Source organism: Pseudomonas sp. R43(2017) (assembly GCF_002112345.1).
Taxonomy (GTDB): Bacteria; Pseudomonadota; Gammaproteobacteria; order Pseudomonadales; family Pseudomonadaceae; genus Aquipseudomonas; species Aquipseudomonas kribbensis.
Map to the genome: position 1 here is coordinate 285,513 of NZ_NEHJ01000010.1, position 57,100 is coordinate 342,612.

At 60.9% G+C, this 57,100-nt stretch carries 51 protein-coding genes and 2 pseudogenes (2 of these 53 only partly in view); 23 read left to right on the top strand and 30 right to left on the bottom strand.

What is annotated here, in order from left to right; genetic code table 11:
• The 10 genes and pseudogenes from CAG02_RS26330 to CAG02_RS30105 form a co-directional block, all read left to right on the top strand.
• Positions 1 to 156, top strand: the 3' end of a protein-coding gene (locus CAG02_RS26330; RefSeq protein WP_085712074.1) for a hypothetical protein. The gene continues 363 nt to the left of window position 1, outside the view; the window shows 156 of its 519 coding nt (coding positions 364-519); its start codon lies beyond the left edge, outside the window; its stop codon occupies positions 154 to 156.
• Positions 153 to 2,000 (top strand): secretin N-terminal domain-containing protein, encoded by a 1,848-nt coding sequence (locus tag CAG02_RS26335; RefSeq protein WP_085712075.1) that lies wholly within the window; start codon positions 153 to 155, stop codon positions 1,998 to 2,000. The genes CAG02_RS26330 and CAG02_RS26335 overlap by 4 nt, the downstream gene beginning before the upstream one ends.
• 2 nt (positions 2,001 to 2,002) lie before the next feature.
• Positions 2,003 to 2,476: a type II secretion system protein gene (locus CAG02_RS26340; RefSeq protein WP_085712076.1), complete on the top strand. Its 474-nt coding sequence runs from the start codon at positions 2,003 to 2,005 to the stop codon at positions 2,474 to 2,476.
• A gap of 5 nt (positions 2,477 to 2,481) precedes the next feature.
• Positions 2,482 to 2,856 (top strand): type II secretion system protein, encoded by a 375-nt coding sequence (locus tag CAG02_RS26345; protein ID WP_085712077.1) that lies wholly within the window; start codon positions 2,482 to 2,484, stop codon positions 2,854 to 2,856.
• The gene (locus tag CAG02_RS26350) at positions 2,831 to 3,382 is read left to right on the top strand and encodes a type II secretion system protein (RefSeq protein ID WP_085712078.1); all 552 of its coding nucleotides are present in this window, start codon (positions 2,831 to 2,833) and stop codon (positions 3,380 to 3,382) included. Before CAG02_RS26345 ends, CAG02_RS26350 begins: the two co-directional genes overlap by 26 nt.
• Positions 3,379 to 3,771, top strand: coding sequence for a curli production assembly/transport protein CsgE (gene csgE / locus CAG02_RS26355; protein ID WP_085712079.1), 393 nt, complete (start codon positions 3,379 to 3,381; stop codon positions 3,769 to 3,771). The genes CAG02_RS26350 and csgE overlap by 4 nt, the downstream gene beginning before the upstream one ends.
• Positions 3,768 to 4,199 carry a curli assembly protein CsgF gene (locus CAG02_RS26360; RefSeq protein WP_085712080.1) on the top strand — a complete coding sequence of 144 codons (432 nt, stop codon included), beginning with the start codon at positions 3,768 to 3,770 and terminating at the stop codon, positions 4,197 to 4,199. The genes csgE and CAG02_RS26360 overlap by 4 nt, the downstream gene beginning before the upstream one ends.
• Positions 4,200 to 4,228: 29 nt before the next feature.
• Entirely contained in the window at positions 4,229 to 5,089 is an 861-nt protein-coding gene (locus tag CAG02_RS26365) for a CsgG/HfaB family protein (protein ID WP_085712081.1), read from the top strand.
• A gap of 963 nt (positions 5,090 to 6,052) precedes the next feature.
• Positions 6,053 to 6,433: a DUF6124 family protein gene (locus tag CAG02_RS26370; RefSeq protein ID WP_085712082.1), complete on the top strand. Its 381-nt coding sequence runs from the start codon at positions 6,053 to 6,055 to the stop codon at positions 6,431 to 6,433.
• A 73-nt stretch (positions 6,434 to 6,506) separates the two neighbouring features.
• Positions 6,507 to 6,635: pseudogene (locus CAG02_RS30105) on the top strand (antitoxin); the annotation flags it as partial.
• A 143-nt stretch (positions 6,636 to 6,778) separates the two neighbouring features.
• Here the strand turns inward: CAG02_RS30105 and CAG02_RS26375 are convergent.
• Together CAG02_RS26375 and CAG02_RS26380 are read right to left on the bottom strand one after the other, a co-directional pair.
• Complete coding sequence (locus CAG02_RS26375) at positions 6,779 to 7,096, bottom strand: type II toxin-antitoxin system RelE/ParE family toxin (RefSeq protein ID WP_371856517.1); 318 nt, start codon at positions 7,094 to 7,096, stop codon at positions 6,779 to 6,781.
• Positions 7,053 to 7,259, bottom strand: a complete 207-nt coding sequence (locus CAG02_RS26380; RefSeq protein ID WP_085712084.1) for an antitoxin — start codon at positions 7,257 to 7,259, stop codon at positions 7,053 to 7,055. Before CAG02_RS26380 ends, CAG02_RS26375 begins: the two co-directional genes overlap by 44 nt.
• A 283-nt stretch (positions 7,260 to 7,542) precedes the next feature.
• Between CAG02_RS26380 and CAG02_RS26385 the strand changes: the two genes are divergently transcribed.
• On the top strand, positions 7,543 to 8,265 hold the full coding sequence (locus tag CAG02_RS26385) for a hypothetical protein (RefSeq protein ID WP_085712085.1): 723 nt from the start codon (positions 7,543 to 7,545) through the stop codon (positions 8,263 to 8,265).
• 68 nt (positions 8,266 to 8,333) lie between these two features.
• On the opposite strand, the gene CAG02_RS26390 is transcribed toward CAG02_RS26385, so the two are convergent.
• From CAG02_RS26390 to CAG02_RS29695, 5 genes are all read right to left on the bottom strand, one after another.
• Entirely contained in the window at positions 8,334 to 9,785 is a 1,452-nt protein-coding gene (locus CAG02_RS26390; protein ID WP_085712086.1) for a curlin, read from the bottom strand.
• Between the two features lie 26 nt (positions 9,786 to 9,811).
• Entirely contained in the window at positions 9,812 to 10,273 is a 462-nt protein-coding gene (locus CAG02_RS26395; protein ID WP_085712087.1) for a curlin, read from the bottom strand.
• A gap of 70 nt (positions 10,274 to 10,343) precedes the next feature.
• Positions 10,344 to 12,578 (bottom strand): Ig-like domain-containing protein, encoded by a 2,235-nt coding sequence (locus CAG02_RS26400; RefSeq protein WP_085712088.1) that lies wholly within the window; start codon positions 12,576 to 12,578, stop codon positions 10,344 to 10,346.
• Positions 12,579 to 12,613: 35 nt separating this feature from the next.
• Complete coding sequence (locus CAG02_RS26405; protein ID WP_085712089.1) at positions 12,614 to 13,960, bottom strand: hypothetical protein; 1,347 nt, start codon at positions 13,958 to 13,960, stop codon at positions 12,614 to 12,616.
• 190 nt (positions 13,961 to 14,150) lie between these two features.
• Complete coding sequence (locus CAG02_RS29695) at positions 14,151 to 14,369, bottom strand: hypothetical protein (protein WP_139831918.1); 219 nt, start codon at positions 14,367 to 14,369, stop codon at positions 14,151 to 14,153.
• 274 nt (positions 14,370 to 14,643) lie between these two features.
• On the opposite strand from CAG02_RS29695, the gene CAG02_RS26410 reads away from it, so the two are divergent.
• The 5 genes from CAG02_RS26410 to CAG02_RS26430 all read left to right on the top strand — a co-directional run bounded on the left by CAG02_RS26410 (position 14,644) and on the right by CAG02_RS26430 (position 23,144).
• On the top strand, positions 14,644 to 16,092 hold the full coding sequence (locus tag CAG02_RS26410) for an ATP-binding protein (protein WP_085712090.1): 1,449 nt from the start codon (positions 14,644 to 14,646) through the stop codon (positions 16,090 to 16,092).
• Positions 16,093 to 16,250: 158 nt separating this feature from the next.
• A complete protein-coding gene (locus CAG02_RS26415) occupies positions 16,251 to 19,058 on the top strand; it encodes a multicopper oxidase domain-containing protein (RefSeq protein ID WP_085712091.1) in 2,808 nt (935 codons plus the stop codon).
• A gap of 17 nt (positions 19,059 to 19,075) precedes the next feature.
• Positions 19,076 to 20,146, top strand: a complete 1,071-nt coding sequence (locus tag CAG02_RS26420) for an SCO family protein (protein WP_256576973.1) — start codon at positions 19,076 to 19,078, stop codon at positions 20,144 to 20,146.
• Positions 20,147 to 20,251: 105 nt separating this feature from the next.
• A complete protein-coding gene (locus CAG02_RS26425; protein ID WP_085712093.1) occupies positions 20,252 to 21,745 on the top strand; it encodes an ATP-binding protein in 1,494 nt (497 codons plus the stop codon).
• Positions 21,714 to 23,144: a sigma-54 dependent transcriptional regulator gene (locus CAG02_RS26430; RefSeq protein WP_085712094.1), complete on the top strand. Its 1,431-nt coding sequence runs from the start codon at positions 21,714 to 21,716 to the stop codon at positions 23,142 to 23,144. Before CAG02_RS26425 ends, CAG02_RS26430 begins: the two co-directional genes overlap by 32 nt.
• On the opposite strand, the gene CAG02_RS26435 is transcribed toward CAG02_RS26430, so the two are convergent.
• Positions 23,135 to 23,503 carry a hypothetical protein gene (locus CAG02_RS26435; RefSeq protein WP_085712095.1) on the bottom strand — a complete coding sequence of 123 codons (369 nt, stop codon included), beginning with the start codon at positions 23,501 to 23,503 and terminating at the stop codon, positions 23,135 to 23,137. The two genes, CAG02_RS26430 and CAG02_RS26435, sit on opposite strands and share 10 nt — an antisense overlap.
• Positions 23,504 to 23,640: 137 nt before the next feature.
• On the opposite strand from CAG02_RS26435, the gene CAG02_RS26440 reads away from it, so the two are divergent.
• Positions 23,641 to 24,447, top strand: coding sequence for a class I SAM-dependent methyltransferase (locus CAG02_RS26440; protein WP_085712096.1), 807 nt, complete (start codon positions 23,641 to 23,643; stop codon positions 24,445 to 24,447).
• 55 nt (positions 24,448 to 24,502) lie between these two features.
• Here the strand turns inward: CAG02_RS26440 and CAG02_RS30330 are convergent.
• The 18 genes and pseudogenes from CAG02_RS30330 to CAG02_RS26530 all read right to left on the bottom strand — a co-directional run.
• Positions 24,503 to 24,643, bottom strand: a pseudogene (locus CAG02_RS30330) (DNA-binding protein); the annotation flags it as partial.
• Positions 24,644 to 24,789: 146 nt separating this feature from the next.
• Positions 24,790 to 25,482, bottom strand: a complete 693-nt coding sequence (locus tag CAG02_RS26450) for a GNAT family N-acetyltransferase (RefSeq protein ID WP_085712097.1) — start codon at positions 25,480 to 25,482, stop codon at positions 24,790 to 24,792.
• 115 nt (positions 25,483 to 25,597) lie between these two features.
• The gene (locus CAG02_RS26455; protein WP_085712098.1) at positions 25,598 to 26,389 is read right to left on the bottom strand and encodes a ChbG/HpnK family deacetylase; all 792 of its coding nucleotides are present in this window, start codon (positions 26,387 to 26,389) and stop codon (positions 25,598 to 25,600) included.
• Positions 26,361 to 27,548, bottom strand: coding sequence for a GNAT family N-acetyltransferase (locus tag CAG02_RS26460; protein ID WP_085712099.1), 1,188 nt, complete (start codon positions 27,546 to 27,548; stop codon positions 26,361 to 26,363). Before CAG02_RS26460 ends, CAG02_RS26455 begins: the two co-directional genes overlap by 29 nt.
• Positions 27,549 to 27,552: 4 nt before the next feature.
• On the bottom strand, positions 27,553 to 28,242 hold the full coding sequence (locus CAG02_RS26465) for an N-acetyltransferase (protein WP_085712100.1): 690 nt from the start codon (positions 28,240 to 28,242) through the stop codon (positions 27,553 to 27,555).
• Positions 28,243 to 28,313: 71 nt separating this feature from the next.
• Entirely contained in the window at positions 28,314 to 30,233 is a 1,920-nt protein-coding gene (locus CAG02_RS26470; RefSeq protein ID WP_085712101.1) for a hypothetical protein, read from the bottom strand.
• Positions 30,230 to 31,537, bottom strand: coding sequence for a lipopolysaccharide biosynthesis protein (locus CAG02_RS26475; RefSeq protein WP_085712102.1), 1,308 nt, complete (start codon positions 31,535 to 31,537; stop codon positions 30,230 to 30,232). Before CAG02_RS26475 ends, CAG02_RS26470 begins: the two co-directional genes overlap by 4 nt.
• On the bottom strand, positions 31,534 to 32,535 hold the full coding sequence (locus CAG02_RS26480) for a polysaccharide deacetylase family protein (RefSeq protein WP_085712103.1): 1,002 nt from the start codon (positions 32,533 to 32,535) through the stop codon (positions 31,534 to 31,536). The genes CAG02_RS26475 and CAG02_RS26480 overlap by 4 nt, the downstream gene beginning before the upstream one ends.
• Before the next feature lie 13 nt (positions 32,536 to 32,548).
• A complete protein-coding gene (locus tag CAG02_RS26485) occupies positions 32,549 to 33,685 on the bottom strand; it encodes a glycosyltransferase (RefSeq protein WP_085712104.1) in 1,137 nt (378 codons plus the stop codon).
• A complete protein-coding gene (locus CAG02_RS26490) occupies positions 33,678 to 34,646 on the bottom strand; it encodes a glycosyltransferase (protein WP_085712105.1) in 969 nt (322 codons plus the stop codon). Before CAG02_RS26490 ends, CAG02_RS26485 begins: the two co-directional genes overlap by 8 nt.
• Positions 34,643 to 36,013, bottom strand: a complete 1,371-nt coding sequence (locus CAG02_RS26495) for an O-antigen ligase (protein ID WP_085712106.1) — start codon at positions 36,011 to 36,013, stop codon at positions 34,643 to 34,645. The genes CAG02_RS26490 and CAG02_RS26495 overlap by 4 nt, the downstream gene beginning before the upstream one ends.
• Complete coding sequence (locus CAG02_RS26500; protein ID WP_371856518.1) at positions 36,010 to 37,116, bottom strand: glycosyltransferase family 4 protein; 1,107 nt, start codon at positions 37,114 to 37,116, stop codon at positions 36,010 to 36,012. Before CAG02_RS26500 ends, CAG02_RS26495 begins: the two co-directional genes overlap by 4 nt.
• Positions 37,101 to 38,693: a Wzz/FepE/Etk N-terminal domain-containing protein gene (locus CAG02_RS26505; RefSeq protein WP_085712108.1), complete on the bottom strand. Its 1,593-nt coding sequence runs from the start codon at positions 38,691 to 38,693 to the stop codon at positions 37,101 to 37,103. Before CAG02_RS26505 ends, CAG02_RS26500 begins: the two co-directional genes overlap by 16 nt.
• Before the next feature lie 17 nt (positions 38,694 to 38,710).
• Positions 38,711 to 39,742: a polysaccharide biosynthesis/export family protein gene (locus CAG02_RS26510; protein ID WP_085712109.1), complete on the bottom strand. Its 1,032-nt coding sequence runs from the start codon at positions 39,740 to 39,742 to the stop codon at positions 38,711 to 38,713.
• 20 nt (positions 39,743 to 39,762) lie between these two features.
• Positions 39,763 to 40,410, bottom strand: a complete 648-nt coding sequence (locus CAG02_RS26515) for a CpsD/CapB family tyrosine-protein kinase (protein WP_085712110.1) — start codon at positions 40,408 to 40,410, stop codon at positions 39,763 to 39,765.
• On the bottom strand, positions 40,410 to 41,156 hold the full coding sequence (locus CAG02_RS26520; protein ID WP_085712111.1) for a sugar transferase: 747 nt from the start codon (positions 41,154 to 41,156) through the stop codon (positions 40,410 to 40,412). Before CAG02_RS26520 ends, CAG02_RS26515 begins: the two co-directional genes overlap by 1 nt.
• A gap of 18 nt (positions 41,157 to 41,174) precedes the next feature.
• Positions 41,175 to 42,212 carry an NAD-dependent epimerase/dehydratase family protein gene (locus CAG02_RS26525; protein ID WP_085712112.1) on the bottom strand — a complete coding sequence of 346 codons (1,038 nt, stop codon included), beginning with the start codon at positions 42,210 to 42,212 and terminating at the stop codon, positions 41,175 to 41,177.
• Positions 42,209 to 43,561, bottom strand: coding sequence for a UDP-glucose/GDP-mannose dehydrogenase family protein (locus tag CAG02_RS26530; RefSeq protein ID WP_085712113.1), 1,353 nt, complete (start codon positions 43,559 to 43,561; stop codon positions 42,209 to 42,211). Before CAG02_RS26530 ends, CAG02_RS26525 begins: the two co-directional genes overlap by 4 nt.
• A 391-nt stretch (positions 43,562 to 43,952) precedes the next feature.
• Here CAG02_RS26530 and CAG02_RS26535 point away from each other — a divergent pair, with 391 nt between their 5' ends.
• From CAG02_RS26535 to CAG02_RS26555, 5 genes are all read left to right on the top strand, one after another.
• Positions 43,953 to 45,650 carry a sulfatase-like hydrolase/transferase gene (locus CAG02_RS26535; RefSeq protein ID WP_085712114.1) on the top strand — a complete coding sequence of 566 codons (1,698 nt, stop codon included), beginning with the start codon at positions 43,953 to 43,955 and terminating at the stop codon, positions 45,648 to 45,650.
• 50 nt (positions 45,651 to 45,700) lie between these two features.
• A complete protein-coding gene (locus CAG02_RS26540; RefSeq protein WP_085712115.1) occupies positions 45,701 to 46,354 on the top strand; it encodes an ABC transporter ATP-binding protein in 654 nt (217 codons plus the stop codon).
• Positions 46,351 to 48,822, top strand: a complete 2,472-nt coding sequence (locus CAG02_RS26545) for an FtsX-like permease family protein (RefSeq protein WP_085712116.1) — start codon at positions 46,351 to 46,353, stop codon at positions 48,820 to 48,822. Before CAG02_RS26540 ends, CAG02_RS26545 begins: the two co-directional genes overlap by 4 nt.
• Positions 48,812 to 49,879: a lipocalin-like domain-containing protein gene (locus tag CAG02_RS26550; protein ID WP_085712117.1), complete on the top strand. Its 1,068-nt coding sequence runs from the start codon at positions 48,812 to 48,814 to the stop codon at positions 49,877 to 49,879. Before CAG02_RS26545 ends, CAG02_RS26550 begins: the two co-directional genes overlap by 11 nt.
• Positions 49,880 to 49,984: 105 nt before the next feature.
• A complete protein-coding gene (locus tag CAG02_RS26555; protein ID WP_085712118.1) occupies positions 49,985 to 50,563 on the top strand; it encodes a hypothetical protein in 579 nt (192 codons plus the stop codon).
• A 327-nt stretch (positions 50,564 to 50,890) separates the two neighbouring features.
• On the opposite strand, the gene CAG02_RS26560 is transcribed toward CAG02_RS26555, so the two are convergent.
• Positions 50,891 to 51,712, bottom strand: a complete 822-nt coding sequence (locus CAG02_RS26560; protein WP_085712119.1) for a glycosyltransferase — start codon at positions 51,710 to 51,712, stop codon at positions 50,891 to 50,893.
• Between the two features lie 243 nt (positions 51,713 to 51,955).
• Between CAG02_RS26560 and CAG02_RS26565 the strand changes: the two genes are divergently transcribed.
• Positions 51,956 to 52,780: a VanW family protein gene (locus tag CAG02_RS26565; RefSeq protein ID WP_085712120.1), complete on the top strand. Its 825-nt coding sequence runs from the start codon at positions 51,956 to 51,958 to the stop codon at positions 52,778 to 52,780.
• Between the two features lie 397 nt (positions 52,781 to 53,177).
• Here CAG02_RS26565 and CAG02_RS26575 read toward each other — a convergent pair whose 3' ends face one another.
• From CAG02_RS26575 to CAG02_RS30335, 3 genes are all read right to left on the bottom strand, one after another.
• The gene (locus CAG02_RS26575; RefSeq protein WP_085712122.1) at positions 53,178 to 54,203 is read right to left on the bottom strand and encodes a hypothetical protein; all 1,026 of its coding nucleotides are present in this window, start codon (positions 54,201 to 54,203) and stop codon (positions 53,178 to 53,180) included.
• A 175-nt stretch (positions 54,204 to 54,378) separates the two neighbouring features.
• Positions 54,379 to 54,684, bottom strand: coding sequence for a hypothetical protein (locus CAG02_RS26580; RefSeq protein ID WP_085712123.1), 306 nt, complete (start codon positions 54,682 to 54,684; stop codon positions 54,379 to 54,381).
• A 3-nt stretch (positions 54,685 to 54,687) separates the two neighbouring features.
• Positions 54,688 to 57,100 carry the 3' portion of an RHS repeat-associated core domain-containing protein gene (locus tag CAG02_RS30335; protein ID WP_085712124.1) on the bottom strand. Its footprint extends 2,375 nt past the window's final position, so 2,413 of the gene's 4,788 nt are visible here — the last part of the coding sequence; the start codon falls outside the window, past its right edge; the stop codon is at positions 54,688 to 54,690.

The following is a 57,100-nucleotide window of genomic DNA, read 5'->3' on the forward strand; positions in this document are numbered from 1 at the left end:
GTGTTTTTGCAGGACGGCGAAAAAATCTACGTCGTGCGCAACGGGGATGTGATCGACGACACCTGGAAGATCGCGGCGATTTCCGACGCGGAACTGAGCCTGGTCTACCTGCCTCTGCATTTGTCGCAGACCTTGTCTGTGGGGAGTACGCAATGAACCGTTCCCGTTTGCTGATGAGCCTTGGCCTGTGCGCCGGGCTGGCCGCGTGCAGTTCCGCGCAGGTTGCCAACAAAGAGGCCGCCGACCTGATCGAGCAGGGTCAGTACGAGGCGGGCCTGGCCCGAATCGAAGAAGGCCTGCGGGAAAATCCACGGGATACCGAGCTGCATCTGGCGCTCAATCAGGGCCGTGCCAAGGCCATCACGGCCTTGCTGACGGCGGCGGACACCGATCGTTCGCGGCGGGACTTCGCCTCGGCGCGCATTGCCTACGCCCGGGTGCTGACCATCGAGCCGAACAATCGCCGCGCCCAGGATGCACTGCGTCAGATCGACTACCTGCGCAGCATGGACGAGAAGCTGGAACTGGCCCGAGGCGACCTGCGCCGGGGCGACATCTACGGCGCCGACCGTCAGGTCAAACAGATCCTCGAACTCGACCCGACCAACGAAGGCGCCGCCGAGCTGCAAGGCAACATTCGCCTGGTGCAGAGCCGCAACGTGGTCCAGTACCCGCAACTGCGCACCCGGCTCGATCGCCCGGTGACCCTGGAATTTCGCGACGCCAATCTCAAGACCATTTTCGAAGTGCTGTCCCAGGTCGCCGGGTTGAATTTCATCTTCGACAAAGACCTGCGCCCGGACATGAAAGCCACGATCTTCGTGCGTGACGTGCGCATCGAAGACGCAGTGGCCCTGCTGCTGCAACAGAACCAGTTGCACCAGAAAGTGGTGAACGAAAACACCTTGCTGATCTACCCGGACTCGCCTCAGAAGCTCAAGGACTATCAAGAGCTGGTGATGCGCACTTTTTACCTGACCAGCATCGACGCCAACACCGCGCTGAACATGATCAAGACCATGCTCAAGACCCGCGACGTGTTCGTCGACGAACGCCTGAACACCCTGACCATGCGCGACACCGAAGACGCGATCCGCATGGCGGAAAAACTCCTGCAATCCCAGGACCAGTCCAACCCCGAAGTGGTGCTGGAAGTGGAAGTGATGGAGGTCGCCCGCCAGCGCATTCTCGACCTCGGGCTGCAGTGGCCTAACACCTTCGGCGTGCTCAACAGCAATGGTCAGCCGGCGTCGGTGCTCGATCAACTGAAGGGCATCAACTCCAGCCGTATCTCCATTTCGCCGGCGCCCCAGGCCAAGATCAACGCCGCCGACAAGGATATCAACACCCTGGCCAGTCCGGTGATCCGTGTCAGCAACCGTGAACAGGCGCGCATCCACATCGGTCAGCGCGTGCCGATCATCAGTGCCACTTCGGTGCCGTCGACCCAGGGCCCGGTGATCACTGAAAGCGTGACCTATCTCGATGTCGGTCTGAAGCTGGAAGTGCAGCCGACCGTGCACCTGAACAACGAAGTGGCGATCAAGGTCGCGCTGGAGGTCAGCAACGCCACATCGCTGGAGCCGACCCGCCAGGGCACCATTCCGGTCCAGGTCGACACCCGCAACGCCCAGACCACGTTGCGCCTGCACGATGGCGAAACCCAGATCCTCGCCGGGCTGGTGCGCAACGACCATGGCAGCACCGGTAACAAGATTCCTGGCCTGGGTGACATTCCCGGTCTGGGCCGCTTGTTCGGCAGCAACCGCGACGACGTCAGCAAATCGGAGCTGGTGCTGTCGATCACGCCACGGATCGTGCGCAATCTGCCGTACCAGAGCCCGTCGGACATGGAGTTCCCCACCGGCACCGAAACCAGCATGCATATCCAGGCGCCGGATCGTTCGCAGAACTACGCGATGCCAACGCCTGCCGCGCAGCCTCGCGCCATCGGTGATGCCGCCGTGGCAACCACCCGTGTAACCGTCGAGAAGCCTTGATCATGAACGCCTCCCAGCGTGGTTTTACCTTGATCGAAGTCGTGGTGACCCTGGCCCTGATCGGCCTGCTGGCCGGCATGGCCGCGCCGCTGACCGAGACCCTGGTGCGGCGTGGCAAAGAGCAGGAACTGCGCACCGCGCTGTATCAGATTCGCGATGGCATCGACGCCTACAAGCGTGCCTTCGATGCCGGCTACATCGAGAAATCGCTGAACAGCAGCGGCTACCCGCCGAACCTGAAAGTGCTGGTCGAAGGCGTGCGCGACGTTCGCAGCGCCAAGGGTGCCAAGTTCTACTTTCTGCGCCGGATACCCCGTGATCCGCTGGTGCCGGCCAAACGTGACGACAACGGCGGTTGGGGCCTGCGGGCCTACGACAGTTCGGCCCAGAACCCGCGCGATGGCGAGGACGTGTTTGACGTCTACTCCCACGCCAGGGGCCGTGGCCTCAACGGCATCGCTTACCGCGAGTGGTGAATCTCATGGGCCGGCAAAAGGGTTTTACCTTGCTCGAGCTGATGGTGGTGATGGCGATCATCGCAACCCTGATGACCATCGCACTGCCGCGCTACTTCAACAGCCTGGAAGCGTCGAAGGAAACCACCCTGCGCCAGAGCCTGTCGGCCATGCGTGAGGCACTGGATCACTACTACGGCGACACCGGGCGCTATCCCGATTCCATCGAACAATTGGTTGAGCTGCGCTACCTGCGCAACGCGCCGCTGGACCCGATCACCGAGCGCAAAGACCAGTGGGTGCTGATCGCGCCGCCGGACGGCGTGGCGGGTGGCGTGGCCGACATCAAGAGCGGAGCTACCGGGAGGGCGCGTGATGGCAGCCAGTATTCCGAGTGGTAAGCGCGCGGAGCAGGGCGGGTTCACCTACCTGGGCGTGCTGTTCCTGATCGTGATCATGGGCATGGGGCTGGCCAGTGCGGGCGAGTTGTGGTCGACGGTTTCGCGCCGTGATCGCGAGAAGCAACTGCTGTGGGTCGGCACTCAATACGCCCAGGCGCTGCGCAGCTACTACCGCAGTTCGCCGGGGCTGGCGCAGTACCCGAAAGACCTGGCTGACCTGCTGCAGGACGAACGTTTTCCTGAGCCACGGCATCACCTGCGCCAGCTCTACCCGGACCCGATTGGCGGCGGCGAATGGGCGCTGCAACGGGGCTTCGACGGGCGCATCACCGGGATCAACAGCCCGTCCACCGAGGTGCCGTTGAAGCAGGCGGACTTCCCGTCGCAATGGTCGGATTTCGAAGGCATGCAGCGTTATTCGGACTGGCAGTTCGTCGCCGAAAAAGCCTTTCTCGATGGCACCGGCCCTGGCAACGGAACCCCGGTCAAAGGCCAGTCGGCCCTGCCGCAGGCGTTACAGCCATGAGCCGTCAGTGGTGGTGCGCGTTGATCCTCACTGTTGTGGCGTGCTGCGCGTGCGCCGCCGAGGAAGACGAAATGATGGGCTTCATCGTCGACGACACGATCTCGCACATCGGCCACGACTTTTACTACTCGTTCAGCGAACGCCTGCGCGACACCAGCCCGATGGATTTCAACCTGGTGGTGCGCGAGCGCCCCGACGCGCGCTGGGGCAGCCTGGTGACCGTGGAATATCAGCAACGCCTGGTGTATCGGCGCTTCCTGCCGCCGAACACCGTGGAACTGAAGGACGAGGCCTACGAGGCCGCCGACTCGGTTCGACTGGAGGTGGTCCGGCGCAAGCTGGAAGCCTTGTTGCAGGACACCACCGACCTTGAGAAGGACGAATTATGAAAACGACAACGTTCTCACGGCACCGCGGATTGTGGATCCCGGGGTTGTTGATCGGGCTCGCCGGCGCTGCCACCGTCCAGGCCACCGAACTGGTCTACACGCCGGTCAACCCGTCGTTCGGCGGCAACCCGCTCAACGGCACCTGGCTGCTCAACAACGCCCAGGCGCAAAACGATTTCGACGATCCCGATTTGAAGAAACGTTCGACTGTGGCCGGCACTTCGGCGCTCGAACGTTTCACCAGCCAATTGCAGTCGCGGCTGCTGGGGCAACTGCTGGACAACATCTCCACTGGCAATACGGGGAGCCTGTCCACTGACTCTTTCATCGTCAACGTCATCGACGACTCCGGGGCACTGAGCATTCAAGTGACCGACCGAGCGAGCGGTGAGGTTTCGGAAATTCAGGTGAACGGCCTCAACCCATGACGGGATGACGGTTCCGGGGAGTGCAGGACATGAAAAAAATAATAGCGCTAGGGCTGATGTTGGCGGCATTGCAAGGGTGTGGTCTGCGCGAGCCGATGCCGGCCGAGCAGGACACCGACACTCCGACCCTGACCCCCAGGGCCTCGACCTACTACGACTTGCTGAAAATGCCGCGACCCAAGGGCCGCTTGATGGCGGTGGTGTACGGCTTCCGTGACCAGACCGGGCAGTACAAACCGACCCCGGCCAGTTCGTTTTCCACCAGCGTCACCCAGGGCGCGGCGTCGATGTTGATGGACGCCTTGCAGGCCAGCGGCTGGTTTGTGGTGCTGGAGCGGGAAGGGCTGCAGAACCTGCTGACCGAACGCAAGATCATTCGCGCGTCGCAGAAGAAGCCGAATACGCCGGTGAACATCCAGGCGGAGCTGCCGCCGTTGCAGGCGGCGAACATGATGCTCGAGGGCGGGATCATCGCTTACGACACCAACGTACGTAGCGGCGGGGAAGGGGCGCGGTATCTGGGGATTGATCTGTCCCGTGAGTACCGGGTGGATCAGGTGACCGTCAACTTGCGGGCGGTGGATGTTCGTAGTGGGCAGGTGCTGGCGAATGTGATGACCAGCAAGACGATCTACTCGGTGGCGCGCAGTGCCGGGGTGTTCAAGTTTATCGAGTTCAAGAAGTTGCTTGAGGCTGAGGCGGGGTATACGACCAATGAGCCGGCTCAGTTGTGTGTGTTGTCGGCGATCGAGGCGGCGGTGGGGCATTTGCTGGCGCAGGGGATTGAGCGGCGGTTGTGGCAGGTTGCCGGGGATAATTCTTCGCCTGCTGCGGATGAGACTTTGAATCGGTATTTGACTCAGAACAGGGTGGATCCTGAGTCGGAGTGAACGTGGCGGCCTTAGGGCCGACCAGGTTCTTTTGGGGTTGTGTGTATATCCGTTTTTTTTGGTGTTGCCACTGGCGGTTTCGCTCTTACAGCGACTCCCTTTGGCAAACGCCCCAAAGGAAGCAAAGGTCTGGGCCCCGGCGTTCGGCCCCTCGCTGGGGCTCGGGGTTCCTTCGCTCCGGGATTCATCCGGGGGCATCGCCTCCGGTTTGCTTCGCTGCACCTCCTCTCGATGTGTTCGACTTCGTCGAACGGCGCTGCGCGCCAACCCCCGGATAAATCCCTCCACTCAGCCTGCCGAAGGGGCCGACACGTCAAAAGCGGTACTTGAGCTAACGCTCATCGTGTTGAGTGGGGCGGCTTCGCCGCGGGTTGTCGTGGTAGTTGTTGATGTTGTTCCTGTCGCTCTTGTTGTTGTTGTTGTTGTTGTTGGTGGTGGTGGTGGTGGTGGTGGTGGTGGTGGTGGTTTGAGCAGACGTATGTGTTTTTAAAACCCGAGTGCAACTCGGTATTTCACGTCGGCGTCCCTCTCCCAAACAACTCCGTCAGTCCCCTCTCCCTCCGGGAGAGGGCTAGAGTGAGGGCGCTCTTGATCTTCCGCTTGGATTGATCGTTCCCACGCTCTGCGTTCCAGTCTCGAATGTTTAAAAGTTGTGTCTGTTTTAACGATCCTTCCCACAAGGTTTTCAGGTTGTCCGTCGGAAGCGCGGGCTCTAGCCTGTTTTGGTCGCTGCCAATTCAGCGATCGGGCATGGAAACCCGCGTAACAACAGAGCGCACAAGCGCCATTCATAACGTATCCTGCGCACCTTCATGGTGTGCACTTTGTTATGGCGGCTGTGCGTAGGAGACCTCGTGTCTGCCGGGTTGCTCTGTCCCGGGTTTCCAGCCTGCGTACAGCTGCCACCTATTCGCTTGGAAACCGAATAGGGCCAGCTATAACCGTCATACAGGGTAAAAAATCATGAAGAAACCAACACCCAACCCACCCGAAACCCAAGCCAGTCCCGAAATCGACCCAACCTCCCCATACACCTCAATCAACTCGAAAAAATTCCACGAAGCCGCCGAACGCGCACTGGACCATTACCTCTGCCCCGGCGCCCACATCATGGGCAGCGTCAACGAACCCGCCCCGATGTACCTCGCCAACCCGGCTTATAACACCGAATCCCTGCTCGCCAACGCCTGCGAGTCCCTGGGCTCCGCCAGCGAAATGCTCAACAACTTCGCCGCCAGTCTCGACCCCGCCCACCGCAAGACTGCGCTGGGTATCGCGCAGATCCTCATGTTGAGTGAGCTGGCCGTAAATCAGGCCTTGGATCACGTCGAGCTGAAGGACTGATCAAGCACCGTCCCCAATAAAAAACGCGACCCGGCAATGGGGTCGCGTTTTTCACATTCAAATTGGAGTCACCATGGATTCCCTGATCTCCACAGTCATTTCAGACTTCGAAAGCGAAGAGCAGGCCGCCAGCTACGACCGCTGGTTGATTGCCAACGTACAGGCTTCAATCGATGACCCACGACCCAGCATTCCGAATGAGTAGGTGATGGCTGAAATGTCGGCCCTGATGGAGGAAAAACGAAGAAAGCATGAGACGGAATGAGGCTTCTCGCAGCGGCAGCAAGAAAAACCGCGCTCCCTGACAGGCGCGCGGTTTTTGTTTGGGGCGGAGTTAACAACGGATTAGAAAAAACGAGTTCGCGGATACTCCTGACGAGTGTGCAGTACGTTCACGATTTCTATTCGATCGGTTACCCGACAGATGATCAGATAACTCGAATGTACAACAGCTTCTCGAGTGCCGGAGATCCTACCGGCTCGGTAGAGGCTAGGATGTTCCAGAAGGTTGGATGCAGCTTTTGCAATCGCCCTGACGAGCTCTCTGGCTGCTCTGGGATGTCTTTCTGTTACGAAGTCGATAATTAGCATTAGCTTGGCCCGTGCTTCGGGCCTCCACTCAATCGACCTCGAAACCATTGTCTTTTGCCTTGAGCAAGGCATGTATCTCAGCCATCACCTGGTCATGCGAAATATTCGGACGCGGATCATCGAGAGAGGCCTGTACTTCGGCCCGAAACCAACGGTCATAACTCGCAGCCTGTTCCTCAGGACCAAGATCCGAAACAACCGGGCACAGTGGGTCGATCAAAGACGGGTCGATCATGGAACCTCCGGGTTTGGTGCCTGGAAGTCTATTCGGTAACGGTATCGCTGTCGTCGCTGTCTGGATGAATTGCATGTGGACCAAGCTCCGTGGGGATCAAGTTGTCCCGACAAATCCTAGAGCCTGCACTTCCGACGGCCAACCGCCAGAACTCGTCAGAAAAATCCCCGAATTTCTGAAAGCGCTCCATCTTCCGTAGGACGCAATCGTGTGTTTCTCCAAACCTGTGAGGTTAGAATGCCATCAGTTTCAAGTCGTAAATCTAAACAAAAGGAATGAGCTAGTGGTTGCACTGATAGGGTTGGTGTCGTTGTTTGGATTGCTGTCTTTGGTGGTGGCGGTGGTTGGCTTGATTGCGCCGACGGTCTTCAAGAGCAAGAAGACCGGCAAGGTCCCGACTCGATGGACTTTATTCATGGGCGGGTTGGGTTTTATGTTTCTTGCTTCTGCCCTGGTTGATTACCTCAACCCAAAATCTGAAGATCTTGAGCCGGTGGCTGCTGTCGAAGCTACGACCAGTGCCATTAGCGCCGAGAACAACACCGCACGTTCAATGAACTCCATGGGTTTGACAGTCAACGAGTTCCATAACGCGTTCAACGACGCAATCGGTCAATACAAGGAGGAGTTCAAGACTGCGGATTTCGACGTCCAGGGTGGTGGGGCCACTGATACGTTCTCCCATATTTTCAGTCAAAACCTGACGATGATGGGGACCATTGATAAGAATGACGGCAACGTGGATATGGTGATCATCAACGTTTCCATGGGGCAGGAGAATCTGCTACAGCCGTTGGCTGTTCTGCTCGCGGCCACTGAGGCTCTCAATCCCGACGTTTCGTTGGAGGAGAACAAAAAAATCGTGATGGAGATTTTCAATGAGTCCGTCGCGAAAATCGACTCTGAAAAAAGTGTCGAGCGTAAGGTAGGCGACCTTCATTACTCAGCGACGACTACTCGTTACACAGGAATGATGTTCGGCATCACAAAGAGCAGCGAAGGCTGAATCGTCCTGCTGGCATAAAAAAGCCGCGATTCCCTCACTAGGGGATCGCGGCTTTTTTTTTCCAACACTTACTGCTGCAAAACCGTCGCCTGGTTAGCCGACCCGAACTGCTGAATATTCGCGGTCTGCGTCATCCCGCTCTGATCCACATTGGCAATGTTCCCGGTGCCCCCCTGGGTCACGTACGCGACGTTCATGGTGTCAGCCTGTTTGACGGTGATCATGTTGTCGCTGCCATACAGCTGCGCGGTGTAGGCCTGGTTGCCGGTGCCCGATTGGTCGAATTCGGTGCTGTTGCCCGAGCCATTCGAGGTGCCTTGGGCCAGGTTGGTGGTGCCGCGTTGATCGGAGATCAGGATGTTGTCGCTGCCGTTCTGATCGAAGTACAGCTCGTTGTAGGAATCAGCCTGGCTGACTGTGGTTTTGTTGCCGGTCCCGGTCTGGTGGGTGGTCATGACGTGGCCGACGCCGTCCTGGGTGAAGCTGGCGATGTTGCCGTTACCCGCCTGATTGATCGTCGCACGCTGGTTGCTGCCGAACTGGCCGCCGTGTTGCGGGCCTTTCCAGTTGCTGGCGTAGACTTTGTTGTCGTTGCCCACGGAGGTGGCGTTGAGTGTGTGGCCGTCGCCGCTCTGGTAGGTGTAGTGCACGTTGCCGTTGCCGACTTGATACAGCGCCAGGGTCGAGTTGACCGACTCGAATTGGTCGGCGTAGATGGCGTTGGTGTTGCCGACCTGGGTGACGGCGGCGGTGTTGTTTTCGCCGTAGCTCTGGTCGACCACGGTTTCGTTGCTGTCGCCGTACTGGTTGACGGTGGCCTGGCTGGCCAGTTGCGAGTCCTGCCAGATCTCGCTGCCGTTGAGGTTGCCGAACTGGTTGATGGTGATGTTGCCGCCGGTGCCGTTGCGCTGGTCGCCGTAGGCGTAGTTGTTTTCGCCGGCCTGGTTGATGCCGATCTGCCCGCCGTTGTGGGTGACCTGTTCGGCGGTGCCGTAGTTGGCGGTGCCGTATTGGGTGATCACCGAGCTGTTGCCGCTGCCTTCGTACAGTTGCTCGATGTTGGCTTCGTTGCTGTCGCCGAACTGGAAGGTCTTGCCTTCGCTGCCGTTCTGCGAGTCCTGGTAGACGAACGAGAAGTTGCCGGTGCCTTGCTGCTGTTGCAGGGCGGTGTTGGGGGCGCCGAAGCCCAGCGACTGGCTGGCGTGGGTGGTGTTGAAGGCGCCGGTCTGTTGCTGGGTGATGGTGCCGTTGTCTTCGTAAAGTTGTTCGGCATAGGCGGCGTTGTAGTCGCCGACCGCGTCCTGGGTGATGACGCTGCTGGCGGTGTCTTGCACGGCGGCGGCGTCGTTGCCCTGGCCCAGTTGGGTCTGGGTGGCGCTGCTGAACGGGGCCTGGGTCTGCTTCACATCGGCGATGTTGGCAGTACCGACCTGGCTCTGGGTGGACAGGCTGTCGTCGGCCATGGCCTGGGCACTGATCATGACCAGGATGGCGGCGGTGAGGGGCGTCAGTTTGAACATGATGAACTCTCCGATGATTGCAGTGCTTAGCGGTATTGCTTGACCGAAACGCTCATGCCGTTGCCCGACTGGGTCACGGCGCTTTGCAGCCCCGTGCCGGCCTGCTCGATGCTGGCGTCGTTGTTGTTGCCGTTTTGCGAAATCTGCGCGCGGTTGTGGCTGCCGTTCTGGGTGATGGATGCGGCGTTGCCGGAACCGTTTTGCGTGATCAAGGCCATCAGGTCGCTGCCTTGTTGCAGGATGTACGCTTCCTGATTGCTGCCCGATTGCACGATCTTTCCAAGCAGCGACTGACCGTTCTGTGAGAGCAGGGCAAGGTTGGCCTGGCCGTTCTGGTCGATCAGGGCTCGCTGGCCCACTGGGGGCGGCAGTTCGCCAAGGTCGGCGGAGGGCGCCAGGTCGTCGTTGTCCATCAGGTCGTCGGCGCGCACGCCCGCACTGGCGCACAGGGCGAGCAGGCAAAGCAGGGCGGCGGTCGGCGTGTTCATGGCGAAAATCCTGTCGGGCATTAACCGTTGAACGTTGCCCCACCTGCCCGAAAACAGGTGGGGCGTGGGCTCAGAGGGTGGTCACCGAGATGGTGCGCACGGTGCCCTGGGACGAGCGGATGGTGGCGGTCGGGTTAGCCGATGGCACCACCGTCGTGTTGTTCAACGTCAACCGCCAGCGTCCGGTGACCGGCACCGTCGTCGTGCCGAGAGTGACCAACCCGGTCGGGGTGGTGACCTGCACGGTGATGGTGTTGCCGGTGGTCACCGAGGAGGTGCCGGCGAAGTCCCAGTTGAAGCGGTTGCCGGAGCGGGCCTGCACGGTCGAGGTGGTGATCGTGAAGGTTTCCGCTGCTGGTCGTGGCGACACTTGCACGGTGACCGTGGCCGGCGTCGACAGGGCGCCGAAGCTGTCCCGGGCGATGTAGGTGAAGGTCGTGGTGAACGCGGTGGTCACGGTGGCTGGTGGGGTGTAGGTGATCACCGTGCCGTCGGTGCTGACCGTGCCACGTCCTGCCGGCGGCTGGGTCAGGCTGGCGACGCCCAGCGGCACGTTGCCTTCCGGATCGGTGTCGTTGGCCAGGACGTTGATCGGGATCGCCACGCCCAGCGTTGCGACGCTGTCGGCGACGGCGGTCGGTGGCCGGTTCGGCGCGACGCTGATGGTCACTGTGGCCGGGTTCACCGAGGCCAGGCCTTTGCTGTCCTGGGCCTTGTAGGTGAAGGTCGTGGTCAGCGGTGCGTTGACTACGGCTGGCGGGGTATAGACCACCGACGTGGTGCCGTTCAGGGCAACGGTGCCCTGGCCGGCCGGCGGTTGAGTCAGCGCGGTGATGGTCAGCGGTACGTTGCCGTCCGGGTCGTTGTCGTTGGTCAGGACGTTGAGAGTGATTGGCACACCGAAGCTGGTGCTGCCGGTGTCGGCGACGGACAGCGGCGCCTGGTTTTCTCCAGTGTCCGGTGCGTTGCCGACGACCACGACCGGCTCGGTGTCGCTGCCGCCAGCGGCGGATTTGACCGTGACGGTAGCCGGTGGCTGGGTCAGGTCGGCGACGGTGATTTTTTGCAGGGTGCCGGTCTTCGACAGGCGTCCGTAGCCTTGGGCGACCATGTCCGGCACGGCGACTTCATCGGTCGATGTGGCTTCGATCAGCAGGCTGTGATTGGCCCAGCTGTAGCGGGCGGTCTGGATTTTCACCACGTCGGTGAGCTTGCTCGACACGGCGGTCGGACGCGTCGTACCGGCGGGGTTGGTGGCAGTCACGACCACCACTGATGGCAGCGTTCCGTTGCCCAGGCGCTGGCCGAAAAACAAGCCGTTGTTGTCGCTCAGCAGGCTGGTCTGGCAAGGCGTCGGCGGTGGACCGGGCAGCAGCGCCAGGCTTTCGCGGAAGCACAGCGTCGAGCTGTTGTCGGCCTTGGCGAACACTTCGGCACGCACACCGGCCGACGTGCGGCGGTAGGTGGCACGGTCGATTTCCACGTGGGTCTGCTGACGGTTGTCGAGGACCTTGCCGGCGACGGTGAACAGGTTGGTCTGAATCGTACCGGCAGCCGAGGGGCCGACGATCCGCACGAAGTTGGTGTTGAACGGGCTGCCGGTCACCGCTTCGGTGAGGTTCGGGTCACCGACGAAGGTTTCGATGTTGCCGGTGTCCGGGTTCACCTCGGTGTAGGGCCCGTTGACGCTGCGCAGGAACGGCCCGATGGCGCCGTTGAGCGCACCGCTGAAATTGCCCGGTGCGCCGATGCCGACGTCCTTGGTGATGTTGATCGCCCGCCGGCCCGGTGTGGTGACGTTGACGGTCTCCACACCGAACGGGTGGGTGATGGTGTAGGTGCCGGCGACAGGCACGTTCACCCGGATGCGGATCCGCGCAAAGCTTTGCTGCTGGCCATCCACCGGATTGCCCGAGGCAAATGCCGCTTCGATCCCGGCGACGTAAGCGTCCATGCCATAACCGGCACCGTTGTTGGCAATGTTGGTCTCGGCGAGAAACCAGAAGGCTTCCGGCGGCCAGTTGTCGGGGAAGACCATCGGCAGTGTGTCGTCGAAAACTCCCGGTTCCGGCAGCAGGGTGCACATGTACGCCGGCGGTGTGGCTGCCGCGACGCGGGAGCTGGTGGCCCGCGACTGGCACAGCTCCATCGACAGCAGGTTGTTGTCCTGATACCAGATCGGGAATTTCCCGGTGGCGTAGGTATAAGGGCCGGGATCGACGGCGGCCAGTTGCGCGAACGCACTGCCGGTCAGCGAGATTGTCAGCCCGAGCGCGTTGAGCGCGAAGCGTGGCCACTTGTTCATGATGCCTCCTGATGCGGATCTGGGCATGTGAGCGTTCATTGCACGATGACCACTTCTTCGGTATCGCTGCCGCCGTTGGACGACGTCACCCGGACCCTGGCCGGCGGAATCGGCGAGATCCCGGTGGCCAGGGTTTTCACTGCGCCGTCACCGCCGAGGGCTCCAATGGCGGCGCCGGTGCCGGAGGTGGCGGTGAGCACCGGTGGCGAGGTTTCGTCACTGGTCGAGGCCACCACGGTCAGTTGCCCGGAACTCAGGCTGTACTCGGCGCGCTGGATCACCACCAGGTCGGTCAGGGGCATAGCCAGGGTGGTCGGGGTGCTGCTGGCAATGGCCAGGTGGTTGTCGGCGGTCACTTGCAGGGTGGTCGGCAAGGTCGGGTTGATTGGTGATTGCGCGTACCAGCTGCCGGTGCTGTCGGCCTCCGTGAGGTTGAGCACCGGCGTGCTGCTGGTGACCGCCACGGTGGCCGGGGCGGGCGGCGCCAGCACGAACACGTCTTGCTGGGCCACAGGCGCGCTGGTGCCAGGCTTGCGCGAATAGGTGCTGCGCTGCGGAATCAGCGGCGTCGGCCGGACCACCGTCGACAACTTGCCGGAGACCGCAAACACCGTGGTGCGCAGATCGATCCCGCCGGGGCCTTCGATGCGCAGGAAGTTGGTGTTGAACGGGCTGCCGGTCACAGCCTCTTCGAGGTTGGGGTCGCCGACGAACTGTTCGGCGCCGCCGCTCACCGGATTGGTTTCGGTGTAGGGCCCGTTGACGCTGCGCAGGAACGGCCCGACGTCACCCTTGAGCGCGCCGTCGTAGGTTTTCGGGCTGCCGATGCCGATGTCGCGGGTCATGTTGATCGCGCGACGACCGGGGGTGTCCACGTTGAACACTTCGACGCCGTAGGGGTGAGTGATCACGTAGGTGCCGGCGGTGGGCACATCGACCCGGATGCGGATGCGCGCGAAGCTGATCTGGTCGCCTTCCACCGGATCGCCGCCACTGAACGCCGCTTCCACGGCCGAGCCGTAAGACAGGTTGATGCCCCGGGCCGCATCGACCACGGTGCCGTCGGCGGTGAACCAGAACGCTTCGTCGGGAAAGTTGCCCGGGAAGACGATCGGTTGGGTGTCATCGAAAATTCCCGGCGCAGGGATCAGCGAGCACATGTACGAAGGCGCGCCGGGTGTGCTCGGTACGCGGGAACTGAGCGCTTTGGACAGGCACAGGTCCAGGGTGCGTCCGTGGGTGTCCTGATACCAGCTGGCAAATCCGCCGGTCGCCGGGGCATAGGGTCCGGGATCGACGGCGAACAGAGCGGCCTGGGCAATGCCCTGGGCCAGGGCGCTCACGACCAGGACGGTCGCGGTTTTGGACAGTAAAGGGTGCATGAGTTAATCCCTCTATCGAAGTGCCTGCCCCTTGGGGGTGGGTCAGTTGCAGAGGGGCTTTACAACTTCCATACCAACGGCCGGGCAACGGGCGGGAAAGTGCCGTGACACAAGGGCTGGCCGAGGGAGAGGGCGTTGTCCGGCGGAAAGGGGACAGGGTCACAGTCCCCAGGGTTGGGGACTGTGGGGGCTAGATTTTCTTCAGGGTTGCATAAAGTCTGTCTGAGTCCTGATAACTCACCCGATCATTGATGGCAAGCAAGGCCCACCGGCCCACTCCAAAGACGATATCCGCACCTCCATCATCAGGAGTGACGATGACAAGTCGCGGTGGGAGGCCGGGAAATTCATTGTCAGTGATTTTTTTTACTACGCCTTCGAATGGGTTTGGAGCAATTGGCGTTGACATATTGATCGTCCTTGACTTGGCGGTTTGACCGCCAAACCTGAGTGTGCACCGGTTTTGAATGAGCTAGTGGAAGCAAACTCCCATCGTGCCCCGTTGACAACTGTCAGATCTGACAGGTGAAGTGCGTGAGCTCCCCGAAAAGTTCCTCTATGGTCCCGCCGCGATCCGTTTGTACAGACCTCATCGGACCGTGGCGCGGGTAGTTTCCCCGCATCCGGGCAATCACCCAACCGTGGGCTATAACCCTATAGGGACGTATCGGGAAGTCGCCGTCATGAACATGCAGTCAAAATCGCTACCGGTCGAGGAGAGCAGCCTGCGGCTGGGCTCGCGCAAGCAGCCGTTCAATCTGCTGCGCTGGTTTTCGTTGATCAGCATGGCGGTGATCGGCACGGTAGCCGTGGCGCTTGGCACGGTGTCGACGCGTTTCGTGATCGAAGAAAGTGTGCAGCGTGATGCCTTGCTGACGGCGCAGTTCATTCAGGCCATCGCTTCGGCTGAGGTGCGCCACGTTTCGATTCCCAATATCCGCACCATGGGCGACTTGCTGGACCCGCGCCAGGACCGGGACTTTCCCGACGTCGACCCGGCGGCCCGGGCAAGCGCCCGGGGCGAATTTCTCGATCACATCGAGCATCTGCCGGACGTGATCCTCGCCAACGTTTACGCGCCGGATCGCCTGGTGATCTGGTCGACCAACCCCGCGCTGGTCAACACCCGCATCCACGCCGATGAAGACCTTGATCGTGCATTCAGCGAGAAGATTCCGGTGTCGGCCAGTTATCACAACGTCGACAAGGGCCGTGAAGAGCAGAAGTTCGTGGTGCCGCCGGATTACATCTTCATCGAGAACTACATTCCGCTGTTCGACGCCGACGGCAAGAACGTCACCGCGATGGTCGAGATCTACAAGGAACCCAAGGACCTGATCGCCCGCATGGAACGGGGGTTGACCCTGATATGGCTGGCCACCGCGCTGGGCGGCGGGCTGATTTATCTGGGCCTGTACTGGATTGTGCGACGGGCGGCGATCCTGCTGGCCGTGCAACAAAAACAACTGATCGCCAACGAAACCTTTGTCGCACTGGGCGAGATGTCCTCGGCGGTGGCGCACAGCCTGCGCAACCCGTTGGCGACCATCCGTTCCAGCGCCGAGCTGGCCCTGGAATTCGACGCGGGGCCGGCGCAGAAGAACATCAAGGACATCATCGGCCAGGTCGATCGCATGTCGAAGTGGGTGCGCGAACTGCTGCAGTCGCTGCGACCGCTCAACGACGAACCGGAGCCAGTGAACCTGGTGGCGGCGTTGCATGAAAGTCTGGTCGCCTTCGAACAACAGATCGCCAAAAACGCGGTGCACGTGGTGTTTCATCCGCAGCAGACGCCGATGGTGCTGAGTCAGCCGGTACAACTGACGCAAATCCTCAACAGCCTGCTGGCCAACGCACTGGAGGCCATGGACAAGGGCGGCATGTTGACCATTACCCTCGAACCCACAAACAACGGCGGCGTCAGCGTCATGCTCAGTGACACCGGCAAAGGCATGAACGAAGAACAGCGCAGCATGGCGTTCCGGCCGTTCTTCACCACCAAGCAGGGCGGCCTCGGCGTAGGGCTGGTGCTGGTCAAACGGATCATGGAGCGTTTCGGCGGCGGCGTGACCCTGGACAGCCGCGAAGGCGAGGGCACCACCGTTCGTCTGGCATTTCAGCTCATCGAGTAAATGGGGTGAACTTTCCCCCAGGAGCGGGTGTCAGGCCCCGGTCACCGGGGAGTGGGGAATCCAGCAGCGTCTGTAACCGATTGTTTTAACTTGGATTAATACTTTGGCGAGCTAATTGCAAAACACCATCACCCCTTCCTTAGATGAGGCGGCTGGTGATGGACAGAACAACGCGTGACCCCAAAAAGCTGTTTCTGCTGACGCCGTTGGGCGTCTTTCTGATGTTGGCCCTGGGCAACATGGCCGGGGTCCGAGCGAGCCCGATCGACGACGAAAACCAGCCGGAAGCCTCCGACCCGTCCGCGTATTACGACGAGCCGGCGGATGAACCGGCGGCCCTCAACGCCATCCTGACCATGCCCGAGGCCAACGAAGACTCCTTCGATCTGCCCGACGGGGTGAAAGGCACGCGCAACACCACCCGTTCGGAAAACATCCTGCCACCCACCGTGCAGACCAGTTTCAACTATCCCACCAACGGCAAGCCGAGCCCGCTGTTTGGCGCCCAGCCGTTCACCCAGCAAATCGTCCTGTTCGAAGAGTTCGGCCCGGAAAAACTCGACCCGACCACTCCGGCCGCGCCGTTGGGTTTTCCGCCTGCGGCCATCGGCCCGGCTCCGGCCCAGGACCCGAACAGCGTCGCCCGCAGCGCTCCCCCCGGCACCGCGCTGGACGCGTTCCTGCGCCAACCGGGCCTGACACCGTTCCCGAGCCAGTTCTCCAACGTCGTCGACCGCAACCCGTGGCAGTCGCAGATCGAGCTGTTCCTCAACCGCCATATCGGCTCGTCCGCTGAAGGGCGGCCACCGGGAAAAGGCTGGGCGCACCAACGCTGGAACGAGTTCTACCCGCAAGTCGCCTACAAGACCGTGCAGACCGGTGCGCGTGTGAACGGCGGCCTGCGTGACAGTCGGCAGATGCACGGTTATGCCGTCGGCGAGTTCGGCCCCGGCGGGCTGTACCACAACGTTGCCGGCGTGCCGGCGACGGATGGCACCGCCAAGGGTGTCGATGCACGTTTCCATCCGGCGATGCCCGTGCAGAACCACAATTCGGTGTGGACCTTCGACGGCACGCTGCCGCCGAAACTGTTGATGGTGCGCTACGGCCAACCGGTGATGATGCGTCACTACAACGGCCTGCCGATCGATCCGTCGGCCAACCGTGGCTTTGGCCTGCACACCATCACCACCCACGAACACAACGGCCACGCACCGGCGGAAAGCGACGGCTATGCCAACGCGTTTTTCTTCCCCGGCCAGTACTACGACTATCGCTGGCCGATCCAGCTCGCCGGTTACGACAGCATCAACACCAAGGCCGAAGATCCGCGCGCGGCATTCCCGTGCGCGCCGGGGGAAACCCTGTGGGTCAACGACCTGCAACCTGCGAAGAAGACCTGCGATCACGGCACCATCAAGATCCGTGGCGACTGGCGCGAAACCATGAGCACTCACTGGTTCCACGACCACATGCTCGATTTCACCGCGCAGAACGTCTACAAGGGCAACGCGGCGATGATGAACTACTACAGCGCGCTGGATCGCGGCAACGAATCGGTCAACGACGGGGTCAACCTGCGTTTCCCCAGCGGCAGCGCCTTGCCGTGGGGTAACCGCGACTATGACGTCAACCTGGTGTTCGCCGACAAGGCCTGGGATCAGGAAGGCCAGTTGTGGTTCAACCCGTTCAACACCGATGGTTTCATCGGCGATCAGGTGCTGGTCAACTGGCAATGGAAACCGACCCTCGACGTGCGCGCCCGCAGTTATCGGTTCCGCATCCTCAACGGTTCGGTCTCGCGCTACTTCAAGCTCGCGCTGGTAAGGGAAATCAAAGGCACCAGCGGTGAATTCCAGGGGCCGAAAAACTCCGGCGTTTCCTACAGCCGTGTGCCGTTCCACATGATCGCCAACGACGGCAACATCATGGAGCACAGCGTGCCGTTCGACGGCTCGATGGATCTGGATGCCGACGGTGACAAACAGAACCACAACGCGATCCTGCCGACCCAGGGCATCGCCGAGCGGTTCGACATCATCGTCAACTTTTCGAAAAACGGCATCAAACCCGGTGACAAGCTGTTCTTCGTCAACCTCCAGGCCCAGGACGACGGCAAAGGCCCGAAAGAGACGATCTCGCTGTCCGACGTGCTCTCCGAGAAGTACCTGGCGGTGATCAAGCAGACCAGCAAAGGCCCGCAATGGGACAAGGGCGATCCGGCGGTGGGCAAGGTCTTGCAGCTCAACGTCAAGCCTTTTACCGGCCAGGACCTGGCCATGGACCCGGCGGCCTACGAACCGGCCAAACCGGGCAAGGCTGAAGGCATGGTGATGATCCCGCTGAAGATCCACCGCGACAACGCCGCCGACAAGGCACTGCTGGCCAACGCCCGTCACCGCACCTTTACCTTCGGCCGCAGCGACGGCACCGATGAAGCACCGTGGACGGTCAAGACCGATGGCGGCTTCGGCTTCCACATGGACCCACGCCGGTTGAACGCCTCGACCAAACTGGCCAGCGGCCCGACCGATGCCGGCACCGCCGGGTTCGGCACCCTGGAAGTGTGGAACATCAAGCTCGGCGGCAAGGGCTGGAGCCATCCGGTGCACGTGCACTTCGAGGAAGGGATCATCCTCAGCCGTGGCGGTAAGGCCCCGCCTGAATGGGAAAAATGGGCACGCAAGGACGTCTATCGCATCGGCTCGGAAGCCGACGGGCTGGACAGCGTGGAAATGGCGATCAACTTCCGCGAGTTCGCCGGGACCTACATGGAGCACTGTCACAACACCCAGCATGAGGACAACTCGATGCTGCTGCGTTGGGACCTCGAGAAGCCCGGGCAACTACAGCTGATGCCGACACCGCTGCCGAGCTGGGATGGCGTGCGCTACGTCAACTCCGCCGCGCTGCCGACCTTCCGCACTGGCGATGGCTTCGGCCCGCAAGTGACCGTGAAGAAATGAGCAGGGAGGGAGCCGACATGACCCGGCCAACGCCGCGCTCCCGCGCCCTGGGCATGCACTTGATCCTGGTGCTGGTCACCTGCCTGCTCGGCAGTCAGGTGCTCATCGCCCATCAAGCGCTGCCCGAGGGCGCCAGCGAATCCGCCACCCCGTGGGGTGGCGACTATTTCCCCAACACCCAGCTGACCGATCAGGACGGCCGGCAGGTGCGTTTTTTCGATGACCTGATCAAAGACAAAGTGGTGGTGATCAACTTCATCTTCACTTCCTGCAGCGACTCCTGCCCACTGGAAACCGCGCGCCTGCGCCAAGTGCAGAAACTGCTGGGGGACCGGGTCGGCCAGGACATCTTTTTCTACTCGATCAGCATCGATCCCTTAAGCGACACCCCCGAAGTGCTCAAGGCCTATGCGCAACGCTTCAAGGTCGGTCCCGGCTGGAAATTCCTCACCGGCGAATTCGAAGATGTCACCGACCTGCGCAAGAAACTCGGACTGTTCATCGAAGGCGTCGACAACGGCCGCACCAAGGACCACAACCTGAGCCTGATCGTCGGCAACCAGAGCACCGGGCGCTGGATGAAAGCCTCGCCGTTCGAGAACCCGTGGATCCTTGCCGATCAACTGGCCAATACCTTGCAGAACTGGAAGCAGCCGAGCATCGAGCAAAGTTACGCCAATGCGCCGGAGATTCGCCCGCCGAGCAATGGCGAAGAACTGTTCCGCACCCGTTGCGCCTCCTGCCACAGCCTCGGCCCGCAGGACGGTGAAGGCATCGGCATGCGCAACATCGGCCCGGACTTGATCGGTGTGACCCGTCAGCGTGACCCGGTCTGGCTCAACCGCTGGATTCGTGAGCCGGATCGGGTACTGGCAGAAAAAGACCCGATCGCACTGCAACTGTTCGAACAATACGAGCGGATTGCGATGCCCAACCTGCGCCTCGACGAACAGTCAGCGCAGGCGATCATCGACTTTCTGCGCGATGAAACCGAGCGCCAGCACCCGACCACGCAGCCCTTGGCTGACGGGGCGTTGACGCCAACCCGTGCGGCCGCGAGCAGCGAAACGGTGAGCCGTATGCGCTAGCGACCAAATAGCGACTTTGAGTCCTGTATTGCGGTGATAGCCACCTACACTCACTCGTGAGGTGGCTGTAACCGGTTCGATACAAAAAACGCCAGGGCACCCCCCATGCAACGACTGGAAGAACAACAAACACCGGCGCCAAACGTCGCGGCGGCCGCCCTCAAGGGGTGGGGCGCGCAGTTCAATCTGCTGCGCTGGTTCTCGCTGGCGAGTTTTTTCATCATTGCCGCCGTGGCGCTGGGGCTGGGTTATATCTCCACGCGCTTCGTGGTCACTGAAAGTGTCGAGCGCGATGCGCTGCTCACCGCGCAATTCGTCCAGGCCATCGGTGATGCGGAAATGCGCCATGCCGGCATCACGCCGCTGCGCACCATGGGTGAAATGCTTGACCCGCGTCAGGACGAAAACTTTCCCGACGTCGATCCGCTGGCCCATGGCGCGGCCCGGGCCGAGTTTCTCGATCACGTCGAACACCTGCCGGATGTGCTGCTGGCGACGGTCTATGCCCTGGATCGCTCGGTGATCTGGTCGACCAACCCGGAACTCATCGGCGTCAAGTTCGAGGACGATGACGAGCTGGACGAGTCGTTCGAAATGAAAGTGCCGGTGTCCTCCAGCTATCACAAGATCGACGACGAGAAACCCGAGCAGAAACTCTCCCGCGAACCCAAATACCTGTTCATCGAGAACTACATCCCGATGTTCAACGCCGACAAAAGCAAAGTCATCGCCATGGTCGAGATCTACAAGGAACCGGCGGATCTGGTGGATCGCATCGACCGCGGATTTGCCTCGATCTGGGCGGCGACGATCCTCGGCGGCGCGGCGATTTACCTGGGCCTGTTCTGGATCGTGCGGCGTGCCTCGACTTTGCTGCACAGTCAGCAACAGCAACTGATCAGCAACGAAACCTTTGTCGCGCTGGGGGAGATGTCTTCGGCGGTGGCCCACAGCCTGCGCAATCCGCTGGCAACCATTCGCTCCAGTGCCGAACTGGCTCAGGAAGTGGCCAGCCAGAGCGCCCAGCGCAACATCGGCGACATCATCAGTCAGGTGGACCGCATGTCGCGCTGGGTCCGGGAATTGCTGGTTTCGCTGCGGCCGATGAGTGACGACGGCGAGGCGCTGGAACTGCGCGCCGCCGTGGAAGATTCCCTCGGCGCGTTCGAGGCGCTGATCCGGCGCAATGGTGTCGAAGTGCGACTCAACCTGCAGGATTGCCCGCCGGTGGTCAGTCACAAAGTACTGCTGACGCAGATTCTCAATAGCCTGTTTGCCAACGCCCTGGAGGCCATGCCCAAGGGCGGCGTGCTGAGCGTCGAGATTGATGCACCCCACGCCGGCCAGGTCTGCATGACGGTGGGTGACACCGGCAAAGGCATGAACGCGCAGCAGCAACAACTGGTGTTCAAACCGTTTTTCACCACCAAGCAGGGCGGCCTCGGGGTTGGCCTGGCACTGGTCAAAAGAATCATGGAGCGCTTTCAGGGCTCGGTCGTGCTGACCAGCCGCGAGCAGGAAGGAACCCGCGTCAGTCTCAACTTTAAAGTGGCATCGGGAGGGGAATATGGAACACAGCATTCTGCTGGTCGAGGATGACGAACTGTTGGCCGACAATATTCAGACCTACCTGGAGCGCAAAGACTTCGAGGTGACGGTTTGCCATTCGGCTGAAGACGCGCTGGGGCAACTGGAAAACTTTATGCCGGACATCGTGCTGACCGACAACTCGCTGCCGGGCATGAGCGGCCACGACCTGATCCAGAAGCTGCGCATCAGCGCGCCGGATCTGAAAGTGATCATGATGACCGGTTACGGCAACGTCGAAGACGCGGTGGTCGCAATGAAGGAGGGCGCCTTTCATTACGTCACCAAACCGGTCGCGCTGCCGGAGCTCAAACTGCTGCTGGACAAGGCCCTGGCCACCGAACGGATGGAGCGCACGCTGTCGTTCTATCAGGAGCGCGAGGCGCAAAAGTCCGGGGTGCAGGCGCTGATCGGCGAATCAGAGCCGATGCTGCATTTGAAGAACACCATCGGCCAGTTGCTCGAAGCCGAGCGGCGCATGACCGGTGGTGACCTGCCGCCGGTGCTGGTGGAAGGCGAGACCGGCACCGGCAAGGAACTGGTGGCCCGTGCGCTGCATTTCGATGGCGTACGCAGCAAAGGCCCGTTCATTGAATTCAACTGCGCGTCGATCCCCGCCAACCTGGTGGAATCGGAGCTGTTCGGCCATGAGAAAGGTGCGTTCACCGATGCCAAGGATCGCCGGGTCGGTCTGGTGGAAGCGGCGGACGGCGGCACGCTGTTCCTCGATGAAATCGGCGAGATGGACCTGGTGCTGCAGGCCAAACTGCTCAAGCTGCTGGAGGACCGCACCATTCGCCGGGTCGGCTCGGTGAAGGAGCGCAAGGTCAATCTTCGGGTGATCAGCGCCACCAACTGCAACCTCGAACAAATGGTCCAGCAGGGCAAGTTCCGCCGTGACCTGTTCTTCCGCCTGCGGATCATCTCGATCAAGGTGCCGCGCCTGTATGCCCGGGGCGACGACGCGCTGCTGCTGGCCCGGCATTTTCTCGCCAGCCACGGCAAGCGCTACGGCAAGCCCAACCTGCATTTCAGCCAGCAAGCCGAAGAGTTGCTGCTCAATTACACCTGGCCGGGCAACGTGCGCGAACTGCGCAACATGCTCGAACAGACCGTGCTGCTGGCGCCGAGCGACACCATCGCCGCGCACCAGTTGAACGTGTGCATGAGCCTCGTGGACGAGCCGTCGCTGCATCAACATCACGAGGTGCCGCACTTCGAACCGCGCCCGGCGAGCAACACCGAGTCGATGAACCTGCCGGAGGTCGAGCGCGACATGGTGCGCAAGATGCTCGACAAGACCGACTGGAATGTCACCAAGTCCGCCCGCTTGCTGGGCCTGAGCCGCGACATGCTGCGTTACCGCATCGAAAAGCTCGGCCTGGCACGCCCGGACAAGCGTCAGTGGTAGACCGCGTTACTCCGTGGATTCGGCGGGCTCAGGCACTCCAGCAGGCACGTCGGGTCCAGCACCTCGTCATTGACGTAGATGCCGCGCTCGGCATCGTAGGTGCGGATAAACACCCGCACCGTCGCATCGGCCACGGTCGGCAGCTGTGAGTCATGGAACACGTGGCGATCCGGGATGACGATGAAATCCTGCGGCGGCGTGTCATCGAACGCTCGCGGCGGCTGCGCATTCAGCGACGGCGGAGCAGGGTGGGCAAAGGGCTGGTCGGCCCCGTAGTAATTGAAGTTGCTGTCGAGGGCTTGTGCCTGAGCGGCGGCGAGTAGACAGACGCAAAACAGCAGCCGATTTAACGTTTGCATGGCGGCACCTGTGGAAGCGGTTTTCCCCAAGGCTATTAACTATAGCCGCCCGTTGGCTTACAAGTTCGCAACAACCTGGAACATCGCGCTCAACTAGACTCGGGCCGCTCAATCAAGAGCATCGTGCGGAGTGCGCCATGGAAGTGCCAAACAACAAGAACGCCATCGAAAGCAATCGTCAGGCGTGGAACGATTCAGCCCGTCACCATCAGGAATCGGCCGAGTGGAAAGCCTTGCTGAGCGAGGTCACCCAGGCCGGTTTTTCCTGCCTCGACGAAACCCTGAGCGGGTTGCTGAAACAGGTTGGCGTCGATGGAAAAGACGTCGTGCAACTGTGCTGCAACAACGGCCGCGAGAGCCTCTCGCTGTTTGCGCTGGGTGCGCGAAGTGTCGTCGGGGTCGATCAGTCGGCGGCGTTTCTTGAACAGGCCCGTGTGCTGAACGGCCGTTCGCCGCACCAGGCCGAATTCATCGAAGCCGATATTCATCACCTGCCCGAATCACTGCGCAATCGCTTCGACGTGGCGCTGATCACCATCGGTGTCCTCAACTGGATGCCCGACATCGGCGAATTCTTCCGCCACGTCGCCTCGACCCTGAAACCGGGCGGGCAACTGGTGATCTACGAGACCCACCCGTTCCTGGAAATGGTCGATCCCGACGCCGAAGATCCGTTTCGCCTGGCGACCTCGTACTTTCGCCAAGAGCCGTTCGTGCAGCAGGAACCGATCGTCTACGTCGGCAAGATCGAGCAACAGGTCGCACCGTCGTACTGGTTCGTGCACAACCTCGGCGCCATCTTCACCGCCGCCCTCGACGCCGGGCTGAACATCGCGCACTTCAAGGAATACCCGCATTCGAACCGGGAAGAGGCCTATGACCAGTACCTGAACCGCGAGGCGCAGATGCCGATGTGTTTTACGTGGGTGGGGGTGAAAAACTGAGGCAGGTACAGAAGGGTGTGTTGAAAGCCGCTCTCTCTTTTGGGGCAAGTCGGATACGGGCTTCGGTCACATATCCGATTGCTCGAAGTAACTCTTCGTCGTCACCCTCTGCCAGTACCTGAGAGAGGTATTCACGGATAGCATTCAAATCAATCAGCAATGCCTTCATATCAAAATCGGATGTGTTTTGATTCATCGGTCTGTCCCTGTGTTTCTGCCCGAATGTATTCATTCACATGGCGGAAAGCAGTCAGTGGGAGCCGAAACTGAATGGCGCTGTTTCTTATACGAGAGTAGGAAGAATCTGCAGCGTCCATTAACGCCGCAGATTCAATGAACGGATCAAGCCTGCGCAGCCGCCGTCACCACCGGCCGCCCCGGTTTGCGCAGCGGTTCCAGTCTCGAGCCTTCATAGCGCGTCTCGCGGAAGAACCGCCACTTTCCAAACAACCCATAGACGTGGGTGACGCGGCCCTGTTCGTGATAACCCATACGAATGTGCAGCTTCAGCGCCGGGATGTTGTGGGTTTCGCAGACGTCCACCACCTTGTGGCAACCCTGGGCGGCCATGGCTTGCCAGAGGGTGACTTGTACGTCCACCGACAGGCTGCTGCCGAAGTAGGCGCGGGTCATTTCGCCGCCGAATTCGAAGAACTCGCCAGGCTGGACCGGGAAGTTGCAACCGTAATAGTGACGGTCGTGATAGTCCCGGGTGCTGCCCCAGATGAAGGCCACGGCGTGGCCGTCGGCGTCCAGGTACATATGCCCGGTGTGGCCTTCGCTGGCGAGTTCGGCCATGGTCTGCACACGGTCACCGAAATGCTTGCCGAACGCGCCGGCATTCTGTGGCGTGATGTCGACTTTGCGCAGGCCTTCGTAAGGGCGCAGCTTGTGCGGCGGCACCGGGCTGATCAGGTCGCGCTCCATCCACAGCAGTTCCCAATGGAAGAACACGTAGCGCTTCCACAAGGTGGAAAACGTGCGGCCCAGGCCTTTTTGCTTGATGCGTTCGCGCAGCTTTTCGATGACGCTCATGATGCCCTCCGTGGCCGAAGCCCGGGTGTTTTTGTAGTTGGCTTTTGTGGGTATAGATCAAGCTGGCAAGTACATTTCAAAGTGCCATCTTCGAAAGTGTTGCCAGTTGTGTAACTCAGTCGAGTGCCGCGGCACCGCGCAGAAAATCCTTGTTCAAGTCGGCGTAGGAAATCCGTGGAACCCCCGGAAGCCGGCGCTCTAGCACGCGACTCAGGGACTCTCCGGGTTGTAGATAGGCATCACCGAAATCGGCCCCGAGCTGATTCGGATGGGCGACGATTTCCAGCACACCGTCGGTCGGCGCAGGCTCGTTGCGCAGGTCCACCGGGGTGCAGACATAGTCCGCCGTCGCACCGGCCAGGCCTTGCAGACGACGGTTGAGCAAACCCTTGAACAGGCGCTTCGGCAGGCTGAGGTTCTGTCCCAGGTTGCGCGCCAGTCGCACCGGTACGCCCTGGTGGGCGGCGAAGCGCGCGACGATCTCGCCGATCGGCCAGACGTTGTGCACGTGCTGATGTGAATCGATATGGCTCGGGCGCACGCCGTGATCCACGCAACGTTGCCACTGAGCCTGCAATTCTTCCTGCACCGCTTCACGATCTTCACGACCCAGCCACAGGCTGTGCCGCGCCAGGCTGAGATCGAACACCCCGTGGCTGTCGCAGAAGGTGGGGCGGGCGAGAATCCCTTGGCTCAATGGCCGGCCATACGTCAGGTTGAAGTGCAGGCCGACCCGACCTTCCAGCAAGTGATGGCGGGCCATCGCGCAGGCCGCTTCGAAGGCCGGCATGTTGGCCATGGCCGTGGCGGAACTGATGACCCCGGCCTGGAACGCGCTGAAGATCACCGCGTTTTCGTTCGGGCTCAGGCCGAAATCGTCAGCGTTGACTATGACTTGGCGAGGCATGTTCGCCCTCCGTGGTGGGATGGGTTACCGGTTTTACGAGGGCCGCCGGTTTGGTCGTTGCCTGCCGTGCGCGCCACTGCTGCAGTTTCGGTTTTAGCCGCTGCCAGAGGCGTAATCCCAGCCCCAGCAAAACACCGCTCGGCCGCCAGGAATAGAAACTCCAGCGCCAGTGCTCCAGTTGTCCGGTCATGCGTTCGTGCAGTTGATGGCTGGAGTTTTCCAGGCTGACCCGCGAGGCGTCGATCCAGCGCCAATGATCGTCCAGCCCCCAGCGTATCCATTCCTCCAGCAACACCCGGCCGCTGCCCAGGTCGGCGTATTGCGGCAGGAAGGCGAGGTTGTAATCGTAAAGCCGGCCCTGTTCGAGCAGCCCGAGCCGGTAGCTGATGCAACGGCCGTCCAGCTCCAGCGTGACCACCCGCACCAGACCCTGGGCGGCGAGGGCAGTGAAAGCGTTTTCGATGCAGTGGCGGCTGCGTTCGGTGGCGAAGATGCCGACGCCTTCGTCGCCTTTCCAGCTCACCGCTTCGACTTCGCGGATGGCTTGCAACAGCGGGCCCATGGTCAGGGCATCGGGCGTGATTCGCCGCACCACCGCGCCACACGCGGCAATCCGTTTGCGCGCGCGGCGCAGCTTGTAGCGCGGGTCGCCGGAGACTTCCTGATGATCGGCATCGCTGATCAGGTGCACCGGCACCCGACAGCTCAGGCGTCGTTCGGCGTTGGAACTGCGGGCCATCCATTGCGTGAGGACACTTTCCTCGCCCGCCGGCTCCGACAGTTCGTTGAGTTGCAGCAAGGCGTGAGGGATGCGCTGGCGGATCAGCAGCAGCGCCTGGCGCATGTCGTCGGCCGTCAGCACAGACAGCAATGCCAGACGATCCGCCAGCGGATAGCCAAGGTGATGCACCACGGCAAACGGTAGCCCGCCAAAGCGTTCACGACCGGCCACCAGCGGCAGGCACAGGCGCAATTCGTCCGCTTCCCAGCCCAGCAGAATGTGCAGATGCTCGTTCGTGTCGAGTGTCTGCTCTGCCGCGATCAACCAGCCGAGGCTGTTGAACGGCGTGTGGTCCGTCACCCGCAGGCGCAGCGCTTCATAGGCCGCTGCCGGGAAGTCAGGGGCGCACAACGAGGTGCGCCATTCGAATCGCGCCATAGGCTCAGGTCGCCGTTGCTGTGACGGAGGGACGGGACGGTTTGCGCAACGCATCCAGACGCGAACCGCTGTAGCGGGTTTCGCGGTAGAAACGCCAGCGGGCGAACAGGGTGTACACGTTCATGATCCGGCCCTGTTCGGTGTAACCCATGCGCAGGTGCAGCTTGAGCGCCGGGATGTTGTGGAACTCGCAGACGTCCACGACCTTGTCGCAGCCCTGGGCGGCCATGGCTTTCCACAGCTCCAGTTGCAGGTCCACCGACAGTTCGGTGCCCCAATAGGAACGGGTCAGCTCACCACCGAATTCGAAGAACTCGCCGGGTTTTACCGGGAACATGCAGCCGTAATAGTGACGGTCGAAATAGTCCCGGGCGCTGCCCCAGATGAAGGCCACTGCATCGCCGTGATCGTCGAGGTGCATGTGCCCGGTGTGACCTTCGTTGGCCAGTTCGGCCATGGTGCCGACGCGGTCACCGAAGTAGCGGGCGAAGGCGCTGGCGTTGTCCGGCGTGATCTTCACCACCCGCAGCGGCGGATACGGTTTGAGGCTGTGGGGCGGCACCGGGCTGACGAGGTCGCGCTCCATCCACAGCAGTTCCTGATGGGAAAAGACGTAGTGTTTCCACACCTTGGCCAGCGTCGCACGCAGGCCTTTTTGTTTGATGTGTTCGCTGATTTTTGTCACAACGTTCATGGTCGTTACTCCTGATGACGTGGCATCGCGCGGCAAGTGGCCTGCGCGGCAGGACATCAACGGGCGGTTCATCAAGTGCGCCAGCTCAGGGAAAACAGGGTCTGCCCCGGCAGCTCGAAGCGCACGCGCCCGTCCTGGCAATGGAAGGGCGCGTCGCGGCTGCGGTTGTCGGCGCCGAAGTAGCGCAGGGCGCCGTTGTTCAACGGGCACTTGGCGCCCGCCAGATCGACACGCTGCAACCGCGTGCCCTTGTTCACACCCAGCAGGCCGCGCTGATCGTCGCCGGCCATGGCCAGCACATCGACTTCGAAGGCATCGTTTTCCAGCCACAGCACCTTGTGCAGCCAGTGTTGCTGGATGAACTGCTGGGCCAGGCCCACGGGTTTGAGTTCGAAGTGTTGTTCATCCGCCGAGACGCGCAACATGCCTTTCGGATATTCCGGCTCATCGGCGGCCTGGAACCAGTTGAGCATGGTCAGCAAGCCGTCCTGGGAGGCGTTGATCACCACCGAGGCCCACCACAGCGAGGTGTAATGGGTTTCCTGATCGTAGGGGCTCAGGCTTGAGCCACTGGAGAGATTGGTCTGATCCAGCAGCAAGGCCTTGCGTGGCTGACCCTTGGCGTCGAGGCCCACCAGATCGGCGGCGCGGCGCACGCTGTCGCGGTACACGCGGGTGGCGAGCAGGTCGCGGATCATCCATTCGTGCCAGGCCAGTGCATCGACCTGATCGGCGGATTCGCCCAGCAGGCGCCGGGCCCAGTCGATGCCGCGTTTGTTCGCGGCGTTGTCGGCGAACGGGCCGTTGACTAGCCGCGAACTGGCCGGCATCGCGATGCGCACGCCAGCCCGGGCATTGGCCGGATCGCTGCGCACCTGGCGGGCCATGCTGGTGAAGATCGAGCGGTATTGCTCGTAGCTCGAATAGTTGAGATTGGGCTCGTCGGCAAAGCCGATGTAGTGCGTGCCTTTGCCGCCAAGCAGCCTAGTGCTCGCCAGCCACGCGTCGAGACCGCCGTTGCTTTGCACGTCGGCGCGCAAGTCAGCCTGACGCTGGCTGCCGGCAAGCAGGGTGATGTCCTGACGAATGCCGAAACGGTCCTGATAGACCTGGCGAAACGCATCTTCGAACTGCGGCTTCTTCGCCGTCACATCGACGAAGCTGTAGTAACTGGCGGCCGTCGGTTTCAGCGCATCGAGGGCGGCATGGCTGGCGGGCGGCGGCATCACATAGGGCAGGGCGATGCCCAGGTCCGGCGTGCGACCGAGGATTTTGTCGTGCAGGGTCAGGCGGATCTGGCCATCGTCTTCGCGCAGCGGTTTGAGCTGCTGCGGGTTCTGCGCGAACAGATTGGCCGTGCCGTCGAGCCAGAACGCCGCTTTGCCGCTGCCTTGCAGACGCAGGCGCCAGACCTGTTCACGGTCGCTGACCGGCAGCGCGACCTGATCGAATTGCCAATAGGCGCGATAAGGCTTCAGCGCCAGTGACAGCTGTTGACCGTCGCCGACCCGCTGCGCTTGCAGGGCGCTGACGCCACCGTGGAACTTGCCTGCGAGCACCGCGTGTTCACCCGGTGCAATCCTGAAATACAACTCATCGCCGTCACGGGTCTCAGCGCTGAAATGCACCTTGGCCGGGGCGAACAGTGCGACCGTATTTTCGTCGTGCTCAACCCGGTAATTGCGAAAGCTGTAGCCGGGGATTTCCAGCTGATAACTCGCCGCGCCCGGCGTCAACGGCCAGCTCTGGCTGCCACGGGTTTCGCTGGCCTTGATGAAGCGTTCGCCCTGCAATTTGCCCTGGCCGTCGAGCAGGTACAGGTGCTCTTCGTTGGCGTCCGCCTGCCACGCCGGCGCCCAGCGCACGGTCACGGTGTCGGGGCGATCCGCTTGCAGGTACAGGCTGCCGTCACGGATGTCGCCCCAGCGCATCGACGCCGCGAAGGCGTCCAGTGACAGGCCGAGACCGAGCAGCAGGGCCAGGCTTTTCATGCGGCTTTCCTGCGTTGCAACATCAGCCACATCGGCGCGATATCGGCGGGCAGAATGATCAGGGTTTGCCAGAACGGCACGCCGCTCAACCGGCAATACAACACCAGCATCGCCACGGTCACCGCCAGATAGGCAATCGACGACGCCGCTGCGGCGCCGACAATCCCGTAAGCCGGGATCAGCACCACGTTCAGCGCCAGGTTGAGCAGGGCGCCAAGGCCCATCAGCAGCGATACGGTGCCGGGGCGATTCTTGCCCAGCAGGTCCAGCCGCAGAATGCTCGCGTAGCACAGGCCCAACAGACCCGGCAGCAACGCCAGCAGCGCCGGATACGCCGGTTGATAGGCCGCGCCGAACAGCGTGACGATCAGCCATTCGCCGATCACCGCCATGGTCAGGCAGGCGCCGAGCATCACCGTGGCGGTCAGGCGCAGGGCCAGCGGGGTGACCTTGTCCATGCCTTCGTCCTGTTGCAGCAGGCGTTTCATCAGCGGCGTGGTCACGGCTTCCGGGACGATCAACAGCAGTTCGGCGGCGGCGCTGGCCATGGCGTAATGTCCGAGCGCGGTACTGCCGAGCAGGGCGCCGATGAACAGGTAATCGGAGCGCAGAATGACTTGCTGGAACAACAGATCCGGATGGCTGCGGGCGCTGTAGCGCAGCAGTTCGTTCTGGCTGGCGCGGTCCCATTGCAGCTGCAACGGCTGCGCGCGCTTGAGCCAGACCCAACCGGCCAGCACCACCAGACTGATTCCCGCCAGCCAGCTGATCAGCGCCGCTTCCAGTGCCGCTTCTTTCCACATCCAGAACAGCGCGAGAAACAACAGCAGCGGCGCCAGGGATTCCACCAGGCGCAAGGCATTGAAGGCGACCACGCCGCCGGATGCATTGTGCAACGTCAGCAGGCCGCTCTTGAGCACGGTCAACGGCACCGCCAGCAGCAACAACCACGCCAGCAGGCCCAGTTGCACGGTCACGTCCAGTTCACTGCCGAACTCGCGCACCAGCGCCACCACCAGCAAGGTCAACAACCCGGCCAGCAAGCAACCGAAGACCAGCACCTGGGCCAGCAGCAGGCCCATCGGCCGCTGCTTGGCAGCCTGATAGCCGACGGCGGAGTTCAAGCCGCCGCTGGTGGCCGCGCTGATCAGGTCGGGCAGGGTGCTGAGCAGGGCAAACAAGCCGCGCTCGCTGGGGCCGAGGATCCGCGCCAGCAACACGTTCCTCAGCAGGCGCAGGGCGATCATCGCCAGTTTGGTGCCCATGCTCAGCGCCAGGTGCTTGAGGTAACTGCTTCGACTCATGGTCGCGCCCCGCGAAAGATCCGCCACGACAGCAGCTCGGGGTTGCGCGCCGTGCGTTGACTGACGCCGAAGCGCGGCAGGTTCAGCGGATCACCGGCGCCGCGATAGATGCCGGTGCCGGTGCCGAGGGCGAACGGATAATCGTGGCCGGCAATCTGTTCGCGGACTCGCGCGTCGTTGTCGCCGTTGGGGTAGCAGTACACCGGCAATGGCCGGTTGCAGCCATTGTTCAGGGCGTCGCGGCTGCGGCTGATTTCTTCGCTCAGGCGCACATCGTCGAGTTGGGTCAGGATCGCGTGGCTGGCACCGTGAGGACCGAAACGCACCAGACCCGAAGCCTCCATCGCCCGCACCTGATGCCAGTCCAGCGCTTGGGGCAGTGACTCTGGCGGGCATTCGTTGGTCAGGCGTTCGAGGATCGAAGGGTCGGTGCTCTTCAAGCCTTGCAGATAGTGCAGCAACGTCAGGCTGCGACGATCCACATCAATGTCGTCCATCAGCACCGGCAATGGATGGTGGAGCGCCTGCAGGCAGTCGATCAGGTGCATGCGCGGTTTTTCACCGTGGCTGCCCCACAGTGTTTCACCGATGCTTTCCCACCAGAAGCGCTGGCGGCTGCCGATGAAATCCGTGGAGAGAAAAATGCTCGCCGGCACCTGATGCTTCTGCAGCAGCGGGAAGGCGTTGGCCGCGTTGTCGCGCCAGCCGTCATCGAAGGTCAGCGCCACTTGAGGGCGCTCGCGGCGTAAGGCGTTGGGCTGGAGGATTTCCATGAGCGGCACGCAGTCGAAATGCCGGCGCAGCCACACCAGCAAATGCTCGAAGGCTTTCGGGCCGACGCACAGTTCGTTGCGATGCGGCAGGTCGGCGGCCCGGTCATTGGACAGCACCCGGTGCAACATCAGGATCACCCCGGCGCCGTGCAACTGGTTTCGTCCCACGGGCGAGTTGAGATAGAGCCAGCCACTGGTGCGTTTTATCAGTTGTTTGATCGCCATGGCTTGAGCCCTCTCAACGGTTTTGGTCAGGGTTCCACTGGGCGTAACGCTGGCCGCGCAGGAACTGCCACAGGCCGATGCTCATGCCCGCCAATGTCACCAGCAGGAATGCCGCAAGGCGGAACGGTTTGGGTAAGCGGTGTTGCGAATCCAGCAGACCGGCAATCGCGATGGCGTAGCCGATCAGTTGCGCGATCAGACTCAGGCGATAGAAACCGTGGTCGTCCCACAGCCAGAAATTGCTCAGCAGCAACGGCAGCAACAGGATCGGCGCCAGGCGTCGGATCAGTTTGTGGCTGATCAGCGCAATCGAGTACAGCCCGTGCTTGAGCGGGTTGAGCAGCTCGCTGCGCTGGGCCAGGCTTTGCAGACCGCCGACGGTGACCCGCTGGCGCCGGCGGAATTGCTTGTCCGCTTCATCGACGCCGTGGTCGATCACTTGCGCTTCAGGCACGTAGACGATGCGCTTGAATTTCACCGGAGCGCAGGTGCTGATGAAGAAGTCGTCGTTGACTTCCGCTGGCACGTCTTCGAACAACTCACGGCGCAGGGCAAGCAGGGCGCCGTCGGCGGAGACCATGCAGCCGGTGCGATTCTCGACCCGGCGCAGCCAGCCTTCGTAATGCCGATAGAGGCTGTCGCCGACACTCAAACCGCCGCCGGTGACCGGGATCACCATGTGCCCGGCGCAGGCGCCGACCTGCGGATCGCTCAGGGGCGCGAGCAGGTAGCCGAGGGTTTCCCGCGACCATTGGTTGTCGGCATCGGTGAACACCAGAATGTCGCCCGTGGCCAGGGCCACACCGGCATTGAGTGTCGCCGCCTTGCCCTGGCGCGGCAGGTCGAGCACGGTGATCCGTGGGTCGACCACCTTGTGTGCGCAAGCCACGGTGTCGTCGCTGGAACCGTCGCTGGCCAGAATGATTTGCAGGGTGGCCGGCTGATAATCCTGGGACAGCAGCGAACGCAGCTTGTGTTCGATATGCCGCGCTTCGTTGTGCGCGGCGATCACGATGCTGATGTTCAGCGGCGGCGCCGGGCTGTGGCGCCACGCCGGAAACAGCGGAGCGAGCAGCGTCAGCAGCAGCGGGTAGCCGACGTAGGCGTACACCGGCAGCAACAGGCACATCCAGAAAATGAACTCAGCCACGGGCAGGCCTCCTGGCGTTCCAATGACACAGACTGAGAATGAACGCCGCGCCGGCCAAGTGCAGGCGTACCCAATGCAGTCCCCACAGTTGCAGGGTCAGGCCGATATCGTGCTGGCGGCGACTCTGACGGATGCTGAGGACCAGCGCCGGGATCGTGGTCATGATCACCATGACTGCGGCGTGATGGGGAAAGCCGTTGAGCAGCGCGGAAATCGCCAGCAGATCCAGCAGCCACGCCGCCAGCGACAACAGCGGAAAACGCAGCAGACGCAGGCTGAAACCATGGGTGCGCAGCAGTTGCAGATGACTGCCCTGGCGCCACATTTCCTTGCCCATCCATTCGCGCCAGTTCATTTCGTAGCCCCAGTGCAGGGCCACGGACTCATTGACCGACAGCAGCCGCGCGCCCTGTTCGCTCTGGCGCAGGGTGAATTCCTTGTCTTCACCGGTGCGCAGGGATTCGTTGAAACCGCCGACCTTGTCGAACCAGCGCCGATGCATCAGCAGGTTGGAGCTGGGCAACCAGTCCACGGCGTGGGCGGTGTGGCTGGTCGGGCGCAGGGTGCGGCGTTGCCAGGCCACGGCGTACCACGGTGCAGAGGCAGGGGTGTGCAGGTCCAGCCCGAACACATCGGCGTGGCCCTCGGCTTCGAGGGCGAACAGCCCGGTGAGCCAGTCTTCGGGCATCTCGATGTCGGCGTCGATGAACGCCAGCCAGTCACCGGTGGCGACGGCGGTGCCGCGATTGCGCAAGGCGCCGATCAACACACCGGGCACCACCAGCACTTTTGCGCCGAACTGGCGGGCGATCTGCGGGCCCTCGTCGCTGGAACCGTTATCGACCACGATCAGTTCGCACTCGACATTGGCCGCATGGGCGGCTTTCTGCGCCGCCAGCAGGGTGCGGCCGATGTGGCGGCCCTCGTTGTACATCGGGATGACGACACTGATCCGGCTCATGTCCTGGTCTCCACCAACGGTGCTTGCTCGGCCTTCAGGCGCAGGACGCTGGTGAGCGCGAGCATGATCCACACGTACTTCTGGTTCGGTGCACTGAGGAACATCAGGAACAGGGTCAGCGACAGGAAACCCACCCCCAGGTGGGTCATCATGTCGGCCTGCTCCCAGTCGCGGCGCTGCATCCAGGCGCGGCGCGCGCGGATCAGGTTGTACAGGCCCAGTCCGAGCATGCCGACGAACAGCAGCCCGGCAGGAATCCCCAGTTCGCTGAAGATTTCCAGGTAGGTGTTGTGCGCCCGGCGGTACAGGTCACCGATCTTGCGGTTGGCGGAAAACGCCTTGGCGTAGCCGGTGGTGGCGTAATGCAGGGGAAAGGTGCCGGGGCCGGAACCAAGCAATGGGTTCTCACGGATCATCTGGCTGCCGACCACGATGTACGAAGCGCGACGGCCCAGGGATTCGTCATCGTGGCCACGGGCGCCGGCACTGAGCACGCTCAGCGACTGGATACGCGCCAGATAGCCGGCGGGCATCGCATAGATCGCCAGCGGAATCACGATTGCCAGGCCGAGCATGGCGAAGCCCAGGTGCCGTGGACGGATGCGTGTCAGTTGCGCGCGGTAGTGCCAGCAACCAATTACCAGACTCAACGCCAGCACCACCAGCCCGGAGCGGGATTCGGTCTTGGTCATGCCGCCGAGCAGCAGCAGGCAGCAACCGCCCCAGAACAGACGGTGCAACAGGTTCGGGCTGCGAATGATCAACAACAGGCCCAGCGGTACGGCGAAGGCGATCAGCATGGCGAAGGCGTTCGGGTCTTCGAGCAGACCGGCGGCGCGGCCCTGATCCTGGAATTTGGTCGAGAACATCGCCATCGCGCAGGTGGCGCTGACGGCCAGCGTCACCAGTCGGGCGAACAAGTCGAGGTTCAACTCGCGACCGATCAGCAAGGTGATGACGAACAGGATCAGGCCGACGCTGAGTTCGCGAAGATGACCCAGAGACATGCCCATGTCATCGGTGTTGAGCAGGCTCAGAAAGTACAGGACCATGAACCAGATCAGGTAACGCCAGATATTGCTGCGCAGGCGTTCCGCCGGAATCTGATGCATTGCCAGTTGCAGCATCAGGATCACTGCCAGCGACGCGCCGATCAGCTTGCTGCCCGACAGCGAGCTGTCCTTGAAGAAGCCCTCGAACGGCACCAGCGCGGCGATGCCGAGCAGGCCCCAGGTCGGCTTGCGGTAGAGCACGGCGAACCCCACCAGACCGAGCACCGCGCCCGGCGCAAGATAGGGCCAGGGGCTGGCCAGCAAGGCGATGCAGACCAGACCCAGCAAGCTGACGATCGAGAGCGGGAAAATCATGCGCGTGCCTCCCGTGCCGTGCGGATGTACAGCTGCGACCAGCGTTCGGCCAGGGCCTTGAGGTCGTAGCGGTCCTGTTGCGTGCGTTTTGCGTTGTCCCGCAGCCTGCGCGCCAGCCCGCTGTCGCTCAGCAGGGTGTCGAGCTGCCGGCCCAGGGCGGTACTGTCGGTCGGCGCGGCGAGCAGGCCGTTATGCCGGTGTTCGAGCACATCGGGAATCCCGCCGACCGCAAAGGCCACCACCGGCACGCCGGTCTGCATGGCCTCAAGCAAAATCATCGGTGTGCCTTCGGTGCGCGAACTGATCACCAGCGCGTCGAGTCGCTGCCACCAGTGGCGCATGTCGTTCTGATAACCCGGCAGACGAATGCGCTGCTGCAACCCGGCGGCGTCGATCCGCGCCTGCAACGCCTCGCGTTCCGGGCCGTCACCGAGCATCACTGCGTCGAGCTGCGGGTGCTGATGACACAGCGGGATCAGGGCGTCGAGGAACAGATCCGGGCCTTTCTCGCTGCTCAGCCGGCCGACATAACCGGCGAGCCAGCGCGGATTTTCGGCTTGCAGGGTTTGCGGGGCGACCGCTGCCGGCAGGCCGTTGGGGATCACTTGCAGCTTCTCCGCCCGCACGCTGGCCTGGCGGTGCAGCACCGCGATGCTTTCGGCCACGCACACCACCCGGTCCACCGAGGCCGTGCGGCACAGTTGCAGGCTGAGCCAGGTGTAGAACTTCTGCTTGCGGCTGCGCGGGGTGAAGCCGTGTTGCGTGATCACCAGTGGCAGACGCAACAGCGAAGCCCCCACCCAGCCGAACAACAGGCCCTTGAAATTGTGGGTGTTGATCAACGGACGCTCCGCCCGGCGCTGGCGCAGATGCCCGAGCAGTGCGCCGAGCCCGGCGCACCCTTGCGCATCGACACCCGCCTCGCGAAAGCGCTCGATCAGCTGCGCTGGCGCATCGAGAAACAGCACCTGATGCTGTCCCGGTGTCGCCAGGCAATGATCCAGCAACATCCGCTCGGCCCCATAGAAGCCGCCACTGCTGAGCAAATGAATGATCGGCAGCGCGGCGTTCGGGGAGGACGGCGTGTTCAATTGCGCACCCAGTGCACGAAGCTTGGCACGGTCCAGTTCTTGTGCGGATTGCCGGGTTGGGTGCTCTGGTCGTTGATCACCAGCAGCACCGGTACGCCCAGCTCGTGGCTGATTTGCGCCGGGTGTTTGAAGCGGTGATCGAAGAACTCACGCACGTAGACCAGGGCAATCGCCAGCAGCAGGCCGGTGAACAGACCGAACGGAATGATCAGCAGCGGTTTGGGGAACGCCGCTTCGGTCGGCTCGAATGGCGGGCTCAGGACCCGGGCGTTCGACAGGTCGTCGTTCAGCGCGCGGGTGGTGCTGCTTTCGGCGAAGCGCTGGGCGTAGGTCGAGAACGCGGCGTGCAGGGCATCGATTTCGGTGTCCATCTGCCGCAGTTTGCTTTGGGTCTGCTGCAAGTCATGGATGCGCGCCTTGAACTCGGCGATGCGCGCCGTCTTCTGATCGATCACCTGTTGCACCACGGCCAGATCGTTGGTGCGTTCCTGAATGCGGTTGCTCACCACTTTGAGGAACTGCTGGCGGGTGCGGGCGATCTGTTCGCGGGTCAGCAGCATCGGCTCGCTGCCGGGCTGGAACACCGCCAGATCGTTCATGTAGCGGCTGACCTGGGTGGTCAGTTGCTCGCCCAGCTGTTTGATCTCCCGGTCCTCGAACGCCACGTTGTCGACGGTGGTGGTGAAGGTGTAGGGGAAGGTGTAGTCATTGAGCTTGTTGTTGCTGGCGGCGGCCAGGCTGGTTTTCAGGTATTCCAGCCAGCGCTGGCTTTGCAGCAGGCGGTCCTGATACAGGTTCAGCGCCTGTTCTTCGGTGTTGATCGCGTTCAGGCGGAAGGTGATTTCTTCCTTCGGATCCGCCGCGCCGACACGTTCCAGCAAGGCCTGGCGATTGGCTTCCAGACCATCGAGGCGCACCTGATACAAGTGCTTCTTGGTCTCGTAGAAGGACTGCGGCAGGTCGATCGATTGCAGCGCCTGACGGCTGACCAGATAGTTCTGCAACAGGGCGGCAACGAAAGTCGTGCCTTGATGCGGATCCGGGAAGCTGTAGACGATCGAGATCACGTTGGAGCCGGGCAGGGTCTCGATCTTCAGGCTGTCGATGGCCTGTTGCGTCAGCCCGTCGAGCACGGTGTCACGCACCGGATCGGTCTCCAGCCCCAGTACGTTGCGCAGCGGGTTGATCAGGTATTGGCGCAGGGGCGAGGTGATGTAGCGCCGGAACGGATCGCCGATCAGTTTGGCGAACATTCCGGGGGGCGGGGTGTATTCACCCTTCTCCCGCAGTTCGCTGATGGTCTGACGGATCAGTGCTGGCGAACGCAGGATGTTGCTCTCGGTTTCCATGTCTGCCAGTGACGGCGGGATGAATGTGGCGTTGTCCACGGTCAGCGACGTGGTGGCGTCACCCTGGGAGAGTTTTTTCGACTGCACGATCACCTGGGCGGTGATATCGAAGCTCTGTTTGAGCACCATCGGCAGCACCAGCGCGATCACTGCAAAGATCAGGAAGACACGCTTCACCAGCCGTTTGTTGGCGAAGAAGATCCTGAAGAACTCATGCAGGTAGTTTTCCTTTGGATTCATGTCAGGTCACCTGAGAGTCAGTTGTGGGTACTGCTGTCGGTTTTGTTGTCGAGGCGGTAGCTGAAACTCATGCCCACGCCTTGGAACAGCACGACATCAGCCAGTTGACGGGCGAGTTCGCCGGCACTGGCCAGTTTGGTCTTCGGCACGTAGAGCATGTCGTCCGGTTGCAGGTAGGCGATCTGCGAGGCGTCGCCGGACAGGGCTTTTTCCACGTCGTAATGCACGGCCTGCACCTGGTTGCCGTTACGACGCATGATCACCACCGAATCCAGCCGCGCCTTGACGTTGGTGCCTCGGGCCAGTGTCAGTGCTTCGAGCACAGAAACCGGCCGGCGGATCGGATAGGAACCTGGCTGACCGACTTCACCCAGCACATAGATCTCGTTGCCGGCGGTGGACTTGAGCATGACGTCGACGCTCATCCGGCCGGGCAGTTGCGCGTAGCGTTTGTTGAGGAAAGTTTCCAGTTGATTGACGGTCATGCCTTGCAGCGGCACCGCGCCGATTTCCGGGAAGCTCGCATAGCCGTCATTACCCACCGTGATCTCGCGGCTCATGCCGGTGGCCGGGTGGTTGAGGGCGCTTTTCAGGTTCTGCTCGTTGGTCAGCGGACTGATGATCTGCACGGTCAGCTGATTGCGATTGGGCTGGAACAACTGTTTGCGCTGATAGGCACGCTGGATTTCATCCCGGGCCTCATCGCTGGTCAGCCCGGCGATCTTCACCGAAGTGTTGGCGCCCGGCAGATTGATGGTGCCGTCCGGCAGCACCAGTTGGTTGCCGTTGAGCTGGCTGGCAGCGGTGAAGTTCAGGCCGATCTGGTCACCCGACTGCACGCGGTAAGCGTCGGAGCCGCTGGTGCTGATGTGGAAGATCACATCTAGCACATCCTGCGGACGCAGGGTCTGCTCGATCTTCGGCATGTCGGTGGCCTGGGCGTTGGCCGGGGTGGCGGTGAGGATATTCACCGGCATGGTCTGGGTTTCGGAGTTGCTGGAGCAACCTGCAAGCGGCAGCATCAGCAGAACCAGTATCTTGGCGTTCATTGCGTCATCCCTCGCGTTGCTTACAGGTTTTTGTACAGCCATTTGGGCATGTAGTACTTGCGCCGGTTGAACACGCTGCCGACCACTTTCGCCCCGGCCTGGGTCAGCCGTTGCACCGCAGCCTGGGCGACTTCCCAGCGGGTGTCCTCGGCACGGACCACGAACACCACGCCGTCGGCCTGGGTGCTGAGCACCAGGGTGTCGGCGGCGGAGTACACGGCATCGCCGTCGATCACCACGAAGCGGTACTGGCTGCCCAACTGGTCGAGCAGCGGGCTCAGGCGTTCGGCGGTGAGCATGTCCATGGTGCGGATCGGCCGGCCGTTGGGCAGTACGTGGAAGGGCAGGCTCGAAACCTGCACCACGCAGTCCTGCAACAGCGGCGGGTTGTCCGGGTTGAACAGCAGGTCGCGCAGACCGCGCTCCTTGCCCAGGTTCAGTTGCTGGGTGAGGTTGTTCGCCGACTGGCTGGCATCGACGTAGAGCACCAGTCCGCTGCTCATCTGCGCCAGTTGACTGGCCATGGCCAGCGCGCTGGTGGTGGTGCCGGCGCCGGGGTTGGCGGCGGTCAGGAACAGGATCCGCAGATCCAGGTCCAGCACGGTCGACGTCAGGTTCGACTCGCTGGGGCTGGCAATGCTCAGGCTTTTGTTGGTTGAACCGTCCATTAGCTTGCTCCGTGGCCGCTGAATACTTTGAAAGGGGTTTTCAACAGGATCTTCAAATCAAGCAACAGGCTCTGCTCGGCGATGTAGCTGAGGTCCAACTCAACGCGCTGGTCGAAGTCGATATTGCTGCGCCCGGAGATCTGCCACAGGCCGGTCATGCCGGGGTAGATCGCCAGACGGGCGAGGTGCTTGTCCTTGTAGCGGTAGGCGTTGAACGAGGTCGGACGAGGGCCGACCAGGCGCATGTCGCCGGTCACCACATTGATCAGGTTGGGCAGTTCGTCGAGGCTGGTGCGCCGCAGGAAACCGCCGATCCGGGTGATGCGCGGGTCCTGGTCGATCTTGAAGTCGATGGCGTCGGCACCGTGTTTGTTGAGGTGGCGCAGCGACTCTTTCAGTTCTTCGGCGTTGGCGACCATGGTGCGAAATTTGTACATGCCGAACTTGCGGCCGCGATAGCCGGTGCGTTTCTGCACGAACATTACCGGGCCTTTGCTGGTGAACTTGATGGCGAGTGCCAGACCGATCAGCAGCGGCGAAATCATCACCAGAATCACCAGCGCGCCGAAGCAGGCCAGCACCCGGTTGGTGCGTGACAGCTGCCAGGGGCGGCCACCCTCGCGTCCGGTCACCCAGCCTTGCCCCTGGCGGTGGATGGCCGCGTCGAGGCGCATTCGGTGTTCCGGATCCATGCGTTTGTCACGAACCAGATGTTGGATCGGTACACCTTTCTCATGTCCAGTCATGGAGTCCTCCGCTGGTGTTCAGCCGCGAACGGCGCGTGGGCGACAGGCAGTCGGGTAGTAATCGCGATACCAGGCGATGAAACGCCCGAGGCCTTCATCCAGCTCTATCCGGGGCTGGAACCCGGTGGCCTGGGCCAGATCGTCGGTGTCGGCACAGGTGTTGAGCACGTCGCCCGGTTGCAGGGGCAGCAGCTCGACAATGGCTTTCTGGCCGAGGTGTTTTTCCATCAGGGCCAGGTAGGTTTTCAGCTCCACGGGATGGTGGCCGCCGATGTTGAACAGGCACCACGGCGCCATGCTGCTGCCCGCGTCGGGGTGCTCGCGGTCCCATTCCGGATGGGTATGCGGCGGATGGACCGTGAGGCGGGCAATGCTCTCGACGATGTCGTCGATGTAGGTGAAATCACGCTGGTGCAGGCCGTAGTTGAACAGCTTCAACGGCAGGCCTTCGGTGATGGCCCGGGCGAACTGGATCGGCGACATGTCCGGCCGGCCCCAGGGCCCGTACACCGTGAAAAAGCGCAGCCCGGTGCAGGGTATGCCGAACAGATAGCTGTAGCTGTGGGCCATCAGCTCATTGGCTTTTTTGGTCGCGGCGTACAGCGACAACGGGTGGTTGACGTCGTCATGCACCGTGTATGGCGTGTGCTGGTTGGCGCCGTACACCGAGCTCGACGAGGCATAGATCAGATGCTCGACCGGGTGGTGCCGGCAGCTTTCCAGAATGTTCAGGAAACCACTGAGATTGCTGTTCAGATAGGCCTGTGGATTTTCCAGCGAATAACGCACCCCGGCCTGCGCCGCCAGGTGGATCACCACTTGCGGGCACTCGCGGACAAACAGCGCATCCACCGCGGCGGCGTCGGCCAGATCGACTCTGGCAATCTGGAAATCGCCGACCTGACCGCGCACCCAGCGCACGCGGTCATGCTTGAGCTGCGGGTCGTAATAGGCGTTGAAATTGTCCAGGCCGATGACCTGATGCCCGTCGCGCATCAACCGCAACACGCAATGAGCGCCAATGAACCCGGCCGCACCGGTGACGAGGATTTTCATGACCGCAACCCGTCAGGCGCGATATGCCGCAGACCGATTCCGCTGTAGTGCAGGCCGGCGGCTGCCACTTGTTCCGGGTTGTAGAGGTTGCGTCCGTCGATGATCACCTTCGAGCGCAGCTTGTCGGCCAGCAGTTCGAAATCCACCACGCGGAAGTTCTTCCACTCGGTGCAGATCACCAGTGCATCGGCGTCTTCCAGGGTGTCGTCGCGGGTGGCGCACAGATGCAGGTCATCGCGGTAACCGTAAATGCGCCGGCATTCGGACATGGCCTCGGGATCGTAGGCCTGCACGCTGGCGCCTTCGGCCCACAGCGCATCCATCAGATAGCGGCTGGGGGCTTCGCGCATGTCATCGGTGTTCGGTTTGAACGCCAGGCCCCAGACGGCGATGGATTTGCCGGCCAGGCCTTGGGGGAACTGCGCCTTGAGTTTGCTGAACAGGATGTGCCGCTGTGTATCGTTGACGTCGGTGACACTGCGCAGCAGTTTCAGCGGCATGCCGTTGTGTTCGGCGGTGTGCAGCAGGGCGCGCAGATCCTTGGGAAAGCACGAGCCACCGAAGCCGCAGCCGGGGTAGATGAAGTGATAACCGATGCGCGGGTCCGAGCCGATGCCTTTGCGCACGGCTTCGATGTCGGCGCCCAGCAGTTCGGTGAGGTTGGCCAGTTCGTTCATGAAGCTGATGCGGGTGGCGAGCATCGCGTTGGCCGCGTACTTGGTCAGCTCGGCGCTGCGGTTGTCCATGAACATCAGTTTTTCGTGGTTGCGGCAGAACGGCGCGTAGAGTTCGCTCAACTGTTCCCGGGCCTCGGGGTCCAGGGTGCCGACGATGATCCGGTCCGGGCGCATGCAGTCGGCGAGGGCGCTGCCCTCCTTGAGGAATTCCGGGTTGGACACGATCCGCACGTTCAGGCCGCTTTTGCCGCGCCGGCGCAATTCGTTGTTGGCGGTGTCGAGTACCTGATCCGCCGTGCCGACCGGCACCGTGGACTTGATGATCAGGGTGCGATCGGCCTCCATGAAGCTTGCGATCTGCCGTGCCACGTTGAGCACGTGGCTGAGGTCGGCGGAACCGTCTTCGTCAGCCGGGGTGCCCACGGCAATGAAGATCAGTTCGGCGTGTTCAACGGCATCGCTGGCCTGGGTGGTGAACAGCAAACGCCCGGCCTTGATGTTTTCTTCCAAAGTTGCCGACAGACCCGGTTCACTGATAGGCGGAACTGCCTGTTGCAGTTGTTTAATTTTGTTCGGATCTATATCGACACACAGTACTCGATGTCCGACATCGGCAAGTGCCGCAGCTTGTATCAGGCCAACATAGCCCGTACCAAATACGCTCACGTCCATATTGGCGTGCCTCGTAAGACGGTGGAGGAAGATCGAATTGGAACTGTCAAAAGGGGTATAGCGCAGGGAGGGGAAACCGTGTCAGCAAAATGACATGTTGCATGTGTATAACACCCCCATTTTTGGGGGCTAATAGCCATCAAGTACTTGCTGCATCTGGATTTGTCCCGTCCTTGACATGTTTTTCACAATTCAAAGAAAACGATAAACGGTCGTAGGCCGCAAAATTCAAGGGCTGTAGAGACTTGGGTGTGTCAGTAATGAGTCAATGTTTTTTTGACGCTTTTGGCAAAAGTCCGACAATTCTTGCGCTTTGATAGCGCGGTGCTAGTGTCAGAAATTGACCGACAATTCATTGACCGTGCCCCGTCGGAAGCGCCCCGGAACCGCCATGTTTCGATATTTGAAAGAACTGCTTTTAGTTATTTATCTATTGCTTTATTCCGATTATTACCTTGAGCGTTTAAACGCTATGGGTATCGGTCCGGCAGTACTGCTTTTTGGCGCGATGTTTTTGGCGCTGACTTTCGCATTACTACTAACGGCGTATATAAGGCAGACTTTCATTCGACACTTGTTCGCATTGGTGATGTTTATTTCGGCGGTGTTCTTTGATGTATATACCCGGGTCACTGCCGACTACCTGACGTACAGCAGTTTTGTCTCGCTGGTGTATTCGGGTGGCTTCATTCAGGAAGCGGCCTACCAGTACCGGGACGCGATCGTCCACGGGGTGCTCAACGGTCTCTTGCTATTGGTCGGCATCGGCTTGCGGCCGCGTCATTCGATCCCGGTTCCAAACGCGCTGCGACTCGCGGCGCCGGTGCTGGGGGTGCTGCTGCTCAGCGCCGTGCTGTTCGTGCGGGCCGGGGAAGGGGCGCGGGGCTTGCCGATCATGTACACGCCTTTGGCCTACCTCAACCTGTTTGGCTACGAGGCGCTGCACAACACCGTCGGCCCCCGCGAGCCGGTGACCCTGGCGCGCAACGGGCCTGCGGTGGGCCACGACATCGTGCTGATCATCGACGAAAGCATTTCCGGCAATTACCTGGACATCAACGCGCCGTTCGGCGTGCACAGCAACCTTAAGCAGGCGCATCCCGGTGTCGAGATCTTCAACTACGGCTATGCGGCGTCCATCGCCAATTGCAGCGCCGACACCAACGTCACCCTGCGCTACGGCGGCACCCGCGCCGATTACATGCGCATCAACAGCACGCTGCCGTCGATCTGGCAGTACGCGAAAAAGGCCGGCCTGCGCACCGTTTACATCGACGCCCAGCGCACCGGCGGCAACCTGCAGAACCTGATGACCGACACCGAGAAAAAGGACATCGACGAGTTCGTGCAATTCGACCAGACCAGCGTCCGCGACCGCGACATGGCCGCCGCTGCCAAGCTGATCGAACTGCTCAACGACGACAAACCCGAGCTGGTGGTGATCAACAAGGTCGGCGCGCATTTCCCGGTGCACGACAAATATCCGGACGCCTTCATGGCCTACCGCCCGACCTTGCCACGGGGCCAGTTCACCGAAATCGCCGACACCGGCAAGCGCGACGGTTTCAACGGCCAGCCGGATGACTGGGTGCTGTACCGCAACGCCTACAAGAACACCGTGCTGTGGAATGTCGGCGAGTTTTTCTCCCGGGTGTTTGCCCAGGCCAATCTGAACAACGCACTGCTGATCTACACCTCGGATCACGGCCAGGACCTGCACGAGCGTGGCAACCCGGGGCTCAACACCCATTGCGGCGGCGATCCGGTGGAAGAAGAAGGACTGGTGCCGCTGGTGGTGATTCAGGGCGATCAGTTGCACACGCTCGATTGGTCGGCCCAACTGGCGGCGAATAAGGATCGCTCCAGTCACTACAACATCTTCCCGACTCTGCTGCAGTTGATGGGCTACGACCTGCCGGGGATCGAATCGGTCTACGGCAAACCACTGAGCGTGCCGACGACGGACGACTTCACCTTCAACTACCGCTTCAATGCGCGGTTGGGGGCCAAGCCCGAGTGGAAGCACATCGACCTGAACAGCATCGTCACGCCGGGTGAGGCGCCGACGAGTGTGGCGGCGGGGCAGTAAGCCGTCGCGATCCGCTATCCTTGCCCCACACGCAACGATCGGATGGCGGCATGCTGCAGGTTCAAAACGTCTTCAAAAGCTACCTCACCCCCCAAGGCCCGTTGCCTGTGTTGCAAGGCATCGACCTGACGCTCGAACCCGGCAGCAGTCTGGCGCTGATGGGCGAATCGGGCAGCGGCAAAAGCACGCTGCTGCACCTGATCGCCGGGCTGGATAAAGTCGACAGCGGCAGCATCCACAGCGGCGAACATCGACTCGACGCAATGAGCGAAGCGCAACTGGCCAACTGGCGACGCACGGAAATCGGTCTGGTGTTCCAGCAGTACAACCTGATCGGCAGCCTGCGCATCGAAGACAACCTGGCGTTTCAGGCGCGACTTGCCGGGCGCCATGACCCGCGCTGGCAGAACCATCTGGTGCAGCGTCTGGGCCTGAGCGATCTGCTCAAGCGTTATCCCGAACAACTCTCCGGCGGCCAGCAGCAACGGGTTGCGCTCGGCCGGGCGCTGGCGTCGCGGCCCAAATTGTTGCTGGCTGACGAACCCACCGGCAGCCTCGACGAAACGACCAGCGACGAGGTGCTGCGGCTGTTACTGGAATTGCTCGACGACACGCCGACCACGTTGCTGATGGTCACCCACAGTCAGCGCGTGGCCGCGCGACTGGCGGAGCGGGTGGTGTTGTCCAATGGTCGACTGACGTGAGGGTCTTCCGGCAAACGCTGATTGCGTTGCTCAGCCACTGGCGGCGGCACCCGGTGCAGTTTTTCAGCGTGCTCACCGGGTTGTGGCTGGCCACCAGCCTGTTGACCGGTGTCGAAGCGCTCAACAGTCAGGCGCGGGACAGTTACGCGCGCGCCAGCCAGATGATCGGCGGCGAACCCCAGGCCAGCCTGAGCACGCCGAATGGCGCGACGTTTTCCCAGCAATGGTTTGTCGATCTGCGCCGTCAGGGCTGGCCGGTTTCGCCGGTGCTGCAAGGGCGTTTGATCCTCAAGGGCCATGAATCCCAGCGCCTGCAATTGATGGGCATCGAGCCGGTGTCGCTGCCGGCCGACAGCGCGGTGGCGGGGCAGGCGATGCCGATCGAGCGTATCGTCGAATTCTTCAGCCTGCCGGGCAGCACCTGGATTTCCCCCGACACCTTGCAAGCGCTGAACATGGCCGAGGGCGCGACACCACAAACCGAAACCGGCCAGACATTGCCGCCGCTTTTGGCACAAAAGGACATGGCGCCCGGCGTGCTGCTGGTGGACATCGGTGTCGCTCAACGTGTGCTCGAACAACCCGATCAACTGTCGCGGCTGCTGTTGCCCAAGGATTTTCACGCCGACGTGCCGGCGGCGTTTAAAGGCCAGTTGCAGCTCAAAAGCAGCGGCGAAGAAAACAATCTGGCGCGGCTGACCGAGAGTTTTCACCTCAACCTCGATGCGCTTGGGTTTCTTTCGTTTGTCGTCGGCCTGTTTATCGTGCATGCCGCCATCGGCCTCGCACTGGAACAGCGCCGTGGGCTGTTGCGCACGTTGCGCGCCTGCGGTGTCAGTGCGCGAATGCTGATCGCCTGCCTGATCGTCGAACTCGGTGCGCTGGCGCTGATCGGCGGACTGTTTGGCGTCGTCAGCGGCTACTGGCTGGCCAGTGTGCTGCTGCCGGATGTCGCCGCCAGCCTGCGCGGGTTGTACGGCGCGGAAGTGGCGGGGCAGTTGCGCCTGAGTCCCTGGTGGTGGTTCAGCGGTATCGGCTTGAGCCTGCTCGGCGCGTTGCTGGCCGGGGCCAACAGTCTGCTGCGGGCGGCGCGCCTGCCATTGCTGGCGGTGGCCGATCCGCAAGCCTGGCATGAACAGCATGCACGTTGGTTGCGTCGTCAGGGTTGGGTGGCCGGAGTGTTTGCGGCGATTGCGTTGATTGCGCTGGTGCTGGGCAACAGTCTGGCCAGTGGTTTCGTGTTGATGGCCGGGATGTTGCTCGGCGCCGCGCTGGCGCTGCCGGTGGTGCTCAGTGCGCTGTTGAACGGTTTGCTCGGGCGCCGTCGTTCGGTGCTGGGGCAGTGGTTTCTCGCCGACTGCCGCCAGCAATTGCCGGCACTGAGTCTGGCGTTGATGGCGCTGTTGCTGGCGATGGCGGCCAACATCGGCGCCGGCAGCATGACCGCCGGTTTCCGCCAGACCTTCAACGACTGGCTGGAACAACGGCTCACTGCCGAGCTCTATCTGAACCCGAGCAACCCGGCCCAGGCCCGCGAGCTGTACAGCTGGCTCAAGCAACAGCCGAGTGTCACGGCGATCCTGCCCAACTGGCAGGTTTCGGTGACGCTGCAAGGCTGGCCGACCGAGGTGTTCGGCATCATTGATCATCCGCACTATCGCCAACACTGGCCGTTGCTCGAAGCTCGGGGCAACGACCCGTGGGCGTTGCTGGCCACGGACGACGCGGTGATGCTCAGCGAACAACTCGCGCGCCGGCTCAAAGTGCGGCCGGGGGATCACCTGACGATTCCGACGCCGGGACTGTCATGGTCGCCGCGCATCGTCGGGATCTATGCCGACTACGGCAATCCCAAGGGGCATATGCTGGTCAACAGCAATCATCTGCTGCGCAGTTGGCCGCAGTTGACGCCGAATCGCTTCAACCTGCGGATCGAGCCGGCAAAGATTCCGGCATTGCTCAGCGCCTTGCAGGCACGCTTCCAGCTCGATGACAGCCGCATCGTCGATCAGGCGCGGCTCAAGGGCTGGTCGGTGCAGGTTTTTGAACGGACCTTTGCCGCGACGGCAGCGCTCAACAGCCTGACGCTGGCGGTTGCCGGTGTGGCGCTGTTCATCAGCCTGCTGACCCAGAGCCAGAGTCGCCTCGGCCAATTGGCGCCGTTGTGGGCCTTGGGTGTGACGCGGCGGCAATTGATGCTGCTCAATCTCGGCCAGACATGGCTGCTGGCGGTGCTGACGCTGGTATTGGCGTTGCCGTTGGGCATCGGGCTGGCGTGGTGTCTGGATGCGGTGATCAACGTGCAGGCCTTTGGCTGGCGCCTGCCGTTGCGGGTGTTTCCGTTGCAGTTGCTGCAACTGACCGGGCTGGCTCTGCTGGCGACGCTACTGGCCTCGGCGTGGCCGCTGTATTCGCTGTACCGCACGCAACCGGCGGACTTGCTGAGGACGTTTGCCCATGAGGATTAACTTCGCCGTGGTGTGCCTGGCGCTGTTGCTCAGTGGTTGCGACAACCCGGCGCCGGAACAAAAAGGCTTCGCCGGGATGGGCGCTCAGGCGCAGGCCTTCACGCCGGTGGTGCCGGGGCGAGTATTCAGCTTTCCGGCGGATCATGGCGCTCATGACGGTTTTCGTATCGAGTGGTGGTACGTGACCGCCAACCTCAAGGATGCCCAGGGCAATGATTTCGGTGTGCAGTGGACGTTGTTCCGCAGCGCCCTGAACGCCTCGCCGGAACAACCGGGCTGGGCCAATCAAACGATCTGGCTCGGGCATGCGGCGGTGACTTCGGCCAGCGTTCATCATGCTGCCGAGCGGTATGCCCGTGGCGGCGTCGGGCAGGCGGGGGTGAGTGTCGTGCCGTTCGAGGCGTGGATCGACGACTGGCGCTTCGTCAGTCAGGCGAGCGATCCGCTGGGCGACATGCAGCTCAGCGCAAAGGACAAAAACTTCAGCTACCAACTGCGCCTGACTTCCAGCCGTCCGCTGGTGCTGCAAGGTGATCACGGTTTCAGTCAGAAATCCGAACAGGGTCAGGCCTCGTACTACTACAGCCAACCGTTTTTCCAGGCCAGCGGCACACTGGAAATTGACGGCAAGACTTACACCGTCAATGGCCCGGCCTGGCTCGACCGTGAGTGGAGCAGCCAGCCGCTGACCGCTAATCAGACGGGTTGGGACTGGTTCTCCCTCCACCTTGATGACGGCGCGCACGTGATGCTTTATCGCATGCGCCAGAAGGAGGGGGCGCCGTACTTGACCGGCACCTGGATTGGCGCCGATGGCCAGACTGAAACGCTGCACTCTGACCAGATCAAACTGACGCCGCAGGACACTGCGAAGGTTGCGGGTCGTTCGATGCCGGTGCGCTGGTCGATCGGCATCCCGGACAAACACATCGATATCACCCTCGATGCAATCAACCCCGGCGCCTGGATGGGGTTGCGCATTCCTTACTGGGAAGGGCCTGTGCGGTTGAGCGGCAGTCAGGGCGGGCGCGGTTATCTGGAGATGACCGGGTACTGATTCACCCTGTGCCAAGAGCGACGGCGGATCAGCGTCTATGCTCCTTGGCACGCACGGTGCCGAATGTGCCGTGTGCTGCCATCCATCACAGGGAACGTACCGCTTATGAAGCTTCAATCACTGTCGCACGCCATTGCACTCGCCACTGTCCTGTCCGCCTCCACGGCGTTCGCGGCCGATATTCCTTTGTCGGCCACTGTCGAGAAGGATCAGGTCACCACCAAAGTACTGGCGGTTGATCCGGCCAATCATCAGGTTGTTCTTGAAGGCGAAGAAGGTCGCCAGGTGCATGTCCAGCTCAGCGACAAGGCGAAAAACCTCGCCAACCTGAAGGTTGGCGACAAGGTCGACATTCAAGTCACCCGTTCCGTGGCGGCTTTCCTGGACACCGACGTGGATAAAGGTCTGCCTGGCTCCACCGAGCGTACCGGCGAGCTGCGCAACGCCGTGGGCAGCAGCAACCCTGGCGGCGAGGCATTCCGCCAGATTCAGGTACAACTGAAAATCACCAAAATTGATTTGAAGAAAAACCAGGTCACCCTGGAAAACCCTTCGGGCCAGTCGAAAACCCTCAATGTCGAAAAGCCTGAAATCCAAACCAAACTCAAAGATCTGAAAATCGGGCAGAGTGTCGTGGTCACTTACACAGATGTATTAAAAGTGACCAGTGAACATGAAAGCTGAGTATTAACTCTACAGCGTGACTGTTCTTGTACAAGTAGTTGTATGAGAACAGTCATATAAAATGATCGGATCCGATAATTCTGAAAGTTTCTCGGGAAATATCGGTGATCAATATCCGTTAACGTTTTAGTACATAAATTTCATCCTCAATTAGCACGACATATCCGCCAACTTCCATTAAAATCCTTCCCGTTCGCCCAGTGTCAGGGCTCTTTACCGGTGCATGGATTGCCAGGCCATTACACTGGGCGGACACCTCCTCTGGAGAGAGGACTAAAGAATTCGGATAAAAAAAGGGCGACTGTGAAGTCGCCCTTTTTATTGTCTTCAGGATTTCGCCGGCCGCATGCCTTGCTGTATCTGAATACGCTTGAGTGCTTGCTGGTACATGGTGGTGCGGCGGTGGTTTTTCGCGTAGCCACCGGCGGCGGCTACAGTGCCGGCCTGGATGTGATCCAGGTAGCGGAAGATCGTCCGCGGCGAAAGGAATCTGATGCCGTAGCCAAGGCTGCTTAATCGATCCTGCAGCGTGTATCCCGGGACCCGGTCGTCCAGCGAAAAATGCAGGCCATGAGCCTTGATCAACCGTGCATTCCACAAGGTGCAGAAGCTTTTGAGGTGGGTTTCCCGGTAGGGTTTTGGCTCCCGGGAACGCAGGCCCAACTGCAGTTTCGCCCGCCGGAAATAGTGTTTGAAATAACGCGAAGACAATCGCCAGGTGTCTCTTAAAACACCCCGGTCAAGCTGTTCGACACAACCGACGGCTGCTGTATCCAAAGATTGCATGCACTCTTTCATCATCATTGAAAAGACAGTGCTGTCGAATACGAAAGTATCGGTGTGCAGTAAAAACAGGTAATCGGTTTCAACCTTTTCAAGTGCCAGATCGAGTGCCTTGCCGTGGGCAATATGCCCGGCTTCTTTGCAAGGGGAAGGGCGCTCGATCAAGTTGATCCAGTCCAGAGAGCGCAAGTAAGCCAGGCTTTCGTCGGCAGAATCGTTGTCCACCACCCACACCGGAACCTGATGTTCCTTGACGTATTCCTGAAGAAACTCCAGGCACATCCGGGTTATTTCCGGGGTTTTGTAATTGACCAATACAAGACTGAACGCGGGCTGTTGTGCCGAGGGGAAATCAAACTCTCTCATGGACTGGGCTCACATCGAAATGGATGGCTTTGTGTGCGGCAAACAACGCTCGCACCCGCTGCTTCGTGGCCCGGATGGTAGGGACGCAACCTTAGTTCAAACTTAATTTCGAAACGCTCGGCGTCGGTCGACTTGTAACGGCTTGCGACGCCTGCGCGAGCAGCGCAAACGGCGATATTCCACGGTAAGATGCGCCGCCCTTTTCAGATCAAGGAAGACAACGGCCCGCGCCGTTCGCCACGGATGAAACCACTTTCCCTCTACCACCCGGCCCTCTACTGGCTGCGCGTGTGGCAAAAAAGACTGTTCCGCCACATCGCCTGGCACTGCTCGAGCAAACGCTACGCACGGCCCGCCGCGACGCCTGAGCGCTTGCCGTATCGCTACCTCAAACACACCTCCAAACTGATCCGCAAACTCGGCGACTCCGACCTTGCGCTGCAACACAACAAAGTCATCAACCTCAAACTCGCCGTCGCCGCCATCGACGGCGTCACCATCGCTCCCGGCGAATATTTCTCCTTCTGCCGCCTCGTCGGCCGCCCGACCCGCCAACGCGGCTATGTCGAAGGCATGGAACTGTCCTTCGGCCAGGCCCGCACCGGCATCGGCGGCGGCATCTGCCAACTCAGCAACCTCATCCACTGGATGGCCATTCACTCACCCCTGGTCGTCATCGAACGCGCCAACCACAGCTTCGACCCCTTCCCGGACGACGGCCGCGTCCTGCCATTCGGCTCCGGCGCGGCGATCTTCTACAACTACATCGACCTGGTGCTGCACAACCCGACGGATCGCAGCTTTCAGCTGAAATTGAAGGTCGGGGAGACGCAGCTGGAGGGGGAGTTGTTGTGTGATCGGGAGCGGGCGTATCGGTATCACGTGTTTGAGGTGGGGCATCGGTTTGTGCGGGAGGGGGGAAGGGTGTTTCGGGAGAATGAGATTTGGCGGGAGGTGAGGGAGAAGGGGCAGGTGGGGGCATTGGTGGAGAGGGAGAGGTTGTATGGGAATCGGGTGGTGGTTAAGTATGAGGTGGGGGAAGGGATAATTCAGGGCCAACAGGGATAATCGTTGTTGAGGTCATATGGCTTGATTATCGATATTTAATCGGCTTATCCATACATATATAAAAGGTCCACGATAAGTTCTAGTTCTTGTTGTGTGAACTGAGCGTTATTCGAGCTTCGAATATCCTCAAGCACACCTCTGATCGGGATTTGCCGGGAATGATCTTGAATAAGATCGATCAGGTGCTCGAAATCAGGGTGGTTTTTGCTGAGGTGTTTTTCGATCAACCCCTTCAGTGACGCTCGGGCCTGTAGGTCGGTTAACATTGTTGCTTGTCCTAATAATAAAAAAGGTGGGGGGAGGACCGGTTCAAGGTTTATTTTTTACGAAAATTAATCTGGTTTCTTTATTTGTTGGCTAGCAACAAGGGGCGATTGAAGTCGCCCCTTGTTGTTCATCAGACTTCCTGTTTCCAGGCGGAAAGGGTGATCACGGTTCCCTCTTCTTTTCGATTGTTGATCTCGATTTTGTAGGTCCCGCCACCGATATACCCCTCAACAAGTGCTTTTCTCTCGGTGCCGCTGATCTCGGCATCTTTGGCATGTTGTTTGTAAAATTCCAGCACGTTTGCGTACTCGGTGTAGGTCCGCAGAATGACCTCGAACTCATGTCGTGGCCGGCCGGCCATTTCATCCCAGTCGCCATCCATAGGGGCGCCGACCATGCCGGGCGTTGTGAATTCTCCGTGTGCTCCAGCACCGATCAAATAAGCTTGCTCGGGAAGCAAGGGAAGCATGAATTTCGGAAAGTCGGAAGGAAGCTGTGAAGCGCTCCACGCCGCTTTTTTCGGATCTGTGGAAACGTATTCGACAGTCGCAATCTTCTGCACATTAGCGCGTGTTTCAGGATTGTCGCTCTCGGCAAGGATGGCTTGCATGGGCGGCAGTTGTTTACTCCAGGTAACAAGAGACGCAGCATCATCTTTGTACGCGCCTTTCGGCTGGAAGATGGTCAGCACAGTGTCCGTTAGGTCATTACAACTCAACGACTCTTCTCGGGACTTTACTGTGCAGTGTCCGTTTACCAACCCGACGGCTACCAATTGGCCCTTTTCATCCAGCAACAAGGCAGCCCGTTCGATACCGTTATTACGGTCATTCATGGCTGTAATCATCTTTTTCCCGGCGGGTACCCCTTCTTCAAAAGTCGAAACTTCTGAATCGAGGGATTCAAGCACCTGCTGCACGATCATGGTGTTGTCGTTTGTGTAGCTACCGGTCGCATAGCCAAAAAAAGCAACCAGCGAAGTTCGAATTGCCGGATCCTGATTCAGTGTCGGGGGAGTGGGCGCTGCGGGATCATTTGTCAGCAACAACGCAACGGTGCCGTCGGGACGTTTTTCTGAGTGCAGTGATAGGGCGGTTGCGTTCAGGGACAGAGTCAAGGCGAGGATGAGAGTTAATGAGCGTGATAGGTGTGGCAAGAGACAGTCCTTTGTGTGGGTTGTAAATCAGATTGAGGGGTTGGTTTTGTGTGAGATATAACGGATTTGCTTTTCAGGATGAAAAAAGGTGAAAGGGGACAGGTCCAAGGTTTATTTTTTCAACGAAAAATAAATCTGCCCTCTTTGACTGTCCCCTTTTTACTCATCTGATTGGCTATTGGGTTTGCACTTTCTTCAGAGTGTTCTCAATGGCGTTTTTTAGCTCTGTCCAATTTTTTGCTTTTTCGCTGTGGATTGGTTTTTCCCAGTTGGAGTTTGAGACTAGTGATACTTTGAATTCGCCATTCTCACTGAATTCTGGATACCAGCCGATATCAATTATTTGTTGGAATGGAAAAGTTGCTTGAAATAGGTCTTCTTTTAGCTCGTCAACTATGGATGAGATCTCAGTAGATTGGTCTAGCTGGGAAAGATCGTCGAAAGTTATGGTTCCGCCTAGGTTTTCTATTTCTTCGAACATTTTTTATTTCTTCTTTTTCGTAAGTTTTTTAAATGCATCTTCGGAGATTGGGTGTCCATGAATTGTGTTTGCACTGAGCTCAACCCTCATGAATCTAGTTTCTTTACCATCGTTTGCGCCGATGGTTCGCCCCATATCAATTACTTTCCAAGGTTTTCCGTTGTTTACTTCTTGTCCGTGTTCAAAAGCGTGTCGTTCTAATGCTTCGATGTCAGTGCCCGGTAGATATTTGGCCGCTCCGCCATTTGCAGTTGATTTAACAATCGATGGCCACGGAGCTTTGGGAGCTACGTGTTTATTTCCATGGTTGGTCCATTGAACATCTGGAGGTTTCGGCGCTCCGTCATTAACGCTTGCTTTGCGTGAGGTATCTGCTGTTCCGGTCTGGCGATTTAATTTTCCAGGACACTCGGAGTTCAACCCCAACGGATCCACCCACCCCGTAGGGTTAGGCACGTACTGGTAGTTATTCAACCCACCCGCAAGCTTGATTGGATCCGGTGTCAAAAACCGCCCAGTACCCGGATTGTAGTAGCGGTATCGGTTGTAATGTAACCCCGTCTCAGCGTCGAAGTACTGACCCTGGAATCGCAACGGATTATCGATTTCGCTGACATCCAGCGCCGCGAGGTTACCGTAGGCGCGGTACTTCGCGGACCACATGATTTCGCCGCTGTAGTCAGTGAGTTCCTGCGGTGTGCCCAGATGGTCGAGCTGGTAGTAGAACGGCGTTGCCTTGCGCGGGCCTTCGCCGTCGAGCATGGCCAGCGGGCGGAAGCTGCCGGGTTCGTAGATGTAGGTGCGATAACGGTTGTCGCCGCTTTCGGCGATCAGGCGTTCGCCTTGCCACAGGAACTCGGTGGTGTGGCCGTCGACGGTTTTTTCGATGCGGCGACCAAAGGCGTCGTATTTGTAGGATGCAGTGCTGCCACCCGGTAGGCTGGCGCTAATCAAGCGGTGCTGGCAGTCGTAGCGGTATTCGGTGACGAGTTTCTGTCCGGTGCCACGGCGTTCGCGGATCAGGTTGCCATAAGCGTCGTAATCGTAATGGCGGTCGCCTTGCATCATCAGGCGGTTGCCTTTGACGTTGGCGAGGTTGGCGGTGCCTTCGTTGTTCTGGCCGAGCAGGTTGCCGGCCGGGTCGTGGGCGAAGGTTTCCGGTGTCGCGCCACGTACGCTGGTCAAGCGGTCCAGCGGGTCGTAGTGAAAGCTGCGATTGCCCTTGCGGCTGTCGTCGATGCCGGCGAGGTTGCCATTGGCGTCGTAGTTGTAGCGACGCTGGAAAAGGTTTTTCTCGCGTTGGCTGACGCTGTGCGCTTGCAGGCGGCCTTGTTCGTCGTACTGGTATTGGCTGAGCAAAAGGCCCTGCTGGCGCTGCTGTTCGCGACCGGCGTTGAACTGGTGGCTGGTCAGGCGTGAGCCGTTGAGGTCGATGCTGCTCAGACGTCCGCCGGACAAATGGCGGTAGTCGAGTGTGCTGCCGTCGGGGAGACGGCAGTGACTCAGTTGTCCGACGCTGTCGTATTCGTAGCGCGTGGTACCCCAGCCCTGATGCTCGGTGATCAGGCGATCCTGCACGTCGTATTCGTAAGCAAGCGGCCAGTGACCGTCGTCGACATTCACCAGACGGCCCAGAGCGTCGTAGCTGTAGTGAATCTCTTCGCCATCGGCGAGGGTTTTCACCAGCAGTCGTCCGGCAGCGTCACGCTGATACTCGGTGACCAGTTCACTGCCGTCATCGCCGAATTCGGTTTTCTTCAGCAACTGACCGTTGAGGTCGTATTCGTACGAGGTACGACGGCCGTCGAAACCTGTTTCCTGCTGGATCAGGCCGTTCGAGTAGTAGTCGAGTTTGTAATGCTCGCCGCGTTCGTTTTCGATTTCAGTGAGCAGCAGGCCCGCGTTGTCGTAGCGATAGCGTAACTGGCTGCCATCCGGGTTGATGCGGCGGCTGACCAGATGCAGGTTGTCGGCGTATTCGTAGCGGGTAATGCGGCCGAGCTCGTCGCGTTCGGCGGTGACGCGGCCGTACGGGTTGTAGGTGAAGGCCCGGGTGGCGCCGCCGGGGAGGGTGACCTGGGTCAGGCGGTCGACGGCGTCCCATTGATAATGGGTAATGGCGCCGAATTCGTCCTGCCGGGTGATCTGGCGTCCGAGTGCGTCGTAGCGATACTTGCGCTGACCACCGTCCGGAAGGCGTTCTTCCAGCAATTGGCCGAGATTGTTCCAGCCCAGTTGATGGCGGCTGCCATCGGGGTGACGAATTTCCAGCAGGCGGCCCTGGCGGTCGTAGCTGTAGTGGGTTTCGTTGCCCTGCGGGTCGATTTGCTGGGTGATGTCGCCTTGTTGATTGCGGTCGTACTGCCAACGGGCCTTGCCACGTTTGACTTCAATCAGTTGGCCGTCGAAATAGTTG

Coding starts and splice junctions, on each gene's coding strand:
- CAG02_RS26335 (WP_085712075.1), top strand. CDS start 153: ATGAACCGTTCCCGTTTGCTGATGAGCCTTGGCCTGTGCGCCGGGCTG.
- CAG02_RS26340 (WP_085712076.1), top strand. CDS start 2,003: ATGAACGCCTCCCAGCGTGGTTTTACCTTGATCGAAGTCGTGGTGACC.
- CAG02_RS26345 (WP_085712077.1), top strand. CDS start 2,482: ATGGGCCGGCAAAAGGGTTTTACCTTGCTCGAGCTGATGGTGGTGATG.
- CAG02_RS26350 (WP_085712078.1), top strand. CDS start 2,831: ATGGCAGCCAGTATTCCGAGTGGTAAGCGCGCGGAGCAGGGCGGGTTC.
- csgE (WP_085712079.1), top strand. CDS start 3,379: ATGAGCCGTCAGTGGTGGTGCGCGTTGATCCTCACTGTTGTGGCGTGC.
- CAG02_RS26360 (WP_085712080.1), top strand. CDS start 3,768: ATGAAAACGACAACGTTCTCACGGCACCGCGGATTGTGGATCCCGGGG.
- CAG02_RS26365 (WP_085712081.1), top strand. CDS start 4,229: ATGAAAAAAATAATAGCGCTAGGGCTGATGTTGGCGGCATTGCAAGGG.
- CAG02_RS26370 (WP_085712082.1), top strand. CDS start 6,053: ATGAAGAAACCAACACCCAACCCACCCGAAACCCAAGCCAGTCCCGAA.
- CAG02_RS26375 (WP_371856517.1), bottom strand. CDS start 7,096: ATGCCTTGCTCAAGGCAAAAGACAATGGTTTCGAGGTCGATTGAGTGG.
- CAG02_RS26380 (WP_085712084.1), bottom strand. CDS start 7,259: ATGATCGACCCGTCTTTGATCGACCCACTGTGCCCGGTTGTTTCGGAT.
- CAG02_RS26390 (WP_085712086.1), bottom strand. CDS start 9,785: ATGTTCAAACTGACGCCCCTCACCGCCGCCATCCTGGTCATGATCAGT.
- CAG02_RS26395 (WP_085712087.1), bottom strand. CDS start 10,273: ATGAACACGCCGACCGCCGCCCTGCTTTGCCTGCTCGCCCTGTGCGCC.
- CAG02_RS26400 (WP_085712088.1), bottom strand. CDS start 12,578: ATGAACAAGTGGCCACGCTTCGCGCTCAACGCGCTCGGGCTGACAATC.
- CAG02_RS26405 (WP_085712089.1), bottom strand. CDS start 13,960: ATGCACCCTTTACTGTCCAAAACCGCGACCGTCCTGGTCGTGAGCGCC.
- CAG02_RS29695 (WP_139831918.1), bottom strand. CDS start 14,369: ATGTCAACGCCAATTGCTCCAAACCCATTCGAAGGCGTAGTAAAAAAA.
- CAG02_RS26410 (WP_085712090.1), top strand. CDS start 14,644: ATGAACATGCAGTCAAAATCGCTACCGGTCGAGGAGAGCAGCCTGCGG.
- CAG02_RS26415 (WP_085712091.1), top strand. CDS start 16,251: ATGGACAGAACAACGCGTGACCCCAAAAAGCTGTTTCTGCTGACGCCG.
- CAG02_RS26420 (WP_256576973.1), top strand. CDS start 19,076: ATGACCCGGCCAACGCCGCGCTCCCGCGCCCTGGGCATGCACTTGATC.
- CAG02_RS26425 (WP_085712093.1), top strand. CDS start 20,252: ATGCAACGACTGGAAGAACAACAAACACCGGCGCCAAACGTCGCGGCG.
- CAG02_RS26430 (WP_085712094.1), top strand. CDS start 21,714: ATGGAACACAGCATTCTGCTGGTCGAGGATGACGAACTGTTGGCCGAC.
- CAG02_RS26435 (WP_085712095.1), bottom strand. CDS start 23,503: ATGCAAACGTTAAATCGGCTGCTGTTTTGCGTCTGTCTACTCGCCGCC.
- CAG02_RS26440 (WP_085712096.1), top strand. CDS start 23,641: ATGGAAGTGCCAAACAACAAGAACGCCATCGAAAGCAATCGTCAGGCG.
- CAG02_RS26450 (WP_085712097.1), bottom strand. CDS start 25,482: ATGAGCGTCATCGAAAAGCTGCGCGAACGCATCAAGCAAAAAGGCCTG.
- CAG02_RS26455 (WP_085712098.1), bottom strand. CDS start 26,389: ATGCCTCGCCAAGTCATAGTCAACGCTGACGATTTCGGCCTGAGCCCG.
- CAG02_RS26460 (WP_085712099.1), bottom strand. CDS start 27,548: ATGGCGCGATTCGAATGGCGCACCTCGTTGTGCGCCCCTGACTTCCCG.
- CAG02_RS26465 (WP_085712100.1), bottom strand. CDS start 28,242: ATGAACGTTGTGACAAAAATCAGCGAACACATCAAACAAAAAGGCCTG.
- CAG02_RS26470 (WP_085712101.1), bottom strand. CDS start 30,233: ATGAAAAGCCTGGCCCTGCTGCTCGGTCTCGGCCTGTCACTGGACGCC.
- CAG02_RS26475 (WP_085712102.1), bottom strand. CDS start 31,537: ATGAGTCGAAGCAGTTACCTCAAGCACCTGGCGCTGAGCATGGGCACC.
- CAG02_RS26480 (WP_085712103.1), bottom strand. CDS start 32,535: ATGGCGATCAAACAACTGATAAAACGCACCAGTGGCTGGCTCTATCTC.
- CAG02_RS26490 (WP_085712105.1), bottom strand. CDS start 34,646: ATGAGCCGGATCAGTGTCGTCATCCCGATGTACAACGAGGGCCGCCAC.
- CAG02_RS26495 (WP_085712106.1), bottom strand. CDS start 36,013: ATGATTTTCCCGCTCTCGATCGTCAGCTTGCTGGGTCTGGTCTGCATC.
- CAG02_RS26505 (WP_085712108.1), bottom strand. CDS start 38,693: ATGAATCCAAAGGAAAACTACCTGCATGAGTTCTTCAGGATCTTCTTC.
- CAG02_RS26510 (WP_085712109.1), bottom strand. CDS start 39,742: ATGAACGCCAAGATACTGGTTCTGCTGATGCTGCCGCTTGCAGGTTGC.
- CAG02_RS26515 (WP_085712110.1), bottom strand. CDS start 40,410: ATGGACGGTTCAACCAACAAAAGCCTGAGCATTGCCAGCCCCAGCGAG.
- CAG02_RS26520 (WP_085712111.1), bottom strand. CDS start 41,156: ATGACTGGACATGAGAAAGGTGTACCGATCCAACATCTGGTTCGTGAC.
- CAG02_RS26525 (WP_085712112.1), bottom strand. CDS start 42,212: ATGAAAATCCTCGTCACCGGTGCGGCCGGGTTCATTGGCGCTCATTGC.
- CAG02_RS26530 (WP_085712113.1), bottom strand. CDS start 43,561: ATGGACGTGAGCGTATTTGGTACGGGCTATGTTGGCCTGATACAAGCT.
- CAG02_RS26535 (WP_085712114.1), top strand. CDS start 43,953: ATGTTTCGATATTTGAAAGAACTGCTTTTAGTTATTTATCTATTGCTT.
- CAG02_RS26540 (WP_085712115.1), top strand. CDS start 45,701: ATGCTGCAGGTTCAAAACGTCTTCAAAAGCTACCTCACCCCCCAAGGC.
- CAG02_RS26550 (WP_085712117.1), top strand. CDS start 48,812: ATGAGGATTAACTTCGCCGTGGTGTGCCTGGCGCTGTTGCTCAGTGGT.
- CAG02_RS26555 (WP_085712118.1), top strand. CDS start 49,985: ATGAAGCTTCAATCACTGTCGCACGCCATTGCACTCGCCACTGTCCTG.
- CAG02_RS26560 (WP_085712119.1), bottom strand. CDS start 51,712: ATGAGAGAGTTTGATTTCCCCTCGGCACAACAGCCCGCGTTCAGTCTT.
- CAG02_RS26565 (WP_085712120.1), top strand. CDS start 51,956: ATGAAACCACTTTCCCTCTACCACCCGGCCCTCTACTGGCTGCGCGTG.
- CAG02_RS26580 (WP_085712123.1), bottom strand. CDS start 54,684: ATGTTCGAAGAAATAGAAAACCTAGGCGGAACCATAACTTTCGACGAT.